The sequence below is a fragment of the Amycolatopsis sp. lyj-346 genome, from assembly GCF_046548975.1.
Classification (GTDB): domain Bacteria; phylum Actinomycetota; class Actinomycetes; order Mycobacteriales; family Pseudonocardiaceae; genus Amycolatopsis.
The window spans coordinates 1-55,711 of sequence record NZ_JAJPWT010000013.1; the positions used below are offsets into that span (position 1 = coordinate 1).

At 71.4% G+C, this 55,711-nt stretch carries 57 protein-coding genes and 1 pseudogene (1 of these 58 cut by a window edge); 35 read left to right on the forward strand and 23 right to left on the reverse strand.

The annotated features are described in order from the left end of the window. Positions 1-476: IS5 family transposase (locus ACLJQE_RS31490; RefSeq protein ID WP_410643156.1), on the forward strand; the 476-nt coding region annotated here is incomplete at its 5' end. Between the two features lie 8 nt (positions 477-484). On the opposite strand, the gene ACLJQE_RS31495 is transcribed toward ACLJQE_RS31490, so the two are convergent. The 4 genes from ACLJQE_RS31495 to ACLJQE_RS31510 form a co-directional block, all read right to left on the reverse strand. Further along, the gene (locus ACLJQE_RS31495) at positions 485-1,579 is read right to left on the reverse strand and encodes a hypothetical protein (protein WP_410643157.1); all 1,095 of its coding nucleotides are present in this window, start codon (positions 1,577-1,579) and stop codon (positions 485-487) included. A gap of 25 nt (positions 1,580-1,604) precedes the next feature. Beyond that, complete coding sequence (locus ACLJQE_RS31500; protein WP_410643158.1) at positions 1,605-2,222, reverse strand: class I SAM-dependent DNA methyltransferase; 618 nt, start codon at positions 2,220-2,222, stop codon at positions 1,605-1,607. Next, a complete protein-coding gene (locus ACLJQE_RS31505) occupies positions 2,219-2,761 on the reverse strand; it encodes a TetR/AcrR family transcriptional regulator (protein ID WP_410643159.1) in 543 nt (180 codons plus the stop codon). Before ACLJQE_RS31505 ends, ACLJQE_RS31500 begins: the two co-directional genes overlap by 4 nt. 67 nt (positions 2,762-2,828) lie before the next feature. Beyond that, complete coding sequence (locus ACLJQE_RS31510) at positions 2,829-3,860, reverse strand: TRM11 family SAM-dependent methyltransferase (RefSeq protein WP_410643160.1); 1,032 nt, start codon at positions 3,858-3,860, stop codon at positions 2,829-2,831. Between the two features lie 25 nt (positions 3,861-3,885). On the opposite strand from ACLJQE_RS31510, the gene ACLJQE_RS31515 reads away from it, so the two are divergent. From ACLJQE_RS31515 to ACLJQE_RS31525, 3 genes are all read left to right on the forward strand, one after another. Beyond that, the gene (locus tag ACLJQE_RS31515; RefSeq protein ID WP_410643161.1) at positions 3,886-4,875 is read left to right on the forward strand and encodes a DHH family phosphoesterase; all 990 of its coding nucleotides are present in this window, start codon (positions 3,886-3,888) and stop codon (positions 4,873-4,875) included. A 90-nt stretch (positions 4,876-4,965) separates the two neighbouring features. Beyond that, positions 4,966-6,288: an MATE family efflux transporter gene (locus tag ACLJQE_RS31520; RefSeq protein WP_410643162.1), complete on the forward strand. Its 1,323-nt coding sequence runs from the start codon at positions 4,966-4,968 to the stop codon at positions 6,286-6,288. Between the two features lie 271 nt (positions 6,289-6,559). Beyond that, complete coding sequence (locus ACLJQE_RS31525; RefSeq protein ID WP_410643163.1) at positions 6,560-7,882, forward strand: MFS transporter; 1,323 nt, start codon at positions 6,560-6,562, stop codon at positions 7,880-7,882. A gap of 94 nt (positions 7,883-7,976) precedes the next feature. Here the strand turns inward: ACLJQE_RS31525 and ACLJQE_RS31530 are convergent, their stop codons facing one another. Further along, on the reverse strand, positions 7,977-8,450 hold the full coding sequence (locus ACLJQE_RS31530) for a GNAT family N-acetyltransferase (protein ID WP_410643164.1): 474 nt from the start codon (positions 8,448-8,450) through the stop codon (positions 7,977-7,979). A gap of 231 nt (positions 8,451-8,681) precedes the next feature. Between ACLJQE_RS31530 and truB the strand changes: the two genes are divergently transcribed. From truB to ACLJQE_RS31585, 11 genes are all read left to right on the forward strand, one after another. Further along, a complete protein-coding gene (truB, locus tag ACLJQE_RS31535) occupies positions 8,682-9,587 on the forward strand; it encodes a tRNA pseudouridine(55) synthase TruB (protein ID WP_410643165.1) in 906 nt (301 codons plus the stop codon). A 27-nt stretch (positions 9,588-9,614) separates the two neighbouring features. Beyond that, a complete protein-coding gene (locus tag ACLJQE_RS31540) occupies positions 9,615-10,580 on the forward strand; it encodes a bifunctional riboflavin kinase/FAD synthetase (protein ID WP_410643166.1) in 966 nt (321 codons plus the stop codon). A gap of 85 nt (positions 10,581-10,665) precedes the next feature. After that, positions 10,666-11,139: an XRE family transcriptional regulator gene (locus tag ACLJQE_RS31545; protein WP_410643167.1), complete on the forward strand. Its 474-nt coding sequence runs from the start codon at positions 10,666-10,668 to the stop codon at positions 11,137-11,139. Further along, positions 11,139-11,651 carry an RNA 2',3'-cyclic phosphodiesterase gene (thpR, locus tag ACLJQE_RS31550; RefSeq protein ID WP_410643168.1) on the forward strand — a complete coding sequence of 171 codons (513 nt, stop codon included), beginning with the start codon at positions 11,139-11,141 and terminating at the stop codon, positions 11,649-11,651. The genes ACLJQE_RS31545 and thpR overlap by 1 nt, the downstream gene beginning before the upstream one ends. Before the next feature lie 130 nt (positions 11,652-11,781). Beyond that, on the forward strand, positions 11,782-12,051 hold the full coding sequence (gene rpsO, locus ACLJQE_RS31555) for a 30S ribosomal protein S15 (protein WP_003084034.1): 270 nt from the start codon (positions 11,782-11,784) through the stop codon (positions 12,049-12,051). Between the two features lie 232 nt (positions 12,052-12,283). Next, the gene (locus ACLJQE_RS31560; RefSeq protein WP_410643169.1) at positions 12,284-14,536 is read left to right on the forward strand and encodes a polyribonucleotide nucleotidyltransferase; all 2,253 of its coding nucleotides are present in this window, start codon (positions 12,284-12,286) and stop codon (positions 14,534-14,536) included. A 72-nt stretch (positions 14,537-14,608) separates the two neighbouring features. Beyond that, on the forward strand, positions 14,609-15,973 hold the full coding sequence (locus tag ACLJQE_RS31565) for a M16 family metallopeptidase (RefSeq protein WP_410643170.1): 1,365 nt from the start codon (positions 14,609-14,611) through the stop codon (positions 15,971-15,973). Next, positions 15,970-16,710 (forward strand): 4-hydroxy-tetrahydrodipicolinate reductase, encoded by a 741-nt coding sequence (dapB, locus tag ACLJQE_RS31570; RefSeq protein WP_410643171.1) that lies wholly within the window; start codon positions 15,970-15,972, stop codon positions 16,708-16,710. The genes ACLJQE_RS31565 and dapB overlap by 4 nt, the downstream gene beginning before the upstream one ends. Before the next feature lie 10 nt (positions 16,711-16,720). Next, on the forward strand, positions 16,721-17,167 hold the full coding sequence (locus ACLJQE_RS31575; RefSeq protein ID WP_410643172.1) for a tetratricopeptide repeat protein: 447 nt from the start codon (positions 16,721-16,723) through the stop codon (positions 17,165-17,167). A gap of 84 nt (positions 17,168-17,251) precedes the next feature. Next, positions 17,252-18,082: a helix-turn-helix domain-containing protein gene (locus ACLJQE_RS31580; protein ID WP_410643173.1), complete on the forward strand. Its 831-nt coding sequence runs from the start codon at positions 17,252-17,254 to the stop codon at positions 18,080-18,082. Between the two features lie 12 nt (positions 18,083-18,094). Next, positions 18,095-18,277: a DUF397 domain-containing protein gene (locus tag ACLJQE_RS31585; protein ID WP_410643174.1), complete on the forward strand. Its 183-nt coding sequence runs from the start codon at positions 18,095-18,097 to the stop codon at positions 18,275-18,277. Here the strand turns inward: ACLJQE_RS31585 and ACLJQE_RS31590 are convergent. Then, positions 18,242-18,760 carry a hypothetical protein gene (locus ACLJQE_RS31590; protein ID WP_410643175.1) on the reverse strand — a complete coding sequence of 173 codons (519 nt, stop codon included), beginning with the start codon at positions 18,758-18,760 and terminating at the stop codon, positions 18,242-18,244. The genes ACLJQE_RS31585 and ACLJQE_RS31590 overlap by 36 nt on opposite strands. 318 nt (positions 18,761-19,078) lie before the next feature. On the opposite strand from ACLJQE_RS31590, the pseudogene ACLJQE_RS31595 reads away from it, so the two are divergent. Beyond that, positions 19,079-19,309: pseudogene (locus tag ACLJQE_RS31595) on the forward strand (GtrA family protein); the annotation flags it as partial. Between the two features lie 66 nt (positions 19,310-19,375). On the opposite strand, the gene ACLJQE_RS31600 reads toward ACLJQE_RS31595, so the two are convergent. Next, on the reverse strand, positions 19,376-19,933 hold the full coding sequence (locus ACLJQE_RS31600; protein WP_410643176.1) for a GNAT family N-acetyltransferase: 558 nt from the start codon (positions 19,931-19,933) through the stop codon (positions 19,376-19,378). Positions 19,934-19,992: 59 nt separating this feature from the next. Here ACLJQE_RS31600 and ACLJQE_RS31605 point away from each other — a divergent pair, with 59 nt between their 5' ends. Beyond that, positions 19,993-21,207 (forward strand): winged helix-turn-helix domain-containing protein, encoded by a 1,215-nt coding sequence (locus ACLJQE_RS31605; protein WP_410643177.1) that lies wholly within the window; start codon positions 19,993-19,995, stop codon positions 21,205-21,207. 92 nt (positions 21,208-21,299) lie between these two features. On the opposite strand, the gene ACLJQE_RS31610 is transcribed toward ACLJQE_RS31605, so the two are convergent. The 7 genes from ACLJQE_RS31610 to ACLJQE_RS31640 all read right to left on the reverse strand — a co-directional run bounded on the left by ACLJQE_RS31610 (position 21,300) and on the right by ACLJQE_RS31640 (position 27,555). After that, positions 21,300-21,737 (reverse strand): zf-HC2 domain-containing protein, encoded by a 438-nt coding sequence (locus ACLJQE_RS31610; RefSeq protein ID WP_410643178.1) that lies wholly within the window; start codon positions 21,735-21,737, stop codon positions 21,300-21,302. Beyond that, the gene (locus ACLJQE_RS31615) at positions 21,734-22,243 is read right to left on the reverse strand and encodes a sigma-70 family RNA polymerase sigma factor (RefSeq protein ID WP_086852402.1); all 510 of its coding nucleotides are present in this window, start codon (positions 22,241-22,243) and stop codon (positions 21,734-21,736) included. The genes ACLJQE_RS31610 and ACLJQE_RS31615 overlap by 4 nt, the downstream gene beginning before the upstream one ends. Before the next feature lie 15 nt (positions 22,244-22,258). Next, positions 22,259-23,053 (reverse strand): enoyl-CoA hydratase/isomerase family protein, encoded by a 795-nt coding sequence (locus tag ACLJQE_RS31620; protein ID WP_410643179.1) that lies wholly within the window; start codon positions 23,051-23,053, stop codon positions 22,259-22,261. Between the two features lie 10 nt (positions 23,054-23,063). Continuing rightward, positions 23,064-24,320 (reverse strand): hypothetical protein, encoded by a 1,257-nt coding sequence (locus tag ACLJQE_RS31625; RefSeq protein ID WP_410643180.1) that lies wholly within the window; start codon positions 24,318-24,320, stop codon positions 23,064-23,066. Beyond that, complete coding sequence (locus ACLJQE_RS31630) at positions 24,317-25,852, reverse strand: amino acid adenylation domain-containing protein (protein WP_410643378.1); 1,536 nt, start codon at positions 25,850-25,852, stop codon at positions 24,317-24,319. Before ACLJQE_RS31630 ends, ACLJQE_RS31625 begins: the two co-directional genes overlap by 4 nt. Positions 25,853-26,097: 245 nt before the next feature. After that, complete coding sequence (locus tag ACLJQE_RS31635; RefSeq protein WP_410643181.1) at positions 26,098-27,021, reverse strand: DUF4097 family beta strand repeat-containing protein; 924 nt, start codon at positions 27,019-27,021, stop codon at positions 26,098-26,100. A gap of 12 nt (positions 27,022-27,033) precedes the next feature. Continuing rightward, positions 27,034-27,555, reverse strand: a complete 522-nt coding sequence (locus tag ACLJQE_RS31640) for a toxin-antitoxin system HicB family antitoxin (RefSeq protein ID WP_410643182.1) — start codon at positions 27,553-27,555, stop codon at positions 27,034-27,036. Between the two features lie 119 nt (positions 27,556-27,674). On the opposite strand from ACLJQE_RS31640, the gene thyX reads away from it, so the two are divergent. The 8 genes from thyX to ACLJQE_RS31680 all read left to right on the forward strand — a co-directional run bounded on the left by thyX (position 27,675) and on the right by ACLJQE_RS31680 (position 37,029). After that, positions 27,675-28,427: an FAD-dependent thymidylate synthase gene (thyX, locus tag ACLJQE_RS31645; protein WP_410643183.1), complete on the forward strand. Its 753-nt coding sequence runs from the start codon at positions 27,675-27,677 to the stop codon at positions 28,425-28,427. Continuing rightward, positions 28,427-28,822, forward strand: coding sequence for an ACT domain-containing protein (locus ACLJQE_RS31650; RefSeq protein WP_410643184.1), 396 nt, complete (start codon positions 28,427-28,429; stop codon positions 28,820-28,822). Before thyX ends, ACLJQE_RS31650 begins: the two co-directional genes overlap by 1 nt. 137 nt (positions 28,823-28,959) lie before the next feature. Further along, positions 28,960-30,201 (forward strand): Nramp family divalent metal transporter, encoded by a 1,242-nt coding sequence (locus ACLJQE_RS31655; protein WP_410643185.1) that lies wholly within the window; start codon positions 28,960-28,962, stop codon positions 30,199-30,201. Between the two features lie 22 nt (positions 30,202-30,223). Then, complete coding sequence (locus ACLJQE_RS31660; protein WP_410643186.1) at positions 30,224-30,658, forward strand: hypothetical protein; 435 nt, start codon at positions 30,224-30,226, stop codon at positions 30,656-30,658. An 87-nt stretch (positions 30,659-30,745) separates the two neighbouring features. Next, on the forward strand, positions 30,746-32,224 hold the full coding sequence (locus ACLJQE_RS31665) for a serine/threonine-protein kinase (protein ID WP_410643187.1): 1,479 nt from the start codon (positions 30,746-30,748) through the stop codon (positions 32,222-32,224). Between the two features lie 101 nt (positions 32,225-32,325). Next, positions 32,326-33,339, forward strand: a complete 1,014-nt coding sequence (dapA, locus tag ACLJQE_RS31670) for a 4-hydroxy-tetrahydrodipicolinate synthase (protein WP_410643188.1) — start codon at positions 32,326-32,328, stop codon at positions 33,337-33,339. Next, on the forward strand, positions 33,336-35,033 hold the full coding sequence (locus tag ACLJQE_RS31675; RefSeq protein WP_410643189.1) for a ribonuclease J: 1,698 nt from the start codon (positions 33,336-33,338) through the stop codon (positions 35,031-35,033). The genes dapA and ACLJQE_RS31675 overlap by 4 nt, the downstream gene beginning before the upstream one ends. A 352-nt stretch (positions 35,034-35,385) precedes the next feature. After that, a complete protein-coding gene (locus ACLJQE_RS31680; RefSeq protein ID WP_410643190.1) occupies positions 35,386-37,029 on the forward strand; it encodes a VWA domain-containing protein in 1,644 nt (547 codons plus the stop codon). Here the strand turns inward: ACLJQE_RS31680 and ACLJQE_RS31685 are convergent. Together ACLJQE_RS31685 and ACLJQE_RS31690 are read right to left on the reverse strand one after the other, a co-directional pair. After that, entirely contained in the window at positions 36,983-38,356 is a 1,374-nt protein-coding gene (locus ACLJQE_RS31685; protein WP_410643191.1) for an amino acid permease, read from the reverse strand. The genes ACLJQE_RS31680 and ACLJQE_RS31685 overlap by 47 nt on opposite strands. Before the next feature lie 87 nt (positions 38,357-38,443). Beyond that, complete coding sequence (locus tag ACLJQE_RS31690; RefSeq protein WP_410643192.1) at positions 38,444-39,391, reverse strand: EamA family transporter; 948 nt, start codon at positions 39,389-39,391, stop codon at positions 38,444-38,446. A gap of 164 nt (positions 39,392-39,555) precedes the next feature. Between ACLJQE_RS31690 and ACLJQE_RS31695 the strand changes: the two genes are divergently transcribed. Continuing rightward, on the forward strand, positions 39,556-40,017 hold the full coding sequence (locus ACLJQE_RS31695; protein ID WP_410643193.1) for a hypothetical protein: 462 nt from the start codon (positions 39,556-39,558) through the stop codon (positions 40,015-40,017). Here the strand turns inward: ACLJQE_RS31695 and wrbA are convergent. After that, positions 40,014-40,628 carry an NAD(P)H:quinone oxidoreductase gene (gene wrbA, locus ACLJQE_RS31700; RefSeq protein WP_410643194.1) on the reverse strand — a complete coding sequence of 205 codons (615 nt, stop codon included), beginning with the start codon at positions 40,626-40,628 and terminating at the stop codon, positions 40,014-40,016. The two genes, ACLJQE_RS31695 and wrbA, sit on opposite strands and share 4 nt — an antisense overlap. Before the next feature lie 33 nt (positions 40,629-40,661). After that, a complete protein-coding gene (locus ACLJQE_RS31705) occupies positions 40,662-41,477 on the reverse strand; it encodes a lysophospholipid acyltransferase family protein (RefSeq protein WP_410643195.1) in 816 nt (271 codons plus the stop codon). Between the two features lie 153 nt (positions 41,478-41,630). Between ACLJQE_RS31705 and ACLJQE_RS31710 the strand changes: the two genes are divergently transcribed. After that, the gene (locus tag ACLJQE_RS31710; RefSeq protein WP_410643196.1) at positions 41,631-44,123 is read left to right on the forward strand and encodes a DNA translocase FtsK; all 2,493 of its coding nucleotides are present in this window, start codon (positions 41,631-41,633) and stop codon (positions 44,121-44,123) included. Positions 44,124-44,163: 40 nt separating this feature from the next. After that, complete coding sequence (locus ACLJQE_RS31715; protein WP_410643197.1) at positions 44,164-44,598, forward strand: hypothetical protein; 435 nt, start codon at positions 44,164-44,166, stop codon at positions 44,596-44,598. Between the two features lie 100 nt (positions 44,599-44,698). Here ACLJQE_RS31715 and ACLJQE_RS31720 read toward each other — a convergent pair whose 3' ends face one another. Together ACLJQE_RS31720 and ACLJQE_RS31725 are read right to left on the reverse strand one after the other, a co-directional pair. Further along, positions 44,699-45,133 carry a phospholipase gene (locus tag ACLJQE_RS31720; RefSeq protein WP_410643198.1) on the reverse strand — a complete coding sequence of 145 codons (435 nt, stop codon included), beginning with the start codon at positions 45,131-45,133 and terminating at the stop codon, positions 44,699-44,701. 90 nt (positions 45,134-45,223) lie between these two features. After that, positions 45,224-45,742, reverse strand: coding sequence for an amino-acid N-acetyltransferase (locus tag ACLJQE_RS31725; protein WP_410643199.1), 519 nt, complete (start codon positions 45,740-45,742; stop codon positions 45,224-45,226). 87 nt (positions 45,743-45,829) lie between these two features. Between ACLJQE_RS31725 and rimO the strand changes: the two genes are divergently transcribed. From rimO to ACLJQE_RS31760, 7 genes are all read left to right on the forward strand, one after another. Beyond that, a complete protein-coding gene (gene rimO / locus ACLJQE_RS31730) occupies positions 45,830-47,266 on the forward strand; it encodes a 30S ribosomal protein S12 methylthiotransferase RimO (protein ID WP_410643200.1) in 1,437 nt (478 codons plus the stop codon). Continuing rightward, complete coding sequence (gene pgsA / locus ACLJQE_RS31735) at positions 47,263-47,904, forward strand: CDP-diacylglycerol--glycerol-3-phosphate 3-phosphatidyltransferase (protein WP_410643201.1); 642 nt, start codon at positions 47,263-47,265, stop codon at positions 47,902-47,904. The genes rimO and pgsA overlap by 4 nt, the downstream gene beginning before the upstream one ends. A gap of 14 nt (positions 47,905-47,918) precedes the next feature. Continuing rightward, positions 47,919-48,452, forward strand: coding sequence for a CinA family protein (locus ACLJQE_RS31740; protein ID WP_410643202.1), 534 nt, complete (start codon positions 47,919-47,921; stop codon positions 48,450-48,452). Between the two features lie 99 nt (positions 48,453-48,551). Continuing rightward, positions 48,552-49,010, forward strand: a complete 459-nt coding sequence (locus ACLJQE_RS31745) for a helix-turn-helix domain-containing protein (RefSeq protein ID WP_167454979.1) — start codon at positions 48,552-48,554, stop codon at positions 49,008-49,010. 232 nt (positions 49,011-49,242) lie between these two features. Further along, entirely contained in the window at positions 49,243-50,082 is an 840-nt protein-coding gene (locus ACLJQE_RS31750; protein ID WP_410643203.1) for a PspA/IM30 family protein, read from the forward strand. Positions 50,083-50,102: 20 nt separating this feature from the next. Further along, complete coding sequence (gene pspM, locus ACLJQE_RS31755) at positions 50,103-51,089, forward strand: phage shock envelope stress response protein PspM (protein ID WP_410643204.1); 987 nt, start codon at positions 50,103-50,105, stop codon at positions 51,087-51,089. Positions 51,090-51,546: 457 nt separating this feature from the next. Then, positions 51,547-52,956 (forward strand): amidase family protein, encoded by a 1,410-nt coding sequence (locus ACLJQE_RS31760; RefSeq protein WP_410643205.1) that lies wholly within the window; start codon positions 51,547-51,549, stop codon positions 52,954-52,956. Here ACLJQE_RS31760 and ACLJQE_RS31765 read toward each other — a convergent pair. From ACLJQE_RS31765 to add, 3 genes are all read right to left on the reverse strand, one after another. Beyond that, entirely contained in the window at positions 52,922-53,965 is a 1,044-nt protein-coding gene (locus ACLJQE_RS31765) for a quinone-dependent dihydroorotate dehydrogenase (protein WP_410643206.1), read from the reverse strand. The genes ACLJQE_RS31760 and ACLJQE_RS31765 overlap by 35 nt on opposite strands. A 65-nt stretch (positions 53,966-54,030) precedes the next feature. Then, positions 54,031-54,591, reverse strand: coding sequence for a GNAT family N-acetyltransferase (locus tag ACLJQE_RS31770; RefSeq protein ID WP_410643207.1), 561 nt, complete (start codon positions 54,589-54,591; stop codon positions 54,031-54,033). A gap of 408 nt (positions 54,592-54,999) precedes the next feature. Next, positions 55,000-55,711: the 3' portion of an adenosine deaminase gene (gene add, locus ACLJQE_RS31775; protein WP_410643208.1), read on the reverse strand. It continues 320 nt past the right edge of the window; only the last 712 of its 1,032 coding nucleotides appear in the window; its start codon lies off the right edge, out of view; it ends in the stop codon at positions 55,000-55,002.

Here is a 55,711-nt window from a genome sequence, read left to right on the forward strand (position 1 = left end):
CCAGCCCGGTTGATCGGGGCAAGCCGGGCTCGAAGATCCACGCGATGAGCGAGCGTGGTGGCCTGCCGTTGGCGGTGGTCGTCTCCGCGGCCAACCGCAACGACCACCTGACGTTCGAGGCGGTGGTGGTCGATGCGGTCGCGCCGGTCGCCGGGCCGGTCGGACGGCCGCGGCGCCGGCCCCGCAAGCTGCACGCGGACAAGGGCTACGACTACCCGGCGTGCTGGAAGGTGCTGCGTACGCGGGGAATCGTTGCCCGGATCGCCCGTCGGGGTATCGAGTCGGCCAAGCGGCTGGGACGTTATCGATACGTCATCGAGCGGACCTTGGAGTGGGTTTCCCGGTTCCGTCGGCTGGCACGTCGCTACGAGCGCAAGGCTGCCCACTTCCTGGGCTTCACCCAGCTGGCCTGCGCAATGATCTGCTACCGCCGGGCGATCAAGCTGGATCTTCTAGCCCACAACAACCCCAAATGAGATGTGGTCTAAGCCACCATCGCGAAGGCGCCGTAGTACTCGCCGTTCATCTCGCGGGGGGCGTGGCGGTCGGGGCTGACTTCGGCGCCCACCCAGCCCTGGAACGTTCCCGCGTCGTCGATCACCTGCAACAGCGGCCGCACGTGGCTGTTGAGCAGGTAGCAGCCGTCGTAGGAGAGGCATTCGCACCAGAACTCGTAGCTGTTGCGCCGGCCGCCCAGGTCGCCGGTCAGGTAGTAGAACCGCCGGTTGCCGCTGTCGGCGAGCTTCTGCACGCACGCGTCGTACTCGGCTGTGCCCGGGTTCGGGCAGCAGGAACTGGCGGCACAACCCGCGTTCCTCTGCACGTATCCGAGGCACGAACCGTCCGTGCAGGCGTTCCAGGTGGGGCCCACCGTGAAGCTGCCTCCCGACCCGCGGGCCACGGTGGTGAACTTGTTGTTGTTCCAGCTCTGCGCCTCGTACAGGAACGTCCGCTGCGTGGCGCGGACCTCGCTCATCGGTGCCTTGCCGGTCTGGGCCAGGGACGCGTTGCTGCCGTAGGCGTAGCCGCCGGTGATCGAGTACGTGTCGGTCACCAGCTGCATCCGGCCCAGGCCCGGGCGCAGTTCGGAGACCGCCCAGGTCTCACCGAGGTTCACCGCGGTCGTCGAGCCGTTGATCGTGCTGCTGGTCCAGGTGATCGTCACCTGGCCGGACGTCGAGTCGTAGGCGTAGGTGCCGGTGAAGTGACCGTTCGGGTCGCCGGTGAACCCCGGCGCGGTCTTGATCTGGCAGTTGTTGCGCGGGTTGGTGCCCGGCTGGAACTGGCCGCAGTAGTAGACGTCCCCGCTGTTGACCGGGCGGGGGTTGTCGCGCTGGCTCCAGGTCCAGAAGTTGTGCTGGACGGCGTTGCTCGACGGGTCGAACACGAGGTAGCCCAGCCGCAGGTAGTTGCTGCCGGCGGCGTCGGTGAAACCGGCGACGCTGACCACCCAGTTCTGCTTGCCGAGCGGTGGCGGTGCGGCGTGCGCGGCGGACGCGCCGAGCAGCACCGTCGAGGCGAGCATCGAAAGAACGACGGTAACGAACACGCCCAACCGGCGGAAAATCGCCATCTGCATGGGGGGAGCGTAACTCATCAACCGGTTATTTCGAAGCGAACAGAATCGCCTGCGACACCTCGGCCCCGGGGTTCAGCAGCCATTCCGCGTCCACGGTGAACCCGGCTTCCCGCACCCGCCGGGCCAGCCACCACGGCTGCCGGAGGTGCACGTGGACCCGCATCGGGTGCCCGCCGTAGCCCTGGGTCTTGAGCCGGGTGCCCGCACCGACGTGGTAGCCGACCACCAGCAGGCCACCCGGCCGCAGCACGCGGTGGAAGTGCCCCAGCGCCGCCGGCACCGCCTCGTCCGGGACGTGGATCAGCGACCAGGACGCCAGCACGCCCGCGACCGAAGCACCGGGCAGCGCGAGGTCCGTCATCGACCCCACTTCGAACCGCAGTTCCGGGTGCGACCGGCGAGCCAGGTCGACCATCCCCGGCGAGAGGTCGATGCCGGACGCCTCGACGCCGAGCGAAGCCAGGTACGCCGTGAAGTGCCCGGGGCCGCAGCCGACGTCCACCGCCGGCCCGTCGACCTGCGTGGCGAACAGCGTGAGCGCGGCCTTGAGGTACGGCTCCTTCTCGAGCGCGTCCGCCACGAAGTCCGCGTAGCTTTCCGCCACCGTGTCGTACGACGCGGCGGTGTCGGCGAGCCAGCTCATCGTGGGCGCAGCCCGTCAAGCACCAGGGCGAGGCCGCGCCGCCAGTCCGGTGCCGCGGACGCCGCGGCGAACACCACCGCCAGGTCTTCGCCGCGGAAGTCCGGCCGCAATGTCCCGGCTTCCTGCGCGCGTGTGATGATCCGCGTCATCCGGGAAGCGTTGGCATGCTTGGCTTTTTCCAGTCCCGACGCCGGGTCGAACGCCCGCGTGCACACCTCGGTGAACCCGCGGTCGGCCACCAGCATCCGGACCGATCGCTCGACGAACAGGACGAACCCCTCCCACGGGTCCGCACAGGCGAGGGCGTCTTCGCTGATCGCCCGGGCCTCCTCGAGCACGGGCAGGAACGCGGCTTCGACGAGGTCCGCCCGGGTCGGGAACCGGTTGTAGAGGGTGCCGATCGCCACCTCGGCCCGCCGGGCGATCTCGTCGAGCGGGGCGTCGACCCCCTTGGTACCGAACACTTCCCGCGCCGCCGCGACCAGTGCTTCCCGGTTGCGCCGGGCGTCCGCGCGCAGGGGACGTTGCTCGACGGTCACGCAGCGGAGTATAGCCGCGGCTACCCGCCCGGCTGAGTCGCCTCGTCGCCGGAAGCGCTTTGTCGACTCAGGAAGCGGGTTTCACCGCGACGACCAGGTCACGCAGGATGGCCTGGTCCACCCGGTGGGCGAACTCCTCCCACGGGCCGCCCTCGCGGACGTCGAGGCCGGCCTTCCGCAGCACCTCGACCAGTTCTTCGCGGGGCAGCACGGTCGTGTTCCACGAAATGCCGAGCGCCCCGCCGGGCTTGAGCACCCGCGTCCACACCGGGACGGCCGCCGCGAGCAGGTCACGCGGGCTGCGCTGCAGGCCCGCCTCGCGGTGACTGCCGTGCTGGACGCCGTACGGCGCGTCGGTGACGATCACGTCGCAGGAGTTCGCCCGCAGCACCTCGTCGGTCGTCAGGGTGTCGGCGTTGAAGTAGGTGAGCTTGCGCGTGTCGCCCGCTTTGTACGCTTCCTTGCTCAGCGCGTACTCGATGTCGAGCCGCCGGCCGAGCCGCTGCTTGTTCCGCCGCAGCTGACCCGACTCGGCGGTGTGCTTGACGCGCTTGTTCCGCAGCCACGTCTTGATGAACGCCTCGTAGGCCTCGAAGTCCTTGGCGTCGACGTCCAGGCCGGTCGCGTGCAGGCCGTACATCATCGCCTGGTTCAGCGTGGTTCCGCGGCCGCACAGCGGGTCGAGCAGGTACTTCGGCTTGTCCGAGAACGGGTCCGCGGTCGCCAGCAAGGTCACGTTCACCAGCAGCTTGGTGAACAGCTCGTTCGTCTTGCCCGCGTACTTCTGGATGGTCAGCAGGTCCGAGTCGGCCTTCGCCAGCGGTGTCACGGGCACCGGACGGAGGACGCCGTCACCCAGCTCGAACAGCGCGTACAGCGACGAAACGTTCGACAGCAGCGCCAGGTCAGGCTCACCGAGGGGCGCCGAGCTGGTGAAGCGCACGTAGCCGACGCCGCCGAGCTCGAACTCCTCGATCGCGGACAGCTCGGCCGCCAGGCCGGCGCCGAACACCGCCAGCTCGGCGCGCAGCAGCGCGGGGGAGGAGGCGGCGTAGACCCGGTTGGCCGAGGGGTAGACCAGCATCGCGTACTCAGGCATCCCGCAGAGCGTAGCGTGACGCACCGTGACCCCTACTTCGGCGCAGGACATCCGGGACGCGGCAGCACTGCTCGCGTCGGCGAGCGACGTGACGATCCTCGGCCACGTGCGGCCGGACGCGGACGCGCTGGGCAGCGCGCTGGCCCTCGGCCGGGCGCTGCTCCAGCGCGGTGCGAAGGTGCGCGTCTCCTTCGGCGAGCCCGACGAGGCCCCGGAGACGCTGCGGTGGCTCGACGAGGACGGCCTGCTGACGCACCCGGACGCGCTCCCGGACGCCGACGGGCTGCTCGTCTGCGTCGACACACCGACGCCGAAGCGGCTCGGCCGGCTCGCCGGGCGCGTCGAGCTCGCCGGTGCGGTGCTGGTGATCGACCACCACGCGACCAACACGTTCTACGGCACCTGCCACGTCGTCGACGAGCGCGCCGAGGCCAGCGCGGTCCTCGTGTTCCGCGTCCTCGAGGAGCTGGGCGCCGCGCTGGACGAGCCGATCGCGCGCGGGCTCTACGCGGGGATCGTCACCGACACCAGCGGGTTCCGCCGGGCGAGCCCGGACACCCACCGGATGGCGGCCCGGCTGCTGGAAGCGGGGGCCGATCCGGAAGCGATCGTCCGGCGGATCGTCGACGAGCGCCCGTTCGCCTGGCTGCCGATGCTTTCGGCGGTGCTTCGCGAGGCCCGGCTGGAGCCGGCTGCCGCGCAGGGCCGGGGTTTCGTGCACGCCGTGGTCGGGGCCGAGGCGGCGCGCACGGTCCGCGGCGAAGAGGTCGAGTCGGTCATCGACGTCGTCCGCTCGGTGCGCGAGGCGGCCGTCGCGGCGGTGCTCAAACAGGACCCGGACCACCCGGAGCAGTGGCAGATTTCGTTGCGCAGCATCGGGATCGACGTCTCGGCGGTGGCGGCCGAGTTCGGCGGCGGCGGGCACCGGCAGGCCGCGGGCTGCACGATCGCGGGCTCGGCCGAGGAGGTCGTCGCCGGCCTGCGCGACGCCTTGGAGCGGGCGCCGCTGCTGTAGCGCGTCGGACGGCGGGGCCGGAAAGTTCCCGGGTTCCCGCGGGTCAGGACCGTCGCAGAACTGTCGGTGGCGGCGGTTAGAGTCCGGTTCGTGGCGAACGTGGAGGAGATCGAGCGGGTTCCGGCGAGGCGCGTGCTGGGCCTGGCCGTGCCCGCGCTGGGGGTGCTGGCCGCCGAGCCGTTGTACGTGCTGGTCGACACCGCCGTGGTCGGCCACCTCGACGCGCTGTCGCTGGCCGGGCTCGCGCTCGGCGGCGTCGTGCTGGCCCAGGTGTCGAGCCAGCTGACGTTCCTGTCCTACGGCACGACGTCCCGCACCGCGCGGCTGCACGGCGCCGGCCGCCGGGCCGAGGCGGTCCGCGAAGGCGTGCAGGCGACGTGGCTGGCGGTGTTCGTCGGGCTCGTCGTGCTGGTCGCGGGGCAGCTGCTGGCCTGGCCGGTCGCCCGGGTGCTTTCGGGGAGTGACGAGATCGCTTCCGCGGCCGTGTCGTGGCTGCGGATCGCGTTGTTCGGGGCGCCGCTGATCCTGGTCACCATGGCGGGCAACGGCTGGATGCGCGGGGTGCAGGACGCCGCGAAGCCGTTGCGGTACGTGCTGGCGGGCAACGGGATCTCGGCCGTGCTGTGCCCGGTGCTCGTGTACTGGGCCGGGCTGGGGCTGGAGGGCTCGGCGATCGCGAACGTCGCCGCGCAGGTGATCTCGGCGGCGCTGTTCTTCCTCGCGCTGGCGCGCGAGAAGGTCGGGCTGCGGCCGGACTTCAAGGTGATGCGCGCCCAGCTCGGCCTCGGCCGCGACCTGGTGCTGCGCAGTCTGGCGTTCCAGGCGTGCTTCGTCTCCGCGGCGGCCGTCGCGGCCCGGACGTCGACGGAGGCGGTCGGGGCGCACCAGGTGGTGCTGCAGCTGTGGACGTTCCTGGCGCTGGTGCTGGACTCGGTGGCGATCGCGGCGCAGTCGCTGGTGGGGGCGGCGCTGGGGGCGAACGCGGCCCGGCAGGCGCGCGGGGTCGCGTCGCAGATCACCGGGTACGGGCTGCTGCTCGGGTGTTTCCTGTGCGTGCTGTTCGCGGCGCTGTCGTGGGTGCTGCCGCACGCCTTCACGTCGGACCCGGGCGTGCTGGCGGAGATCCCGCACGCGTGGTGGTTCTTCGTGGCCCTGCAGCCGATCGCGGGAGTGGTCTTCGCCCTCGACGGCGTGCTCCTGGGCGCGGGCGACGCGGCCTTCCTCCGCAACGCGACGCTCGGCAGCGCGGCCCTCGGCTTCCTCCCGCTGATCTGGGCGTCCCTCGGTTTCGGCTGGGGCCTCACGGGCATCTGGACCGGCCTCTCCCTCTTCATGGTCCTCCGCCTGGCCGCGGTCCTCGTCCGCTGGCGTTCCGGAAACTGGGCGGTAACCGGCGTCACCCGCCCCGCCTGACCCAGTCGGCTCGCGTACCCGGACGGTCGGCCGGCGTACCCAGAGGGTCGGCTCACGAACCGACCCTCCAGGTACGCGAGCCGACCCTCTGGGTACGCGAACCGACCCTCCAGGTACGCGAGCCGACCCTCTGAGCACGGGTGGTGGGCCTTACCTGTGGTGAAAACCACCGGGGTCGTGGCTATGGTTCTTCGTTGCTTAGGCGATACAAGTAGTAGGGACGGCAGCGCAGGCGTCCTGCGCTCGAAATCGTCGAACCCTGGAGGAACCTGTGCCCGCCACCGGCCGTGCCACCGCCCGGTCCTGGCTGATCTGGCTCGCCGCCGTCACCGTCTACCTGCTCGCCGTCTTCCACCGGACGTCCTTCGGCGTCGCCGGGCTGCAGGCCGCCGAGCGCTTCGGCGTCGGTGCGGCCGCGCTCGGCACCTTCACCGTCCTGCAGGTCGGCGTGTACGCCGCGATGCAGATCCCGACCGGCGTCCTGGTCGACCGCTACGGTCCCCGCCGCGTCCTGACCGTCGCCGTGCTGGTCCTCGGTGCCGGTCAGCTCCTGCTCGGCGTCGCCCATTCCTACGGCCTCGGCCTGCTCGCCCGCGGCGTCCTCGGCCTCGGCGACGCGCTCACCTTCGTCAGCGTCCTGCGCCTGGTCGCGGCCCACTTCCCGGGCCGCCAGTACGCGCTGCTGACGTCGTTCACGGCGGCTGTCGGCTACATGGGCAACCTCGCCGCCACCGTCCCGCTCTCGCTGGTGCTCGACGGCGCCGGCTGGACCCCCACCTTCCTCGCGGCCGGCGCCGTCACGGTCCTCTACACCGTCGTCGTGGCCCTCCGGGTCCGCGACGTCCCGGCCGGTGAACAGCCGCCCGTCCGGGACCAGGTCCGTCCCCGCGAGCTCGCCCACCAGGTCGCCGAGGCCTGGCGGACGCCGGGAACGCGCCTGGGCTTCTGGGTCCACTTCAGCACGATGTTCGCCCCGAACGCCCTGACGCTGCTGTGGGGCGTCCCCTGGCTGGTCCAGGGCCAAGGTCAGTCGAAGGCGACGGCGAGCGCGCTGCTCACCGTGTTCGTCTTCGGCTCGATGGCGGGTGGCCCGCTGCTGGGCGGCCTGATCGGCCGACGGCCGTCGCTGCGGATGCCGCTGGTCGGCGGCTACATCGGCGGGGCCGCGCTGGTCTGGGCGGTGCTGCTGGGCTGGCCGGGCCAGGTGCCCGTGCCGGTGCTGGTGCCCGCGTTCGCCCTCCTCGCCCTCGGCGGCCCGGCGTCGATGATCGGCTTCGCCCTCGCCCGCGACTACAACCCGCTCAGCCGCGTCGGCACGGCCACCGGCGTGGTCAACGTCGGCGGCTTCGTGGCGACGACGATCGCCGCGCTCGCCGTCGGCGTGCTCCTGCAGGTGACCGGCGGAAACTTCCGGTGGTCGCTGCTGGCGCTCGTCGCGGTGCTGGCCTTCGGCACGGTCCGGCTGCTCGTGTGGTGGCGCCGGACCCGCACCCACCTGTTCCTCGCCGAGGCCCGCGGCGAGGAACTGCCGGTGCGCATCACCCGCCGCCGCTGGGACGCGGCCCTCCCCGAGACGCCGATCGTGGCGGCCTGACCCGAGCGCCCCAAGGTGGCCTTCGGTGCGTTGGACGCACCCAATGTGGCCTTCGGTGCGTTCAACGCAACCAAGGCCACATTGGGGCGCTGGGTCAGGAGCCGGGCGGCCTGACCGGCGCCTGCAGCAGCTGCGGCGCCACGGCGAACCCGCGCCGCTCGTAGGCGGGCACGGCCCGCGGCGACGAGTGCACGGTGACCCGCTCCAGCCCCAGCTCCGCGGCAAGCCGCAGGACGCCGTCGATCAGCTGCCCGCCGAGGCCGCCGTCGCGCGCCTCCGGCACGACGTACACGCTCTGCACGTCACCGGCAGCCCGCGACGGCGCCGCCGGTGTCGGCACGCGCGCGGTGATCGCCAGGAACGCCATCCCGAGCACCCGGCCGTCGCGCACCAGGACCAGGCAGCGGTGGGTGGCCGCGTGCTCGCGCGCCCATGCGGCGAACTCCCGCACGAACGCCTCGCGGCCCGCACCGGGCAGGCCGTCCCGCTCGGCCACCCAGCGCCAGCGGAGCTCGGCGACCGCTTCGAGCTCGGCGGGCCGGGCGGCCCGGACTTCGATCTCCGTCACGTCTCCATCGTGGCCGCCTGACCCGAGCGCCCCAATGTGGCCTTCGGTGCGTTCAACGCACCCAATGTGGCCTTCGGTGCGTTCAACGCACCCAATGTGGCCTTCGGTGCGTTCAACGCACCCAAGGTGGCCTTCGGTGCGTTGGACGCAACCAAGGCCACATTGGGGCGCTCTGGCCGGGAGCCGAGCGGCCTGATCGGACCACGACAACCGGCCGCTAGGGTTTGCCGCGTGTCGAGCTCGAAACCGCCCCGCCGCCCTGCCCCGCCTCCCGGCCTCCTCATCGTCGACAAGCCCGCCGGCATGACGTCGCACGACGTCGTCGCGCGCGCCCGCCGGATCATGGGCACCCGCAAGGTCGGGCACGCCGGCACGCTCGACCCGATGGCGACCGGCGTGCTGGTGCTCGGCATCGAGCGCGCCACCAAGCTGCTCGGCCACCTGGCCCTGGACCGCAAGACCTACCTGGCCACCCTGAGCCTCGGCAGCAGCACCACGACCGACGACGCCGAGGGCGAAGTCCTCACCACAGGGGACACCCGGCAGACAAAAGACGAAGACATCGCCAACGGCGTCGAAAAGCTGACCGGCGACATCCAGCAGGTGCCCAGCGCGGTCAGCGCGGTCAAGATCGACGGCAAGCGCGCCTACGCCCGCGTCCGCGCCGGCGAGGACGTCGTCATCCCGGCCCGCCCGGTCACCGTCTACCGCTTCGACGTCCTCGCGGTCCGCCACGAAGAGGACCACGTCGAGGTCGACGCCGTCGTCGAGTGCTCCTCCGGCACCTACGTCCGCGCCCTGGCCCGCGACCTCGGCGCGGACCTCGGCGTCGGCGGTCACCTGAAGGCCCTCCGGCGCACCACGGTCGGCCCCTTCACCCTGGCCAGGGCCAGGACCCTCGACCAGCTCGAGGAACAGCCCGAACTGAGCCTCGACCTCGACGCCGCCGTCGCCGCCGCGTTCCCGCGCCGGGACCTCGACGCCGCGACGGCGAAAGCGGTCCGCCACGGTCAGCGCATTCCGGCGGCCGGCGTCGAGGGCACCTACGGGCTCTTCGGGCCCGACGGCCGGGTGCTCGCACTGGCCGCCGACGAACAGGGCGTGTCCCGCGCGGTTGTCGTGTTGCTGCCCGCCTAGGGTGGGCTCGAGAGACGGGAGTGTGACGTGCTTCGGTGGCGTGGGCTGGGGGACCTTCCCGGCGGCTGGGGCCGGTGCGTGGTCACCATCGGCGTGTTCGACGGTGTCCACCGCGGACACCAGGAGCTGATCAGCCGGACGGTGGCGGCGGCGGCCGAGCGCGGCCTGCCGGGCGTCATGCTGACGTTCGACCCGCACCCGTCGGAGGTGCTGCGCCCGGGCAGCCACCCGGCGCAGCTGACGACGTTGCGGCGCAAGGCGGAGATCGTCGAAGGCCTCGGCATCGACGTCTTCTGCGTGCTGCCGTTCACCCTCGAGCTGTCCCGGCTGCAGCCGGAGGAGTTCGTGCACGAGGTGCTGGTCGACCGGCTGCACGCGGCCGCGGTGATCGTCGGCGACAACTTCACCTTCGGCGCCAAGGCGGCCGGCAACGTCGAGCTGCTGCGCGCCCTCGGCCGCCGGTTCGGCTTCGCCGCGTACGGCGCGGAGCTGCAGGGCAAGGAACTGTCCGAAGAGGACCAGTCGGCGATCACCTTCTCGAGCACCTACGTCCGGTCGTGCATCGACGCCGGTGACGTGGTCGCCGCCGCCGAGGCGCTGGGCCGCCCGCACCGCCTGGAGGGGATCGTCGTCCGCGGCGACGGCCGGGGCCACGAGCTCGGCTACCCGACGGCGAACCTGTCGACCCCGCGCTTCGCCGCTGTCCCGGCGGACGGCGTCTACAGCGCGTGGTTCACCCGTTCGGCTGACCCGGGGCGCCGGCTGCGCGCCGCGGTCTCGGTGGGCACCAACCCGACGTTCTCCGGGCGCGAGCGGACCGTCGAGGCCTTCGTCCTCGACGTCGACGAGGACTTCTACGGCCAGCACGTGGCGATCGACTTCGTGGCGCGGCTGCGCGACCAGGTGCGGTTCGCCGACTCGGCCGGGCTGGTCGCGCAGATCGACGAGGACGTCGTCGCGACGCGCAAGGCGCTGCCCGACGGGGACGAATAGGGGATTCCGCGTCCGTTCCCGTGACGGCGATGGCAAGATGCTCACGGACGGTGTGCGCGATACGGGGTTTAGGGGAGCGGGACTGGTGGAGGACCACAAGATCGTCCAGCGGAACATCGCACTGCAGCGCGAGTGGTACGGGGAGCCGCTCGGCGACCGCGTGCGCCGGCTCGTCGTCGCGTTCGACGTTTCGCAGGCGTTCCTGGCCGAGGTCCTCGGAATCAGCGCCCCGATGCTCAGCCAGGTGATGAGCGGACGGCGGGCGAAGATCGGCAACCCGGTCGTGCTGGCCAGGATGATCATGCTCGAGCGCAAGATCCTGGTCCCCGAGGTCGCCGCGGGCAACCGCGACGCGATGCTGGCCGCGATGGAGGACGTCCGCGACTCCCGCCCCACCGTCGGGCGCGACAACATCCCGGTGGGCAACGAAGACCAGCGGGTCCTCGCCTACCTGCGCGACCTGGCCGAGGACGAGGACCTCGGCGAGGCCGCCAAGCGCCTCGACGACGAGTTCCCGGCCATCGCCGACCTGCTCCGCCGGGCGGGCCACAGCGCCTGATGCCCGTCCTGTTCAGCGCCCTGCGCCCGCCGGACGACGTCGTCGAGGCGATCGCCGCGGCCCTCGGCGGGACGGACGGGACGGACGAAGGCCTCCGCTGGGAGCCGCCCGCGCGCTGGCACGTCACCCTGGCCTACTACGGGCCGGACGACGTCGAAACCCGCGCCGCCTGGCTGGGCGAGCGGCTGGCCGGGCGCCCGGCGGTCGACGTCCGGCTGGAAAAGGCCGCGACGTTCCCCGGGGTGCTGTGGTTGACTGTCGCCGGACCGGAGCTGACGTCGCTCGCGCACGCCGCGGGGGCCGACGCCGAGGCGAGGCCGTACACGGCCCACCTGACGCTCGCGCGGTTCCCCCGGGAAGAACCGGGGCTCGCCGCGCGTTGGACCGAAAGACTGGCCGGCTTCACCAGCCGCCGCTGGACGGCGGCCGAGGTGGTGCTGATGACCAGCGAGCGCCAACCGGGTGGCCGCCGGTACCGCGTGGCCCGCGCCTTCGAGCTGCACCGCACCTGAAGACGCTGTTCAGCGGGCTGGTAACCTCACGAGCGGGTCCGGCTGCAGTCCGTGGCGGCCGTGACCGTCTTCCCGGCGTGCATCCACGCCCGGGGTCGCACGGCACTGATTATTTCGAGGAGCAACACAAGTGGCGCTGTCCACCGAAGAGAAGAAGTCGATCCTGGCCGAGTACGGCGTGCACGACTCGGACACGGGATCCCCCGAGGCCCAGGTCGCGCTGCTGACCAAGCGGATCGTCGGCCTCACCGAGCACCTCAAGGCTCACAAGCACGACCACCACTCGCGTCGCGGGCTCCTGCTGCTGGTCGGCCGTCGCCGCCGGCTGCTGAACTACGTGATGAAGGTGGACATCGAGCGTTACCGTGCGCTGATCCAGCGCCTCGGCCTGCGCCGATAGCTTGAACCGAGGGGGAGTGGCCGCCGGTCGCTCCCCCTCTCTTCAACAAGAGAAAGAACGGCGCGAGCGCGCACGAGGATCCCGTCCGCCGGTCCTCGGTAGTGGTTCCCGGGCAGAGAGTCCCGGGGACTTCGATCGAAGACCGGCATCATTCCTCGAGCGTCCTCAGCGAAACGGGTCCCAGGGTGGGAGACTCGCGCCAGTAGAAGGAACTAAAGAGGAGAAACACCCTATGACCGACTCCACCGGAGTCACCGTGCACGAGACCGAAGCCGTCATCGACAACGGCCGGTTCGGCACCCGCACCGTCCGCTTCGAGACGGGCCGCCTGGCCAAGCAGGCCGCCGGCGCCGTGGTCGCGTACCTCGACGAAGAGACCATGCTGCTCTCGGCGACGACCGCGTCGAAGCACCCGAAGGACCACTTCGACTTCTTCCCCCTGACGGTGGATGTCGAGGAGCGCATGTACGCGGCCGGCCGCATCCCCGGCGCGTTCTTCCGCCGCGAGGGCCGCCCCTCGACCGACGCGATCCTGACCTGCCGCCTGATCGACCGGCCGCTGCGCCCGTCGTTCACCGACGGTCTCCGCAACGAGATCCAGGTCGTCATCACCGTCCAGAGCCTCAACCCGGACGACCCGTACGACGTGCTGGCGATCAACGCCGCGTCGGCGTCGACCCAGATCGCCGGCCTGCCGTTCTCCGGCCCGGTCGGCGGCGTGCGCGTCGCGCTGGTCGAGGACCAGTGGGTGGCGTTCCCGACCTGGTCGCAGCTGGAGAAGGCGACCTTCAACATGGTCGTCGCCGGCCGCATCGTCGGGGAAGACGTCGCGATCATGATGGTCGAGGCCGAGGGCACCGAGAACACGCTCGACCTGATCGCCGCGGGCGGCAAGGCGCCGGACGAGGCCGCGGTCGCCGCGGGCCTCGAAGCCGCGAAGCCGTTCATCAAGGTGCTGTGCGAGGCCCAGCAGAAGCTGGCCGACGTCGCCGCCAAGCCGACCGGTGAGTTCCCGGTCTTCCTGGCCTACGAGCAGGACGTCTACGACGCCGTCGCGGCGATCGCCACCGACGACCTGGCCCGCGCGCTGCAGATCCCGGGCAAGCAGGACCGCGACGCCGCGACCGACGAGGTCAAGGCCGCCGTGCTCGAGAAGGTCGGCCTGGGCGAGGGCGAAGCCTTCGAAGGCCGTGACAAGGAGATCGGCGGGGCGTTCAAGGCCCTGACGAAGAAGATCATGCGCCAGCGCGTCCTCACGGAGAAGATCCGCATGGACGGCCGTGGCCTCACCGACATCCGGTCGCTCTCGGCCGAGGTCGCCGTGATCCCGCGGGCGCACGGTTCGGCGCTGTTCGAGCGCGGCGAGACCCAGATCCTGGGCGTCACCACGCTGAACATGCTTCGCCTGGAGCAGCAGATCGACTCGCTGTCCCCGGAGACGCACAAGCGCTACATGCACCACTACAACTTCCCGCCGTTCTCCACCGGCGAGACCGGCCGCGTCGGTTCGCCGAAGCGCCGTGAGATCGGCCACGGCATGCTCGCCGAGCGCGCCCTGGTGCCGGTGCTGCCGAAGCGGGACGAGTTCCCGTACGCGATCCGCCAGGTCTCCGAGGCGCTGGGCTCCAACGGCTCGACCTCGATGGGTTCGGTCTGCGCGTCCACCATGGCGCTGTACAACGCCGGCGTGCCGCTGAAGGCGCCGGTCGCGGGCATCGCGATGGGCCTGGTGTCCGACGAGGTCGACGGCGAGACCCGCTACGTTGCGCTCACCGACATCCTCGGTGCGGAGGACGCCCTCGGCGACATGGACTTCAAGGTCGCCGGCACCAAGGACATCATCACCGCGCTGCAGCTCGACACGAAGCTCGACGGCATCCCGTCGGAGGTCCTCGCGGCCGCGCTGAAGCAGGCGAAGGACGCCCGTCTCACCATCCTGGAGGTCATCGCCGAGGCGATCGACAGCCCGGACGAGATGAGCCCGTACTCGCCGCGCGTCACCTCGGTGAAGATCCCGGTCGACAAGATCGGCGAGGTCATCGGCCCGAAGGGCAAGATGATCAACTCGATCACCGAGCAGACCGGTGCCGACATCTCCATCGAGGACGACGGCACGATCTACGTGGGCGCGGCCGACGGCCCGTCGGCGGAGGCGGCGATCGACCTGATCAACGCCATCGCCAACCCGCAGCTGCCCAAGGTCGGCGAGCGCTTCCTCGGCACCGTGGTGAAGACGGCCGCGTTCGGCGCGTTCGTCTCGCTGCTGCCGGGCAAGGACGGCCTGGTGCACATCTCGAAGCTGGGCAACGGCAAGCGGATCAACAAGGTCGAAGACGTGGTCAACGTGGGCGACAAGCTCCGCGTCGAGATCGCCGACATCGACAACCGCGGCAAGATCAGCCTGATCGTGGTCAAGGAAGACGACGCCAAGCCCGCCGAGGGTGACGCGACGCCGGCCGACGCCGAGACGGCCGACGCCAAGTAAGACCAGTTCCGTCGAAGGCCTCCTCGCCGCGTCCGGTGGGGAGGCCTTCGCGGCATCGTGAGTAAGGAACCCATGGCACGGCAGGTTTCCGGGCACGAGCAGCCCGTCGGCACCACCCGCACGCTGGAGTCCACTCCGGACGGTGCGGTCGTCAAGCGCAGTGTCCTGCCCGGCGGTCTGCGCGTGATCACCGAGCACGTCCCCGCGTCGCGCTCGGCCACGGTCGGGCTGTGGGTCGGCATCGGCTCCCGCGACGAGCCGGCCGCCGTCGCCGGCGCCGCGCACTACCTCGAGCACCTGCTGTTCAAGGGCACGAGGCACCGCGACGCCACGCAGATCGCCGAGGAGATCGACGCGGTCGGCGGCGAGTTCAACGCCTTCACGGCGAAGGAGCACACCTGCTACTACGCGCAGGTGCTCGACGCCGACCTCCCGCTCGCCATGGACCTGGTCACCGACGTCGTCTTCGAGGCGCTGTGCACCGACCGCGACATGGACATGGAGCGCAGCGTCGTCCTCGAAGAGATTTCGATGCGCGACGACGACCCCGAGGACCTGCTGCACGAGACGTTCGTGACGGCCGTCCTCGGCGACCACCCGCTCGGCCGCCCGGTGCTCGGCACCGAGAAGTCGATCGTGGAAATGGCACCGGCCGCGCTGCGGAACTTCTACAAGCGCCGGTACACGCTGCCGCGGATGGTCCTCTCCGTGGCCGGGAACATCGACCACAACCAGGTGCTGCGGCTGGTGCGCAAGGCACTCGGCGAGCGCCTGACCGGCACCGCCACGCCGATCGCGCCCCGCGAGGGCCGTGCCCGGATCAAGACGGTGCCGAAGCTGGCCCTGCACACCGACGACACCGAGCAGGCACACGTCATGCTGGGCCTGCGTTCGCTGTCGCGCCACGACGACCGCCGCTTCGCGCTGTCGGTGCTCAACGCGGCGCTCGGCGGCGGGATGAGCTCCCGGCTGTTCCAGGAGATCCGCGAGCAGCGCGGACTGGCCTACCAGGTGTATTCGTCGATCGCGAGCTACGCCGACACCGGGCACCTGGCCGTGTATGCGGGTTGCCAGCCGGAGAAGCTCGGCGACGTCGCCGGCGTCATCCGCGAGCTGCTCGACAAGGTCGGCGTCGACGGCCTGACCGACGCCGAGGTGGCCCGCGCCAAGGGCCAGCTGCGCGGCGGGCTGGTGCTGGGCCTGGAGGACACGTCGTCGCGGATGTCGCGGATCGGCAAGAACGAGCTCAACTACGGCCGTTACCTGGGCGTCGACGACACGATCGCCCGCATCGACGCGGTGACCACCGAGGACGTGTGTGCGCTCGCTCGCACTTTGTTCGCGCGGCCCGGTGGCGTCTCGGCGGCGGCGGTCGTCGGGCCGTACGCTCACGCCGACGACCTTCCTGACGACCTGCACGAGGTGATCGCTTCATGACCATCAACGTCGGTGTGCTCGGTGCGCGCGGCCGGATGGGGGCGACGGTGGTGAACGCCGTCGAAGGCGCTTCGGACATGAAGCTCGTCGCGGCGCTGGACGCGGGCGACGACTTCGCCGCGCTGGCGGACGCCCAGGTCGTCGTCGACTTCACCCACCCCGACGCCGTCATGGGCAACCTGGAGTACCTGGTCGAGCACGACATCCACGCGGTGGTGGGCACGACGGGCTTCAGCGATGCGCGGTTGGCGGAGTTGCGCGGCCTGCTGGAGCCGAAGCCTGCGCTGGGCGTGCTGATCGCGCCGAACTTCGCCCTTGGCGCGGTTCTGGCCATGCGGTTCGCGGCTCAGGCGGCGAAGTTCTACGCCTCGGCCGAGATCATCGAGCTGCACCACAACCGCAAGGCCGACGCGCCTTCGGGCACCGCCGCGCACACCGCCCGGATGATCGCGGCGGCGCGGGCGGAGGCCGGCGTGGCGCCGGGCCCGGACGCGACGACGGCCGAGCTGGACGGCGCCCGCGGCGCGACGGTCGAAGAAGTTCGCGTGCACTCGGTCCGGCTGCCGGGCCTGGTCGCGCACGAGGAGATCCTGTTCGGCGGTGAAGGGGAGACCCTGACCATCCGCCACGACTCCCTCGACCGGACGTCGTTCATGCCGGGCGTGCTGCTCGGCGTGCGTGAGGTGCTGAAGCGCCCCGGCCTGACGGTCGGCCTGGAAAACGTCCTCGACCTGTGAAAGCCCGCCCGTGAAAGCTCGCAATGTGGCGCTGCTGCTGACGGCGGCGCTGGTCGTGTACCTGTTCCTGCTCGCGGACCGGGCGTTCGCCCTGTTCAAGACGGGCACGGGCGTCGGCATCGCCCTGGGCGCGGGTGTGCTGCTGCTGCCGGTGCTCGGGATCTGGATCATCGTCATGACCTGGCGCAACGGCGTGCAGATCCAGCGCCTGTCCCGGCGGCTGGACGCCGAGGGCGCGCTCCCGGACGTCTCGGACCTCCCGCGCCGGCCCTCGGGCCGGGTGGACCGCGACGCGGCCGACGCGTGGTTCGCGGAGCGCCGCGCGGAAGTCGAGGCCGATCAGGGGAATTGGCGGGCCTGGTACAAGCTCGCGTATGCGTACGACATCGCGGGCGACCGGCGCCGGGCGCGCGAGACGATGAAGAAGGCCGTGGAATTGGAAGCCGCCGACCACTGATTTCTGCTGAGTTCCGCGGGTGTGGCAATTCGCTGACAGTTGTCGTTCATTCGTGAAATGTGCGGGCTTCGTACTATCGGCCGCATGAAACCGACTTCGTCTTCTCCTGGTTCTCGGGCGTTGTCCGCGTCGCTGCGCGAAGTACGCGAAGCGCGGAAATTCGGGTTGCGCGAGCTGGCGCGGGCGCTGGAGGTGGATCCGCGGTTGCTGTCGCAGTGGGAGCTGGGGATCCGGGTGCCGCCGATCGAGGAGGTGGCGCGGATTCTCGGGTACCTGCGGGTGGATCGGGCCGTGACGAGCCGGATCCTGTTCCTGGCGCAGCACGTGAAGGACCCCAACTGGCTGGACTCCAACCCGTCGGACCTGCCCGCCGCGCTGACCGGGATCATCGAGTACGAGCGCACCGCCACGAAGATCACCAACTGGGCGCCCGCGATCGTTCCTGGGCTGCTCCAGACCGCCGACTATGCGCGCGCGATCCTGACCGCCGCGGGCACTAGCGAAGAAGAAGCGGACCGGCGCTTGGTCATGCGCTTGAGCCGCCAGAACATTCTGACCACGCGGGAACCGGTCCACCTGAAGGCCATTGTCGGTGAAGCCGCCTTCCGAACCCGGGTCGGCAACGAGGACATCATGTCCGACCAGTTCGATCATCTGGTGCAGGCCGTGCGGCGCCCCAATATCTCGCTGCGCATCGTGCCGCTGGATGCCGGTTACCACCCCGGGCTGATCGGACCGTTCATCATCTACGAGTTCGGCGACCGGCCCGCCATCGTCCATCTGGAGCACCACCACGCCAGTGGATTCCTACCCGAAGGCGGTGGCGGCCCGTACCATGCGCTGGCTAGGGTTGTTACCGGCAAAGCTCTCACCGAGGAGGCCTCGCTCGCCTTCCTGCGAGAGATCACCCGATAGCTAGGAGGCACCGTGTTCACCTGGCGTAAGTCGAGCTACAGCGGTAGTGAAACCGATTGTGTCGAGGTTTGCCTCGCCGAAAGCGTCGGGGTCCGGGACACGAAAGCCCGTCACCTCGGCCGGCTCACCGTCTCGCGCGCCGCGTGGACCGCGTTGATCTCAGTGGTGCAGCCAGCCCGCGAACACCGCGGGTGAAGCCGCTATCAAACTGAAGCGGATCCACCTTCCGGCGAGCCCCGCCGTCAGGAAGGTCACCAGGCGCATTCGCACGAGGCCTGCCAGCACGCTCGTCGCCATGAACGGGGGCAGGCCGACCAGGGAACTCACACCGTACGTCCCGGCCATCCAGTGCGGGTGCCGGTGGCACCGCTCGCGCAGCCGGTCGACCCAGCCGCGGATCCTCTTCGTCCGCAGCTGCCAGCGCACGCGCCTCGGCGTCATCGGGCGCTCCCGGTGCAACCGGTCGTGCAGCGGCTTCGGCAGCTTGATCGTCCCGCGGGCCGCCAGGTAGTACAGCGTCTTCCCGGCGATCTGCCCGACCGCCACCGCGGCCCCGAGCCACAGCCAGTGCAGTCCCGGCTGGCTGGCGCACAACCCGATCAGGAACACTTCGGCGCTGATCAGCGGCACGATGGCCGAACCGAACGCGACGCCCAGCGTCAGCAAGATCCAGCTCATCGTGTCACCTCCTGAAACCTGCTCGCGTTCTTCCAAGTTATCAGTTCGAAATCTCCGCGCACTGGGGTTGACCCCACCTTTCGGCCGGTGGTCCGCACCAGAAGATCACCTGCCGGACGGCTTCCCGTCACCCGCCGCCGGAACACTGGCGGGGTGGCCGCCGAGCAACCCCGTACGCCCGCTGACCGATTCGGCGCCCTCTGCCGGACCGTCGTGCGCTTCCTGCCACTGGGTCTGTCGCGGGTCGTGGCTCCGACGTTTCTCGGCTTCTGCCTCATCAACGGGTTGACGTTCGGGGTGGACCTGGCGTTGCTCACGGTGTTCCACAGCCTGCTCGGCCGGCCGCTCTGGCTGGCGATCACGCTGGCGTACGGGTGCGCGTTCGGGCTGAGCTTCGTGCTGAACCGGACGTTCAACTTCCATTCGCACGCCGCCGTCGGAATCCAGCTGGCCCTTTACATCGGTGCGATTGCTGTCAATTACGCGGCGTTTCTGCTGGGTGTGGGCGCGGGACTGACGGCGCTGGGCGTCGAATACCACGTCTCGCGGCTGCTGGCGGGCGCGTGCGAAGGCGTGTTCATGTACGCCGTGATGCGGTGGGTGATCTTCCGGGACTCAGCTCAGGCTGAGGTCGAGGGTGCCGCTGAGCCGGACCTCGCGGAGGATGCGCTCGCCGGTGTCGAGGGTGCGGACGGTGCCGTCGGGGTTCCAGCCGGCCCGGCGGTAGAAGCCGAGGGTGGCGTGGTCGCCCTGGGCGACCCAGGCGATGCCGCGGGAGGCACCGTCGGCACGCAGGCCCGCGGCGGCCGTCGCGAGTAGCCGCCCGGCGTGACCGCGCCGTCCCCAGCGCGGCTCGACGAGCAGGGTGGCGATCAGGCCGGTGGTCTCGGCGTCTTCGGGCAGGCTCCCGTCAGCCTGGGCGACCTCGTCTTCGGGCGCGCGGCCGGCCACGCAGAAGCCGACGGTGAACTCGCCCTCGGTGGCGACGTAGACGAGGCTGCCGGGGTAGTCGATGGTCTCGGTCCAGGTGCCGGCGAGGTCGGTGGCGTCCAGCTGGGCCAGTGCCTGCTTGCCGAGCAGGTCTTCGTACGCGGCGTGCCAGGTTTCGCGCTGGATGCGGGCGATCTCCGCGGCGTCGGGCAGATCGGCGGGACGGACGGCGGCGTCGCTCATGGGCTGAAGATATCGGGGCGCCGGTTTTTGTCGGTGGTGGGTGGCACCATGAGCTCACCATGCAAACGATCAGCGTCTCGACGGCCCGGAAGACGTTCCTGGCCGCACAGGGCTTCACCGACCCGCGTCCGTCCGGCGTGCCTTCGCGGCAGCACCTGAAACGCGTGCTTTCCCGGGTCCAGCTGCTGCAGCTGGACTCGGTGAACGTCGCGGTCCGGGCGCACTACATGCCGGTGTTCTCGCGGCTGGGCGCGTACGACCCGGCCCTGCTCGACGAGGCGGCGTGGGCGCACTCGGCGCGTCGCCCGCGGCTGCTGGTGGAAACGTGGGCGCACGAGGCGAGCCTCCTCCCGATCGAGGACTGGCCTTTGATCCGCTCGGGCGCGAAGCGCGACGGCTGGTGGCGGCACTACGGCTCGCTGATCGAGAAGTCCCCGGGCCTGGTCGACGAGATCCTGTCGGTGGTCAAGGAACTCGGCCCGATCGGCGCGGGCGGCATCGAGCGGGCGGTGGCGGCCGACGCCCAGCGGCGCGGGCCGGGGTCGTGGTGGGAACGGTCGGAGGTCAAGCGCGTCTGCGAGTACCTGTTCGGCATCGGCCAGCTGACCACGGGCACACGCAGGTCGTTCGAGCGGCTCTACGACCTGACCGAGCGGGTGGTGCCGCCGGAGACCCTGTCCCGGTCGGTGTCCGCGGAGGAGGGCGCGCGGGGCTTGATCTCCCGTTCGGCGCGAGCCCTGGGGGTGGCGACGGAGACGGACCTGCGCGACTACTACCGCCTCGGGCCCGCCCCGGCCCGCCAGGCCGTGGCGGAGCTGGTGGAGTCGGGCGAGCTGGAGCCCCTGTCCGTCCGGGGCTGGAAAGCGGTGGCCTACCGGCACGTCTCCGCCCGGACGCCGCGTGCGGTGCCTGGCCGGGCGTTGCTGTGCCCGTTCGACCCGCTGATCTGGGAGCGGGCCCGCACGGAGCGGCTGTTCGGCTTCCACTACCGGATCGAAATCTACGTCCCGGAGCCGAAGCGGGTGTACGGGTACTACGTGTTCCCGTTCCTGCTGGACGGCTCGCTCGTCGCCCGGGTGGACCTGAAGTCCGACCGGGCGGCGGGGCTGCTGCGGGTCCACGGCGCGTTCGCGGAGGAGGGCGCGGACATCGCCCGGGTCCTGCCCGAGCTGGCGGCGGAGCTGCGCCACATGGCGGAATGGCTCGGCCTGTCGGGCGTACAGATCGGTTCCCGCGGCGACCTGGCGGCCCCGCTGGCAAAGCTGGTCCACTAACCCCAAGCGCCCCAATGTGGCCTTCGGTGCGTTGAGCGCACCCAATGTGGCCTTGGGTGCGTTGAGCGCACCCAAGGCCACATTGGGGCGGATTACGGTGTCGGGCGGCCGGGCGGCAGGGTGGCTGGATCGAGGCCCGCGGTCCGCGTCGTGGCCGGGGCCGGTGTGGTCCGGTCGATGCGCGGGTCCGGCGAACACCCCTGCGCGAACAACCGCGACCCCGCCACCGCCCCCGCCAGTGCTGCTCCCGCCAGGGCCGCCGCCACGCGGGCTCGTCCGCGCCGCCGGGAGGCGCGGGCCGCCCGGGCCAGCTCCGGCAGCAGGGACACCCGCGGCGCGACCGGCCCCAGCAGCTCCACCGTCGTCTCCCGGGGCACCACCGACAGGATCCCCGGCATCCCCGCGAACGAAGCCACCGCCGCCGCGCACGGGGAACACCAGCCCAGGTGCTGCTCGTACTCCCGGCGCTCGCCAGGCGACAACGCACCGAGCACGTACGCCGCGTCCCAGTCCCGGTACGGATCGTTCAACGCCTGGTCAACCCCCTCTCCTGCAACGCCAGCCGCAACGCACGCAGGCCGTAGAACAACCTCGAACGGACCGTTCCCTCCGGCACCTCCAGCTCCACCGCCAGCTCGGCCACCGACTGGCCCATGTAGTACGCGCGGACGATCACCGTCCGGTGGTCTTCCGTCAGCTGGGTCAGCACGTCCGTGATCACCCACGCGTCCAGCGCCGAGTCGATCGGGTCGGTGCGGGACTCCTCCGGGACGAACGGCGAACGCACCTCCCGCCGCGAGCGCGCGCTCCGGCGCTCGTCGATCACCACGTTGCGCGCCACCGTGAACAGCCAGGCGCGCGAGGCCGGCTCGCCCTGCTCCAGGATTTCCGGGCTGTTCCACAGCCGCAGCAGGGATTCCTGGACGACGTCCTGGGCGAGCTGGTCGTCGCCGGTCAGGCGCAGGGCGTACCGCCACAGCGCCGGGGCGTGTTCGTCGTGCAGCGCCTGGAGCAGCGCCGTGTGCGTCTCGTTGATGGCGCACCCACCCGGTCAGCAGCCGGCGGCTCTGCTGCCGAACGCCGGTTCGCGTTTGCCGAGGAACGCGCCGGTGCCCTCGCGCATGTCGGGACTCGTGAACGCCGAACGGAACGCCGAGAGCTCCAGCTCCAGGCCGTCGTCCACCGTGCGCCCGCGGCTGTCGTTCAGCGCGCTCTTGGCCAGCGCCACCGCGTCGCGCGAGTTGCGGGACACCGCCGTGATCGTCGCGCGGGCCCCGGCGAGCATGGCTTCGCGGCTGTCGAACAGCTCGGTGACCAGCCCGATCCGCTGCGCCTCCGCCGCGTCGACGTGCCGGCCGGTGAAGATCAGCTCACGGGCCCGGCCGGGACCCACCTGGCGGCGCAACCGGACGCAGCCGCCGAATCCCGGGATCAGCCCGAGCAGCACCTCCGGCTGGCCGAAGACCGCTTTGGGTGTCGCGTAGACGAAGTCGCACGCGAGCGCGAGTTCGCAGCCGCCGCCGAGCGCGTAGCCGTCCACGCAGGCGATCACCGGCACCGGCAGCCGTTCCAGCGCGCGGGTGACCTCTTGGCCGAGCGCGCCGAACCGCGCGCCCTGCTCGGGATCCAGCGCGGCCATCTCGCGGATGTCGGCCCCCGCGACGAACGCCGGCCCCGGCGCGCCGGTGAGCACGATGCCCGCGACCGCCGGATCCTCGCCCAGCGACGAGCACACCTCGAGCAGATCGGTGAGCACCTGGGACGACAGCGCGTTGCGTGCCCGCGGCCGGTCCACGGTCACGGTCGCGACAGGCGCCTGCAGGTCGACTACGACGGTCCGGTCCATGCTGTCTCCCTCACGAGTCCCAGATCGCGCCGAAGGCCGGAATCCCGCGGGCTTCCAGTGCTTCGACGACGTGCCACGTTGTCTTCTTGTTCGAAATGCAGATCACTGCTTCCGCGTCGAAGTCCCGGTGCGCGCTCAGGGCCAGTTCGACCAGATCGGGTTTGCCGGAGCTGTCGGTGTCCCACACGACGGCGTCCGGCTGGACGGCGAGGATTTCGTCGACGAGCTCGTCGCCGTAGGTGCGCCGGGGGTGGCGGGTCGACCAGACGAGCCGCGCCGGAGTCTCCCCGGACAGCAGGTGCGGCAGGCAGGGGCCGATGCCGCTGCCGGTGGCCACCCAGACCACCCGGCGGAACAGCTTGTCGATGTTGCCCACGCCCGCGGTCGGGATGCCCTTCACCCACAGGTGCGACGGCAGGTCGTCGATCAGGGCACCGGTCCAGTCGCCGGCCCGCGACACGGTCAGCCGGAACCCGGTGCGCCCGGGCGCGGGCACGTTGGCGAAGGAATGCCACTCCAGCAACGGGTTCCGGCTCAGCGCCGTCGACGAGCCGGCGAACGGCGTCACGCCGTAGTCGAACGAAAGGAGCGCCACGTGCGGCGACGGCCGGGAGATCCGCACCGGCACCCGCCGCAGCCGCAGCCACGGCAGGGCCACGCTCGTGACGACGACCAGCAGCACCCAGAACGGGCCCGAGCCTGCGAAATCCGTCCCGGTCGCTTCGGCCAGCAGCACCGAATGGACGGTGAACAGCACCAGCAGCGTCCAGCCGCCGAACCGGTGGGAGCGTTCGAACAGGTTGTGCCGCCGGGCCCGCACCCGGGGCAGCGCGAGCACGACGACGACGGCGAGGACCACCGCGATCGCCCAGGTGGTCAGCAGCAGCGCCGCCGGGCCGCCGCGCGCGGTGAGCACGCCGGTGAGCACGAGGAACCAGCCGGTGGCGCAGAGCGTGCCGCCGACGTGCAGCCCCCCGAAGTGGTAGACCTTGCCCAGCGTCCAGCGCAGCCGCAGCGAACGCCGCACCGGCGCGGCGGTGGCCAGCCGGAACAGCAGGTTGATCACCAGCTGCTGGCGGATCAGCACGGCCAGGGCGAGGTTCCCGAGCACCAGCCAGGTGAGCACGCCGAGGTCGAGCGGGCCGGCGGTGGCGGCGACGGCGTTGCCGGCGACCACCGCGGCGGCCAGCCGGTTGTGGTGGGTCCACGGCCGTCGCTTCAGCCGGGCCCGCACGGACTCCGATGTGGAGGGAAGCGTCGCGGTCATGCCACCGTCTCCGCCGGCTCGCGGCTGTCCAAACGCGACAGCAAGGCTCGCCGGTCGACCTTGCCCCGCTCGGTGAGCGGCAGGTGATCCACCGGGACGATCATCGCAGGGACGCTGTAGTACGGCAGCGCGGCTTCCGCCGAACGGCGCACCAGGCCGGGCTCGGCCGTCGAGGGGGTCACGAAGCCGACGAGCCCGCCGTCGTAGAGCACGGTGGCCGCCCGTTCGCAGCCCGGCGCCCGCTCCAGCGTCGCGGTGACCGCGTCCAGTTCGACGCGGAAGCCGCGGATCTTGACCTGGTCGTCGGTCCGCCCGTGGTGCTCCAGCTGGCCGTCGGTGGTCCACCGGACGAGGTCACGGGTGCGGAACATCCGGTGCGCGCCGCCGAGGAACGGATCCGGCCGGTAGCGCTCGGCGGTGAGGACGTCGTTGCCGGCGTAGCCCGCCGTGACGCACGCGCCGCCCGCCCACATTTCCCCGACCTGCCCGATCGGGCACGGTCTGAGCTCGTCGTCGAGGACGTACACCGTGGTGTTCGGCACCGGACGGCCGATCGTCAGCTTGCCGAGCCGGGGATCGTAGCGCTGCACGGTGTTGACGATGGTCACTTCGGTGGGGCCGCAGGCGTTGTGGAAGCTCGCCCGCCGCGACCAGGCGTCGGCCAGCGCGACCGGGCACCGTTCGCCCGCCACGGCGACGGTCCGCACCCGCGGGCACGTCTTCGGGTCCACTGTGGACAGTACGCCGGGGGTGGCGATGAGGACGTCGGCCTCGCGGGCGGTCTCCTCGATGTCCTTGCCGCGGATCAGCAGCCGGCCGCCGTGTGCGAGCGTGCCGAGGATTTCCCAGGCGGCCATGTCGAAGGCGATGTTCAGCAGCTGCGCCACCCGGTCGCCGGGCCGGATGCCGAGTGAGCCCGGCGCGGTCAGCAGGACGTTGCCGAGGTTGGCGTGGGTCACCTGCACGCCGTTGGGCCGTCCGGTCGTCCCGGACGTGAAGATCACCATCGCCGTGCCGCCGCCGTCCGCGGCCGGAGCGGCGGGCCGGTCGCGGTGCGGGTGCTCGCCGTCGATGGCGACGACCCGGCCGAGACCCGCGGGCAGTGCGGCGGCGTGCTCGCGCGTGGTCAGGACGACGTCGATGCCCGCGGTGGCCACGATGTGCCGCAGCTGCGGGGCCGGGGTGATCCGGATGTCCTGCGGCACGTACGCCGCGCCCGCCCGCAGCACGGCGAGGATGCCGACCACCATCGGGATCGACCGCGTGAGGAACAGGCCCACGTGCTGCCCGGGCCGCACCCCGAGCCCGGCCAACGCGGCGGCGAGCGACGCCGACCGCCGATCGAGTTCGGCGTAGCTGAGCGATTCCCCCGAGTGCAGCACGGCCACTGCGTCCGGACGGGCCCGCGCCTGCGCCAAAATGGCGTCGTGAATGCGGCGGAACGGAACTCCGGCGGCCTTTCCGGTGCCGAACCGCTGGAACAGCGCGCGGTCGGTGGCGGTCAGGCCCTGCAGCGTGGAGGGGCGGATCATCGCGGTCACTCGGTCACCTTTCGCCAGCCCGGCGCGGTCAACCGATGTGAACGAGACAGCCTGCCGATTTGTTCAAGGCCAATCCGAGAAAATCAGGATTCTCCGGGTGTAACTACGCGAAACGGCGATTTCGACAGATTCATCCTTCGTTCGCCGTATTTCAGTGGAGCGCTTTCTCTGGTATTTCGCGCGAACGGGCCGTTCCCGGCAGCCCTCGCCGGGAACGGCCCGTTCCTCCCCCTTGCTCAACCCGCCGCGCGCGTCACCACGGCGTTGCCGGTGCCCGTGCGGGCGCGGACCTTCAGCGTCACGCCGCCCTCCGGAGCGGCGTCGGCGACGTCCAGTTCGCTGGAGACGCGCCCGGCGCTGGAGGTCAGGTCGACCTCGGCGGACGTCCCGCCGCGGATGCCGATCCGGACCTCGCCGGAGCCGGTGATCAGGTCGAGCGTGCCCGACCCCGCGTCGGCGACGGACAGGTCGCCGCTGCCGGTGCGGGCCATCACTTCGCCGGAGACCGCGCCCAGCCAGACGTCGCCGGTGCCGGTGGCCAGCGTCGCGGAGCCGGCGATCGACGACGCCTCGACGTGGCCGCTGCCGCTGCGCAGCTGCAGCCCGCCCAGTGTCGGGCCGAGCTTGACGGCCCCGCTGCCGGTGCGGATCGTCGCCGAGCCGTCGGCGCGCTCGAGCTTCACTTCGCCGGAGCCGGTCAGCAGGTCGACGCGGCCGGCCGAGCCGGTCACCGTGACGTCCGCCGCGCCCGCCCGGACCTCGACGTGCGAGCCCGCCGGCGCGTGCACCTTCACCGCGAGCGCGGCGTTGCGCAGCTGCCAGGCCTTCGGCGCGCTGACGACCAGGCGGTTGCCGAGCTTCTCGATCCGGCTCTGCCGCACGGCCTCGGCGGGGGAGGTCGCCGGGTCGACGCCCAGCTGGTCGCCGAAGCGCTCGCCGACCCAGGACAGCAGGCTGTTGACCCCGGCCACCCACGGCTGCTGCTCGCCCTGGTCGTGGCGCAGCTCCACGCGCGCGCCGGAGCCGCCTTCGAGGACGACCTCGACGCGGCCGATCGTGACGCCGATGTCGAGCTCCAGCGGGACGTCGGTCTCGAACTCGTCGATCCGGACCAGCTCGTCGTTCGGCTCTTCGGCCGGTGTGGTCTGTTCTTCACTCATCGTCTCGTCCCCTCAGCCTTCGACCCAGCCGTGCAGGTGCGACCCGCTGCCGCTGCCCTTGCCGTGGTGCTTGTGCGCCCCGCCGCCGCCGAGTGCGCCGTGGCCCAGCGCGCCCTGGACCGCCTGCGAAACGAAGGTGTTCAGCGAGACGCCCTGCGCGGCGGCCGCGCGTTCCGCCTGGCCCTTGATCTGCTCCACCAGCCGGAGCGTGATCCGGCTGATGTCACCGCCGTCGAGTGGTGGTGGCGGTGGAGTGGTGTCACGTGGTGTCGCACGCGACGTCGTCTCTTCGGCGGTGCCGGTGACGACCACGCGGACGTCCCGGCCGTCGAGCCGGACGTCGACCACCTGGCCCGGCAGCGCCGCGGTGACCTCGGCGGCGAGGTCGGCGAGAGCGTTCATCAGCGTCAGCCGGACGGCGGGCTCGAGTGCGGAGGACAGCAGCGCGGCCGCCCGCCGGGTGTGGTCGTCCCCGGCGGCAGCCGTGTTCGCGAGGTCCTCGCGAAGGTTGGCGATGTACGGCGTCAAGTCCATGACACCACTATGACGTCATCAGTGGTGTCAGTCAAGGTGGTGGTGATGTCACGTGTCCCCCGGGAGTGACCCGCCTCACGCCGTTAGGCTGCGCGGAAGCCGGGAGAAGGAGTGCTGACGTGACCGGAACCGTGTCACCCAGAGTGCAGCTGATCGCGAAGACCGAGTTCTTCCCGCCCGAAGACGTGCCGTGGTCGACCGACGCGGACGGCGGGGAAGCGCTGGCCGAATTCGCCGGCCGCGCCTGCTACCAGTCGTGGAAGAAGCCGAACCCGGCCACCGCGACCAACGCCGGCTACCTCGAGCACATCATCGACGTCGGTCACCTTTCGGTGCTGGAGCACGGCTCGGTGACCTTCTACATCAGCGGCATCTCCCGGTCGCTGACCCACGAGCTGATCCGGCACCGCCACTTCTCCTACTCCCAGCTTTCGCAGCGGTACGTCCCCGAGCGCGACGCCGAGTTCGTCGAGCCGGAGATCATCGCGAACGACCCGGTGCTGCACGAGAAGTTCGTCGCCGCGACCCGGGCGAGCGTCGACGCCTACACCGAGCTGCTGGCCGGGCTCGAGGAGAAGTTCGCCGACGTCCCGAGCGCGACCCTGCGCCGCAAGCAGGCCCGCCAGGCCGCCCGCGCCGTGCTGCCGAACGCGACCGAGACGCGGATCGTCGTGACCGGGAACTACCGGGCGTGGCGGCACTTCGTCGCGATGCGCGCCACCGAGCACGCCGACGTCGAAATCCGCGAGCTCGCCGTGGAGTGCCTGCGGCAGCTGCAGAAGGCCGCGGCGAACGTGTTCGCGGACTTCACCATCTCGACGTTGCCGGACGGCACCGAAATCGCCACGAGCCCGAAGGTGCTGGAAGGCTGATGAAGCGACTTGCGATCGACGTCCGGCCCGGTGACTACGCCGTCGTGCGGCTGCCCGCGGACGCCGCGGTGCCCGCCGAGCTCTTCGAGCCCGGGGACACCCTCGTTTCGGTGACTCGGACGCCCGAAGAGATTTCGGTGATCTGCCCGGCCGGTCGCGAGCCGGGCGGGGCCACCGCGTCCGAGGCCGGCTGGCGGCTGCTGTCGGTCCGCGGCCCGCTGGAGTTCACGCTCACCGGCATCATCGCCGCGCTGGCGTCGGAGCTCGCCGCGGCCGGGGTCGCGCTGTTCTCGATCTCGACGTTCGACACCGATCACATCCTGGTCCGCGCCGTCGATCTCGACCACGCGGTCACGGCGCTGCGCGAATCCGGCCACGAGGTCGCGCACGTCTGACCGTTCGCACTTTTCACCGCCGTCGATCGGGGTATCCGGGGCCGGGGGTGGGAGCCGTCACCCTTGAAAAAGAAAGTTCGGCACGCCTAAACTTCGGTTTAGGGTCCCCGACATCCGGTTTTCGAGAGGTGGCGTCCATGGCTGTGACCGAGGCTGTCCGGCCGAGACTGGTGACCCGCCTGCGCACCGGGTCGGCCCTGCTCGGGCCCGCGTTCGTCGCCGCGATCGCCTACGTCGACCCGGGGAACGTCGCCTCCAACATCAGCGCCGGCGCCCGCTACGGCTACCTGCTGGTCTGGGTGATCGTCGCGGCGAACCTGATGGCCGTGCTGGTGCAGTACCTGTCGGCGAAGCTCGGGCTGGTCAGCGGGATGTCGCTGCCGGAGGCCCTGCGCGGCCGCCTGTCCCGGCCGGCGCGGCTGGGCTACTGGCTGCAGGCGGAGGTCGTCGCCATCGCCACCGACCTGGCCGAAGTGGTCGGCGGCGCGATCGCGCTCAACCTGCTGTTCGACCTCCCGCTCATCGTCGGCGGCGTGATCACCGGCGTGGTGTCGCTGACCCTGCTGGCGGTCCAGGACCGGGGCGGCCAGCGGACGTTCGAGCGGGTCATCACCGGCCTGCTGCTGGTCATCGCGGTGGGCTTCCTGGCGAGCCTGTTCGTCGAGCCGCCGTCGGCCACGGAGACCCTCGGCGGCCTGATCCCGAAGTTCGACGGCGCGGGCAGCATCCTCATCGCGGCGGCGATGCTCGGCGCGACGGTCATGCCGCACGCGGTCTACCTGCACTCGGGCCTGGCCCGCGACCGCCACGGCCGTCCCGACGGAACCCGGCGCCGCCGCCTGCTGCGCGCGACCCGGGTCGACGTCGGCCTGGCGATGTTGCTGGCGGGCGCGGTGAACCTGGGCATGCTGCTGCTGGCCGCGACGAACCTCCAGGGCCAGGACGGCGTGGACAGCATCGAGGGCGCGCACGGCGCGGTGGCTTCGACGCTCGGCCCGGGCATCGCGCTGATGTTCGCGATCGGCCTGCTGGCCTCGGGCCTGGCGTCGACGTCGGTGGGCGCGTACGCGGGCGCGATGATCATGCAGGGGCTCCTGCACAAGAGGATTCCGCTGGTACTGCGCCGCCTGGTCACCCTGATCCCGGCGATCGCGGTGCTGGCGCTGGGTGCCGATCCGAGCGCGGCGCTGGTGGTGTCCCAGGTGGTGCTGTCGTTCGGGATCCCGTTCGCGTTGGTACCGCTGATCCGGCTGACGGCCGACCGTGATCTGATGGGGGAGGACACGAACCGCCGCTTGACGACGGTCGCGGCCTCGGTGATCGCGGCGATCATCATCGCTCTCAACCTGGTGCTCATCTACCTCACGTTCACCGGTTGACCCACGGAACGGGGGACGCGCCATGGCCTGGATCTTCGGCCTTTCCGTTGAATGCGGGGAGCGCGAGACCCACGCTCGCGACCTCGCGCGGCACTTCGACGGCTGGCCGGTGCGGATTTTCCGGCACGGCACCGGCTGGTGGTGCGGCGTGGAGCCGGAGGGCCTCAGCCAGACGGGGGTGAACTCCGCGGCGGAGGCGACGGCCATGACCGCCGCCGGCCGGCGGCTCTACTGGCAGCTCCGGACCGCACCGCCGGTCTACCGCTACGCCCTCGCCGGGGTCGAGGCCGGCGAGTTCCGCACCTACGACGAACTCATGGCGGAGAAGGACCTGACGACCTTCGCCGGCCTCGTCGTCAGCGAGCACATCTGGGTTTCGACCGGGAAGCGGGCCGAGTTCAGCGACTTCGCCCCGGGCTACCGGTGGCTTCCCTACCACGGCGAAATCCACCGCTGAGGCTTCCGGCTCGCGAATTGCGCGGAACCCGCGGGGCCCGGCGACGGTCCGACTAGCATCTGCGCGACCGCCGCCAAAAGGAGCACCGTGACCGACGAACAGACCCGGCCGTATCCCCCGCAGGCGCCCGTCACGCCTGGTCAGCGGGTTGTCGCCGGCCGCTACCTGCTGCTCGGCGAACTCGGCCGCGGCGGCATGGGCGTCGTGTGGCGGGCGCAGGACCAGGTCATCGGGCGGCAGGTCGCCGTCAAGGAACTGCGGCTGCCCGACGCCGAGTCCGCCGCCGTCTTCTCCGAACGCGCGCTGCGCGAGGTGCGGGCCGGTGGGCGGCTCAACGACCCCGCCGTCGTCACCGTCTACGACGTCGTCACCGACGGGGGAACCACCTTCATCGTCATGGAGCTCGTCGAGGCACCCAGCCTCGCCGACCTCGTGCGGCAGCGGGGCCCGATGCCCGCCGCGCAGGCCGCTCAGCTGGGGGAGCGGGTGCTCGCCGCGCTGCAGGCCGCCCACGCCGCCGGGATCGTGCACCGGGACGTCAAGCCCGCGAACATCCTCGTCGCGCCGGACGGCCGTGTGAAGCTCACCGACTTCGGCATCGCCCACGCCGTCGACGATCCGCGCCTGACCACCAGCGGCATGATCGTCGGCTCGCCCGCGTTCATGGCGCCGGAACGCGTCGAAGGCCGCGACGCGATGCCCGCGTCCGACCTGTGGTCCCTCGGTGCGACGCTGTTCTTCGCCGTCGAAGGCTCGATCCCGTTCGAGCGCGCGACCACCGCGGCGACCCTGCACGCGATCATGACCGAGATCCCGTACCTCACCCGCGGCCAGGGCCCGATCGCCGCGGCCATCCTCGGCCTGCTCGTCGCCAACCCCGACGCGCGGCTGACCGCGGCCCAGGCCCAGAACCTGCTGACCACGGCGCAGGGCGTGCGGCCCACCCCGCCCCACGGCACCGCGATGCTCGGCGCACCCGCACCGGAGCCGCCGCGGAAGACCCGCCGCGCGCTGTGGCTCACCGTCGCCGCGGTCCTCGTCGTCGGTGCCCTGGTCGGCGGCTTCTTCGCGGGCAAGGCCTACGAGACGCCCGCGGTCGACAAGCAGAAGCAGCCGACCATGACCTACGGCGTCGGCGGGCAGCTGCGCACCGACATCGGCGGGTACTACCGGTGCTTCAACACCCCGGTGCAGGACGGCTCGATCATCAGCGAAGAGGACAACAAGGCCGAGTGCGACAACAGCCACACGCTCGAGGTCTACGAGATCGGCGGCCTGCTGTCGGTCGAGAACTGGAATTCCGACGACGCCAAGGTCGCGGCCTACCCCGGCCTGCCCGCACTGACGGCCAGTGCCGAGGCCGCGTGCGCGACCGCGTTCCGGTCGTCGATCGTGCCGGACACCAAGCGGCCCGACCTCACCTACCGCGCGCTCGTCCCCACCCAGGCGGAGTGGGAAGCCGCGCCGTCCAAGAGCGGCGAGGAACCCGCGCGCGAGTTCTACTGCCTGCTCGCCCGGGCCGACGGCGGGCCCATCACCGCCCCGATCGTGACCAAGGTCAAGTAGAAGTTTCGCGATGAGCGGCCGGCCCCGGGAAATCCTCCGCTCTTGCTGCCGATGACCAGGTCGGCGCGGTTTTCGTCGGACCGGCGGGGTACCGTCTCCCCATGTCCAACCCACCTACCGCAGCGCCCGGACGGCCGTTCGGGCGCGTGCTCACCGCGATGGCCACCCCGTTCGACGCCGAGGGCGCACTGGACCTGAAGCGGGCGCAGGAGCTGGCCGAGCACCTCGTGGAGCTGGGGAACGACGGCCTCGTGGTCAACGGCACCACCGGCGAGAGCCCGACCACGAGCGACGCGGAGAAGCAGGACCTCATCCGCGCCGTGGTCGAGGCCGTCGGCGACCGCGCGACCGTCGTGGCCGGCGCGGGCACCAACAACACCGCACACAGCGTCGAGCAGGCGAAGCAAGCCGAGGAAGCCGGAGCACACGGCCTGCTGGTCGTCACCCCGTACTACTCGCGGCCCAGCCAGGCCGGGCTGTTCGCGCACTTCACCGCGGTCGCCGACAGCACCGGCCTGCCGGTGCTGCTCTACGACATCCCGCCGCGCTCGGTCGTCCCGATCGAGGTCGACACCCTGCTGCGGCTGGCCGAGCACCCCCGGATCGTCGCGGTCAAGGACGCCAAGGGCGACCTCATCGCCGGCTCCGAGGTGATCGCCAACACCCACCTCGCCTACTACTCCGGCGACGACGGCCTCAACCTGCCGTGGATCTCCGTCGGCGGCGTCGGCGTGGTGAGTGTGATCGGTCACGTCGTCGCGGGCCGGATCCGCGCCATGATCGACGCCTACGAGAACGGCGACACCTCCACCGCGCGCACCAACCACCGCGGCATGCTGCCGGTGCTGCGGGCGATGTCGCGGGTCGGCGGGGTCGCGTTCAGCAAGGCGGCGCTGCGGCTGCGCGGCTTCGACATCGGCGATCCGCGGCTGCCGATCGTCGCGCCGACCACCGAGCAGACGGCCCTGATCGCCGCTGATCTTGCCCAGGGCGGCGTGCCGCTGGGCGACACGGCGGCTCAGGACTGGCATGGTGAGCGGGTGGCACAAGCAGATTCGCGAGCGGCCTACATCGCGCCGACCTCGCACACCAGCGTTGGGACCCTGCCTCGGTGAGCTCACTTCCCCAAGGTCCAGGCCCCACCAACGCCCCGCCCAAACTCCCCGAGGGAGCCCTGCGCGTCGTCGCGCTGGGCGGCATCGGCGAGGTCGGGCGCAACATGACCGTTTTCGAATTCGGCGGCCGGCTGCTCATCGTCGACTGCGGGGTGCTCTTCCCCGAGGACGACCAGCCCGGCGTCGACCTGATCCTGCCCGACTTCCGCGCCATCGAGGACCGCCTCGACGACATCGACGGCCTGGTGCTCACCCACGGGCACGAAGACCACATCGGTGCCGTCCCGTTCCTCCTGCGCCTGCGGCCGGACCTGCCGATCTACGGCTCGAGGTTCACCAACGCGCTGCTCGCGGCGAAGGCCAAGGAGCACCGGCAGCGGCCGAAGCTGATCGAAGTCCGCGAGGGCGAGCGCCGCGACGTCGGCGTGTTCAACCTCGAGTTCTTCGCGGTCAACCACTCCATCCCGGACGCGCTCGCGGTCGCGATCCGCACCCCCGCGGGCGTGGTCCTGCACACCGGCGACATCAAGCTCGACCAGCTCCCGCTGGACGGGCGCCTCACCGACCTGGCCGGCTTCTCCCGGCTCGGCGACGAGGGCGTCGACCTGTTCTGCGTCGACTCGACCAACGCCGAGGTGCCCGGGTTCGTCATGCCGGAGCGCGACATCGGCCCGGTCCTCGACGACGTCATCCGCCGGGTCGACCAGCGCGTCATCGTGGCCTGCTTCGCCAGCCACGTGCACCGCGTCCAGCAGGTGCTGGACGCCGCGCACCGGCACGGCCGCCGGATCGCGTTCGTCGGCCGGTCGATGGTCCGGAACATGGGCATCGCGGCCGACCTGGGCCTGCTCAACGTGCCCGACGGCCTGCTCGTCGACCTCGACCAGGCCAGCACCCTGCCGGAGAGCAAGGTCCTGTTCGTCTCGACCGGGTCGCAGGGCGAGCCGCTCTCGGCGCTGTCGCGGATGGCGCGCGGCGAGCACCGGCAGATCTCGATCCGCGCGGGCGACACCGTCGTGCTGGCCAGCTCGATGATCCCGGGCAACGAGACAGCGGTGTTCGGCGTGGTCAACGGCCTGACCCGGCTCGGCGCGAACGTCGTCCACCAGGGCAACGCCAAGGTGCACGTGTCCGGCCACGCGTCGGCGGGCGAGCTGCTCTACCTGTACAACGCGGTGCGGCCGAGCAACGTCATGCCGGTGCACGGCGAGTGGAAGCACCTGCGCGCGAACGCCGAACTGGCCATCCGCACCGGCGTCGCCCCGGACAACGTGGTGATCGCCGAAGACGGCGTGGTCGTCGACCTGGTCGACGGCAAGGCCTCCCGCACCGGCCGCGTCGAGGTCGGGCACGTCTACGTCGACGGCCTGTCGGTCGGCGACGTCGGCGAGTCGACCCTGTCCGACCGGCTGGTGCTGGGCGAAGGCGGGTTCATCTCGATCAGCGTGGCGGTGGACTCCAGCACCGGCCGCCCGGTCAGCCGCCCCACGGTGTCCGGCCGGGGCTTCTCCGACGACCCGAAGGCGCTCGCCGCCGTCGTGCCGCTGGTGGAGATGGAGCTGGCGCGCACGGAGGCCGAAGGCATCACCGACACGCACCGGATCGCGCAGGCGGTCCGCCGGGTCGTGGGCCGCTGGGTGGCCGACACCTACCGCCGCCGCCCGATGATCGTCCCGACGGTCATCCCCGTCTAGCCCACCCCCAGCGCCCCAATGTGGCCTTCGGTGCGTTGGACGCACCGAAGGCCACCTTGGGTGCGTTGGACGCACCCAAGGCCACATTGGGGCGCTGGGTCAGCAGCAGTGCGCAGGCCACGGTGACGGTTTGCCGCAGCAGCGCGTGGCGGGCCCTGCGCTGTTCGCCTCGGGTCGGCTTCATGGGGTCCAGTGTTTCGGCGTCCGCGGCCGTGGACATCCCGCTGTGGGAGGGGCCGGGTCCCTCCCGGGGATGAGTTCGCCCGCCTGTTAGGCCGTCCGGCGCACATGCGGCCGGTTTGCCGCGGGATAGCCTTGGTCCCACCCCGCCTCGCGCAGAGAGGCCGCACCGATGGGACGTCATTCGGACGGCAGACGACGCCGGCTGCTCGTGCCCGCCGTCGCGACCGGTCTCGTGCTCGCCCTCGGCGCGGCCGGGTGGGTGGCGGTGACGACCGTGCGGGCCCGGCCGTCGTGCGAGCAGCCCGCGAAGGTCCTCGTCACCGCGTCGCCGGACATCGCGCCCGCGCTGTCGCTCGTCGTGCACGGTCTGGACCTGCAGTGCGGCAGCGTCGAAATCCAGCCGCGGGAGGCGACGCAGACGGCCGAGCGGCTCGCCCTGTCGGACGGCAGCCCGCGGCCGCAGGTCTGGGTGCCGGATTCGACGCTCGCCCTGCGCCGTGCCCATCAGCTCGGCGCCGACGGCGTCCCCGAGACCGGGGCGTCGGTGGCCAGCTCGCCGGTGGTGCTCGCGGTCGTCGCGGACGTCGCCAAGGGCCTCGGTTGGCCCGACCACGCGCCCACGTGGGCGGAGGTCCTGGCCGCGCCGGGCGTGGTGCCGGGGATGTCCGACCCCGCGCGCGACGCGGTCGGCGCGGTGTCGCTGCTCGGGCTGCGGGACAGCGTCAAGGCGTCGCCCGAGCCCTCGGCCGCGTACGTGGCGGCGTTGCGGCGCTTCTCGGCCAACACGCTCGGCGCGGAGACGGAGCTGATCGCCCGGCTGCCGGGCTCGAACGACGGCAGCGGCTCGGCCGCGGTGACGGCGTTCCCGGCGTCGGAGAACTCCTTGCTGCGCCACAACGTCGAGGAACCGAAGTCACCGCTCGTCGCCGTCTATTCGACGGCGGTGCCCACCTTGGACTACCCGTTCGCGGAGCTGGGCGGGATCACCCCGCAGCAGCGCCCGATCGTCGAGGCGCTGCGTGACGCGGTGCTCGGCGACGCGGGAGCGGACGCGATCGCGAAGACGGGTCTGCGGGCGGCGGGCGGCCAGGCGCTGCGCGAGCACGCCGACGACCCGAGGGTGCAGCCGCAGGGCATCCGGGCGGCGAACCTCCCGCCCGCGCCGGTGGTCGACGAGCTGCTCAACCAGTGGGCGGGCATCAACCTGAGCGCGCGGGTGCAGGTGCTGGTCGACGTGTCCGGCTCGATGAACGCGCAGGTCCCCGGGACCGGCCTGAACCGCATGCAGGTGACGATGCAGGCGGCGGCGAAGGCGATGCACCTGTTCAAGCCGGCCACCCAGCTGAGGATGCAGGCGTTCTCCACCCGCCTGGACGGCGACAAGGACTACCGCGAGCTGCTCCCGATGGCCCCGGTCGCCCAGCACCTGGCGGACGGTGCCCTGGACAAGCTGGCCGGGGTGACCGCCACCCCGGACGGCGGGACGGGGCTGTACGACAGCGTGCTGGAGACCTACCGCACGGCGCGCCGCGAGTGGGAGCCCGGCCGGTTGAACGTGGTGATCGTGATGACGGACGGCCGCAACGAGGACGCGCGCAGCGTGTCCCGCACGGACCTGCTGGCCGAACTGGCGAAGCTGCAGGACACCCGCCGCCCGATCCCGCTGATCGGCGTGGGCATCGGCCCGGACGCGGACAAGGCGGAACTCGACCAGCTGACCGCGGCCACCGGGGGACAGGCGTTCGTGGCCCCGGACCCGGCGAAGATCACGGACGTGTTTTTCGGGGCGCTGTCCCGGATCGCCGGCGGATGAGAGCGTAGACGCCGAGGATCGCCGCCAGGCTGATCAAGCTCAGGTACAGCTGCGCCCGCGTGTCGGAGTCCACGAACAGCATCGACGCCACCACGACGAGCGTCAGCACCAACGTGACCCAGCTCAGCCACGGGTACCCCCACATCCGCAGCTTCAGCTTTTCCGGCTCCGAAGCCTCCAGCCGCCGCCGCATGCGGATCTGCGAGCCGCAGATGATCGCGTACACGAACAACGCCACCGCGCCCGCGGAATTGATGATGAAGTAGAAGATCTTGTCGGGGGACACGTAACTCATCACCACCGCCACGTACCCGACCGACGTCGACGCCAGGATCGCCTTCCACGGCACGCCGCGGGCGTTCGTGTCCGCGACCCAGGCCGGGGCCCAGCCGTGGCGCCGCAGGGCGAACAGCATCCGGGATGCCGTGTACAGCCCCGAATTCAGCACCGACAGCGCCGCCGTCAGCACCACCGCCGAAACGATGGTCGACGCCGCCGGGACGCCGAAGCGGCCGAACGCCGCCGCGAACGGGCTCGTCTCGCTGGGGATCTCGCGCCACGGCGTGATCATCACCAGCAGGGCCACCGAGCCGACGTAGAACACGATCACGCGCCAGACGATCGTCGAGGTCGCCTTGCGGACCGCCGTCTCCGGCTGGTCGGACTCCGCCGCCGCGATCGTGACGATCTCCGCGCCGAAGTACGAGAAGATCACGATGACCACGCCGTGCACCACCGAAAACGGCCCGTTCGCGACGAAGCCGTCGAGGCCGATGTTGCCGACCGAGAAGTGCGCGTCCGGCATGAAGCCGAGCACGAACAGCGTGCCGAGCAGCAGGAACACGACGATGGTGGCGACCTTGATCGACGCCAGCCAGAACTCCGTCTCGCCGAAGGAGCGCGCCGACGCCAGGTTCGTCGCCGTCAGCAGCAGCATCAGCGCCAGCGAGAACACCCACTGCGGCACCCCGGGAATCCAGCCCTGCAGGATCTTCGCGCCCGCGACGGCCTCGAACGCGACCACGCCGACCCAGAAGTACCAATACAGCCAGCCGATGGTGAAGCCCGCCCAGCCGCCGAGCGAGTCGCGCGCGTACTCCATGAACGAGCCCAGCGACGGCGACGCGGTCGCCATCTCGCCGAGCATCCGCATCACCAGCACGACGAGCAGCCCGCCGATGGCGTAGGACAGCACGGCGGCCGGGCCCACGGTGTGGATCACCGCCCCGCTGCCGATGAACAGGCTCGCGCCGATGATGCCGCCGAGGGCGATCATCCGGACGTGCCGTTGCCGCAGGTCGGGCCGCAGCCCGGACTTGGTCGCCAAGGTGCTTCCTCCCCGGTGGAACGTGGATCGCGAGATTTTCGCACCCGGCGGCGACCCGGTGCAGAATTTGCGCAACGGCTCGCCGGCTCAGCGGGTGAGGACCTCCGAGTTCCGCTGCACGACGTACGCGCCGCTCAGCAGGATCGCCGCCCCGAGCAGCTGCGGCCACGCCAGCTGTTCGCCCAGCAGCACCCACGCCGCGACCGTCGTGATCACCGGTTCGACCAGCCCGAGCACGCTCGCCACCGACGCGGGCAGGTGCCGCAGCGCCGAAATGCCGCAGACATACGCGACGACCGTCGCCACCAGCACCAGCAGGGTCAGCAGCAGCCACACCGGCGGGTGCCAGGCGCCGAACTCGACCGGCACGTCGAGCAGCCCGGCCGGCCACGTCCACGGCGGTGCGACGAAGCTGATCGCGACCGCGCCGATCACCATGCCCCAGGTGACGAGCCCGAGCGGGTCGATGTCGGCCACCGCGCGCTCGCCGAGCAGGAAGTACCCGGCCGAACAGAGCGCCGCGCCGAAGCCGGCCAGCAGGCCGAGCCCGTCGAGGGTGACGCCTTCCCAGACCTGGGCCACCAGTGCGAGCCCGGCCATGGCCAGCGCGATGCCGCCCCAGACCGCCCGCGGCAGCCGGTGCCGCCGCACGAACCGCACCCACAGCGCGATGAGCACCGGCGAGACGAACTCCAGCAGGATGGCGATCCCCACCGGGATCCGGCCGGCGGCGACGAAGTACAGCAGCTGCACGCCGGCCACGCCGAGCAGGCCGTACCCGGCCAGGACGGGCAGCTCCGTCCGGCGCACCCGCAGCTTCCGCGGCGCGACCAGCGCCACCCCGGCGAGCAGCACGACGCCGGCCAGCGCGATCCGCGCCGCGGCCACCTGCTGCGGGGTGATCCCGGCGGACATCGCGGACTTGCCCAGTGCACCCGACGTGCTGAAGAACAGCGCGGCGAGCAGGACATAGGTGGTCCCGCGGCCCCGGTGAGCGACCCGGGGTGGCGCGAGGACGGGGAGTTCGGTGGTCACCGTCGCGACTGTAGGGGCGCCCGTGTCACCGCCGAAGTGATTTTCCCGGTTACCCCGGGTCCCGGGTCGGCTGTCCGTTTCGTTACGTCCGGGTGGCAACCGGGGGCCGGGGGGAGGGCGTCTTCCAGGCATTGCCGTGCAATGAATTCCAGAGGTGAAAGCAAATGCGAAGAATTTCCGCCACCGCGGGGGTGGCCGCCGGTTGCCTGCTGCTGTCGCCGAGCCTGGCTTCGGCTGACGAACCGTACCCGGGCAAACCGACGTCGATGAACGTCACGGTATCGGGAACCTCGGTGACCATCACGGGTACCTGTGCCGCCAGTGGCATCAAGGCCGAAGCGAGTTACTACATTTACCGCGGCCAGCAGCCGAGGCAGTCGGGTGTGATGACCAAGAACGGGAAAAAGTACTCCATCACGTTCACCGGGGTGCTGCCGGGAGATCACTGGGCCATCATGCGTTGCCTCGATGGCGGTACCGGCCACGACTGGCGAAAGTTCACCGTCGGGATGCCCGGCACGCCGACACCCACCAAGCCGGCGCCGAAGCCCACCAAGCCGAAGTCCGCGCCGCAGGTCGTGGTGAAGCCGCAGGGTGCGCCGCAGACCGGCGGTGGTGTCGGTTAGCCGGTGCGCTTCAGGCCGGTCGCGATGTGCGTCGTGATGGTGGCCAGCCGGTGGCCCTGCAGGCGCAACGCGTCGAGTGACACTTCGTCGGGGGCCGCCGACTTGCGGGACACGAACGAGCCGCCGTACGGGTTGCCGGACTCCTTCAGGTGCGGGTCGGTGTAGCCGAGCGGGACGACGATCGCGCCCCAGTGGTAGAAGACGTTGTTGATCGCCAGCAGGGTGGACTCGAGACCGCCGTGCGCGGTGGACGCCGTCGTGAACGACGTGGCGACCTTGTCCGCCAGCTTTCCCTGTGCCCACAGGCCACCCGTGCTGTCCAAATAGGACTTGAGCTGGGCGGCCGGCCCGCCGAACCGGGTCGGGCTGCCGACGGCGAGCCCGTCGGCCCACTCGAGGTCGGCGAGCGTGGCGAGCTCGTGGTGCGGGCCGGCGTCGACCCAGGCCTGCCAGCGCGGGTTCCGCGCGATGGCGTCGGCGGGCACGGTTTCCGGCACGGTCCGCACGCGCACGTCGGCCCCGGTCTCGCGCGCGCCCGCGGCGAGGCCTTCGGCGAGGGCGGCGGTGTTCCCGGTCGAGCTGTAGTAGACGACGAGTATCCGTGTGCTCACGTCGCCGACTCTAGGCGCGTGCGCCCGCGCGTCTCACGATCCGGACGTCGGCTTCCAGGGGCTGACCGTGTCGGTCGGCCGCGTCGGGTCGTGGAACCGGGGCCGGTCGAGCTCGTCGCGGCGCAGCGGGACGAGGCCGTCGGTGATCGCCTGCATGATCTTCGCGTGCGCGCGCACCCCGGCGCCCGGCCGCAGCGCGTCGACGTCCGAGAGGTCGACGGGGTCGCCGAAGTGCACGCGGAACCGCGGACGGCGCAGCGGCGCGCTGAGCCCGGAGCGGGCCAGCGGGATCAGGTCGGCCGGCCCGTTGACGGTCTCGGTGCCCCAGTAGACGGCCTCGTGCGCGCCCCACTGGCTGATCGGGATCACCGGCACCCCCGCCGCCAGCGCGAGCCGCGCCGCGCCGGTCTTGCCGCGTTCCGGCCAGAGGCCGGGGTCGTGGCTGATCCGGCCCTCCGGGTAGACGATGATGGGCTCGCGGGTCGTCTTCATCGCCTCGACGGCCTCGGCGAACTGCCCGACGGCGGTCCCGGCGTGCTTGCGGTCCACCCGCAGGTGCCCGCTGACCCGCAGCGCCGGTCCGATCACGGGCGCGTCGAGGATGCCGCCGGCCAGCATGAACCGCGGGTTGATGCCGATCCGCTTGCACGCCGCCATCAGCACGAAGGCGTCGAACACGCCGATGTGGTTCGCGGCCATCAGCAGTGGCCGTCCCCGCAGCTGCGCGGGCACCCGGCCGCTGACGGTCAGCCGCCCGACCAGGTTCACCAGCCCCCGGTCGATGTTCAGCATGGTCCGCCAGATGGCGGGAGCACGGCGAGGCGGTTCGGCGGTGCGCAGCGCGAGCATGGGCAGAGCATGGCAGACGTCGATTTCACCCGTTTGCGCACTCGCCGGATCGGTTCACCCGGATGGCCGCTCAAGCGGCTGTGAGGCAGAAGTTCACCCTGGGCCGAGAGTGGCGCACGGGACGAACGGCGACGGCCGGTTACCGTAACAGGCATGGCTGGGTCGGCGACGAGGAAGAGAAGCACGGGAAGCGGCGCGAAGGGGACAGCGGCGCGTAAGCCGCGTACATCCGCGAAGCCTCGGACGTCGTCCGCTCGCAAGCCTCCGCCACGCTCGCGCCGCAAGACACCCGGGCTCTTCGGGAAGGGCGTCCGCGGTACCTGGAACCTGCTGGCCAAGGGCCTGGGCACGCTGGCCCGCACGGTCGGGCGCACCCGCGAGCTCGAGCCGGAACACCGCCGCGACGGGCTCGCGCTGGGCCTGATGGCCCTGGCCATCGTCGCGGCCGTCGGCGTCTGGTGGCGGGCGGCCGGGCCGATCGGCACCGGGGTGGAGATCGCCACCCGGACCGTTCTCGGCGCCGGGGCCGTCACACTGCCGCTGGTGCTGGTCGTCGTCGCCGTCGCGCTGATGCGGTCCGAGCCGCACCCGGAGACGCGGCCGCGGATGGTGGTCGGCACGATCATGGTCGTCCTGTCGGTGCTCGGGATGCTGCACATCTTCACCGCGCTGCCGGACACCAACGACGGCCGGATGTACGCCGGCGGCGTCGTCGGCGCCTTCTCCGGCGGCCTGCTCACCATGGGCGTCACCAGCTGGGTCGCCGTGCCGCTGCTGATCCTCGCGCTGTTCTTCGGCGTGCTCGTGTTCACCGGCACGCCGGTGCGCGAGATCCCGCACCGGCTGCGGCACTGGGGGCTCGACGAAGACGAGATCGCCGAAGCCGAGGCGCAGCGCCCGGGCTTCGCCACCGACGAGGAGAAGGTCACCGAGGCCGACCCGAAGTCCGCGCGGCTGCGCAAGCCGTCGCGCCGGCGCCAGAGCGGTGACGCCGGCGAGCAACTGGACCTCGACGCCGCCCTCGCCGAGGCGCCGACGCCGATCAAGCCGCCCAAGGCGTTGCCCAAACCGCCGCCGGCCGAGGTGCCCGAGAAGAAGCCGAAGAAGGCCCCGGAACCGCCGCTCGCGGTCACCCGGACGGTCGAGGGCGACTACCAGCTCCCGCCGCCCGACCTGCTGAAGCTCGGCGACGCGCCGAAGTCCCGCAGCAAGGCCAACGACGCCATGATCGAGGCGATCACCGGCGTGCTGGAGCAGTTCAACGTCGACGCGCAGGTCACCGGCTTCACCCGCGGCCCGACGGTCACCCGCTACGAGGTCGAGCTCGGCCCCGGCGTGAAGGTCGAGAAGATCACCGCGCTGACCAAGAACATCGCCTACGCGGTGGCCACCGACAACGTCCGCCTGCTGGCGCCGATCCCCGGCAAGTCCGCGGTCGGCATCGAGGTGCCGAACTCCGACCGCGAGATGGTCCGGCTGGGTGACGTCCTGCGTGCGCCGTCCACCGTCAAGGACAACCACCCGATGGTGATCGGCCTCGGCAAGGACATCGAGGGCCACTTCGTCACCGCGAACCTGACGAAGATGCCGCACCTGCTGGTCGCCGGTTCGACCGGTTCCGGTAAGTCGAGCTTCGTCAACTCGATGCTCGTGTCGCTGCTCGCGCGCGCGACGCCGGACGAGTGCCGGATGATCCTGATCGACCCGAAGATGGTCGAGCTGACGCCGTACGAGGGCATCCCGCACCTGATCACGCCCATCATCACCCAGCCGAAGAAGGCCGCCGCCGCGCTGGCCTGGCTGGTGGAGGAGATGGAGCAGCGCTACCAGGACATGCAGGTCAACAAGGTCCGGCACATCGACGACTACAACAAGAAGGTTCGCTCGGGCGAGATCACCGCGCCGCCCGGGTCCGAGCGCGAGTACCGGCCGTACCCGTACATCATGGCGATCGTCGACGAGCTCGCCGACCTGATGATGACCGCCCCGCGCGACGTCGAGGACGCGATCGTCCGGATCACCCAGAAGGCCCGCGCGGCGGGGATCCACCTGGTCCTGGCCACGCAGCGGCCGTCGGTCGACGTCGTCACCGGCCTGATCAAGACCAACGTGCCCTCGCGGCTGGCGTTCGCGACGTCGTCGCTGACCGACTCGCGCGTGATCTTGGACCAGCCGGGCGCGGAGAAGCTGATCGGCATGGGCGACGCGCTGTACCTGCCGATGGGGGCGGGCAAACCGGTCCGCATCCAGGGCGCGTTCGTCGGCGACGAGGAGATCTCCGCGGTCGTCAACTACGCCAAGGAGCAGGCGCAGCCGGACTACCAGGACGGCGTCACGGCCCAGAAGGCGGGCGAGAAGAAGGAGATCGACCCGGACATCGGCGACGACCTCGACGTCCTCCTGCAGGCGGCCGAGCTGATCGTGACGTCCCAGTTCGGCTCGACGTCGATGCTGCAGCGCAAGCTGCGGGTCGGGTTCGCCAAGGCCGGCCGCCTGATGGACCTGCTGGAGAGCCGCGGAGTGGTGGGCCCGTCGGAGGGTTCGAAGGCCCGCGACGTCCTGATCAAGCCGGAGGAACTGGAGTCGGTCCTGTTCATGATCCGCGGCGGCGGCCCAGTGGACGCCGACACCGGGGAGGACGAGTAGCCGGTGCAACCCGCACCCCGGTCCGTTCCGTCCTGACCACGTGGACCTACCGCGATTCGTAGCCGGACTGCTCGCCTTCGCCGTCGTCACCGTGGGCGCCGGGAGCTCCGTCGCCGCCGGGCAGTCCGGAGATCCCGGGCCTGCCGCGGCGTCTTCGAGCACCGTCAGCACGCCCGCCGGGCACGACGTCACCCTGCGGCTCGGTCAAGAGGCCGCCGTGCAGGGGAAGGATCTCACCGTGCGCTACCTGCGGGTCGTCGCCGACTCGCGGTGCCGGCCCGGGATGCAGTGCTTCTGGCAGGGGGAGGCCACGCTCGCGTTCCTGCTGAAGGAGCCCGGCCGCGGTGAGAGCACCACGGCCGAGCTGCACAGCGGTCCGCGGACCGGTCCGCAGGCGACGTCGTTCGCCGCCAGCCGGGTCGAGCTGGTCTCGGTCAGCGAGGACGGCGGGGCGGCCACCGTCCGGATCAGCTGAGCGGCCTCCGCCTCCCGCGTGAGGTGGTACGTCGTCAGCGTCGAGCCCAGCCCGCGCGAACGCAGCGCCAAGCGCCCGGGTCGTGCCCGGGCCGCCGGGGTCAGCCGCCGAACTTGCGGACCGCTTGGTAGTAGGTCCAGGCGGCACCCTTGCAGGCGACGTTGGACCCGCAGACGCTCTTCAGGTCGGTGTAGAGGTTGTCGTCGATCTTCAGCCGGTTCGCCGCGGTGAACCGGCTCTGCTTCTTGTAGTTGCGGTAGCCGAAGTCGTGCCGGTGGCAGCCCGGCAGGAACTGCCAGCCGAACGGTGTGTCCGGCGACCACGAACAGCCGTCGGACGACCAGTCGAGCAGGCCGGCGTACGGCGCCTGGTTCCGGATCGTTTCGAACCCGGACAAGGACGTCGAGAAGAGGTACTGGTCGGTGACCGCCGGAATGTCGGCGGCCGCCGCGGTGCCGGTGCCCAGCAGGGCGCCCGCGCCGACAGAAACGGCCACCGTCACGGTGGCCCCCAGGTTCCGCAGTGTCGTGCGCATCGGTGTTTTCCTTGCCGATCGGTGGACGAGTGCCCGATCAGCTTCGGACCTCGACGTGGCGCACGTCACCGCCCGAAAGGAGGTTTTCACTCAGAGTTCGAGCAGCATGCGGGAGTTGCCCAGGGTGTTCGGCTTGACGTAGGGCAGGTCGAGGAACTCGGCGACGCCCGTGTCGTGCGACCGCCGCATCTCCTCGTAGACCTCGTGCGAGACCGGGGTGCCGTCGATCTCCACGAACCCGTGGCCGGCGAAGAAGCTGGTCTCGAAGGTCAGCACGAACAGCCGTTTGAGACCCAGCTCACGCGCCTCGTCCACCAACCGGGCGACGAGCACCCGCCCGACACCCTGGCCGCGGACGGCCTTGTCGACCACGACGGTGCGCAGCTCGGCGATGTCTTCCCAGAGCACGTGCAGCGCGGCCGCGCCGACCACGTCGTCACCCACTTCGGCGACCCAGAACTCCTGGACGTCCTCGTACAGCGTGACCAGGTCCTTCTCCAGCAGGACGCGGCCCGCATCCGAGTCGACCAGGGCCTTGATCTTGCGGACGTCGGCGATCCGGGCGCGGCGGACGGTCGGGTGGGGCGAGTCGGACGGCACGATCGTCAAGCCTGCCACACGGCCCGGCGCGCCGGTTGTCACGACCGGGCTACGCCGTCGTCGGGCCGCCGGGGCGCGGCGGCTACCCTGAACGTCGTGCCTTCCCCTGCCACGGACCCAGCCGCCACCCGACGCGTCTCCCTGCTGACCCTGGGCTGCGCCCGCAACGAGGTCGACTCGGAGGAGCTGGCGGGCCGGCTCGCGGCCGGCGGCTGGGAGCTGGCGCCCGATCCGGAGGACTCCGACGTCGTGGTGGTCAACACCTGCGGCTTCGTCGAGTCGGCCAAAAAGGACTCCGTCGACACGCTGCTCGCCGCGTCCGACACGGGCAAGAAGGTCGTCGCCGTCGGCTGCATGGCCGAGCGCTACGGGCACGAGCTCGCCGACAGCCTCCCGGAGGCCGACGCGGTGCTGGGCTTCGACCACTACGCCGACCTCTCGGCCCGGCTCGACGACGTCGTCGCCGGCCGCAAGATCGCCTCGCACACGCCGGGCGACCGCCGCAAGCTGCTGCCGATCAGCCCGGTCGAACGGCCCGCCGCCGCGGACACGGTCGAGGTCCCGGGGCACGCGCAGCACGGCTGGGGTCCGCGGGTGCTGCGCACGCGTCTGGACGACTCGCCGGTCGCCGCGCTGAAGATCGCCTCCGGCTGCGACCGGCGCTGCTCGTTCTGCGCCATCCCGTCGTTCCGCGGCTCGTTCGTCTCGCGGCAGCCCGACGAGATCGTCGCCGAGGCGCTGTGGCTGGCCGAGCACGGCGTCAAGGAGCTGTTCCTGGTCAGCGAGAACTCGACGTCCTACGGCAAGGACTTCGGCCGCGACGGCGCCACCGCGCTGGAGCGGCTGCTGCCGCGCCTGGCGGAGATCGACGGCATCGAGCGCGTCCGCGTCTCCTACCTGCAGCCGGCCGAGACGCGCCCACAGCTGGTCAAGGCCATCGCAACCACGCCGGGTGTCGCCGAGTACTTCGACCTGTCCTTCCAGCACTCCAGCGAGCAGGTGCTGCGCCGGATGCGCCGGTTCGGTTCGACCGACTCGTTCCTGGCGCTGTGCGAGCAGATCCGCGAGTACGCGCCCGAGGCGGGCATCCGGACCAACGTGATCGTCGGCTTCCCCGGCGAAACCGAGCACGACCTGGCCGAGCTCGAGCGGTTCCTGACGGGCGCGCGCCTCGACGCCGTGGGCGTCTTCGGCTACTCGGACGAGGACGGCACGGAGGCCGAGACCTTCGACGGCAAGCTCGACCCCGCCGAGGTCGCCGCGCGCGTCACCCGGATCTCGGGGCTGGTCGAGGAGCTGACCGCGCAGCGCGCCGAGGACCGGATCGGCACCTTCGTCGACGTCCTCGTCGAGCTGGACGACGACGGCGAGCTCACCGGTCGCGCGGCGCACCAGGCGCCGGAGGTCGACGGCGAGTGCGTCATCCTCGACGCGCCGGAGAAGGTGCAGGTCGGCGACTTCCTGCGGTGCGAGGTCGTCGACTCGGCGGGCGTGGACCTGATCGTCCGCGCGGTACCGGACGCCGACCGGTGAGTGCGCTCCCCAGTGACGCCGCCGACGAGGGCCTGACCCACGACGCCCCCGCACAGGTCCCCGAGCCGACCCCGGTCCCGACGCTCAACGTCGCGAACCTCCTGACGCTCTCGCGCCTGGTCCTGGTGCCCCTGTTCGTGCTCGCGCTGTTCGTCGGCGACGGCCACGACGCCACCTGGCGCGCGATCGCGACCGGGCTGTTCGCGATCGCGTCGGCCACCGACCAGCTGGACGGCTGGGTGGCCCGCAAGTACGGCCTGATCACCGACTTCGGCAAGATCGCCGACCCGATCGCGGACAAGGCGCTGACCGGCGCGGCGCTGGTCGGGCTGAGCGTGCTCGGCGAGCTGGGCTGGTGGGTCACGATCATCATCGCGGTCCGCGAAGTCGGCGTGACGCTGCTGCGGTTCTGGGTGATCCGGCACGGCGTGATCCCGGCCAGCCGGGGCGGCAAGGCCAAGACGATGGCCCAGATCGCGGCGATCGTGGCGTACCTGCTGCCGCTGCCGGCCGGGGCGGACCCGGTGCGGTGGGCGTTGATGGGGCTGGCGCTGGTGCTGACCGTGGTCACCGGGGTCGACTACCTGGTGCGGGCGGTGCGGCTGCGGGCGGCCGGACGCCGGGTCACCGGGAGCTGAAGGTGGGCGCGGCCGTGGGAGACGAGCAGGCCGCTGCCCTCGTCGGCGCCCTGATCGCCCGGGGCGAGACCGTCGCCGCCGCCGAGTCGCTCACCGCCGGGCTCGTCTGCGCGACCCTGGTGCGCGTGCCCGGGGCCAGCGCCGCCCTCCGCGGTGGCCTGGTCGTGTACGCGACCGAGCTGAAGACCGCACTGGCCGGCGTCGATCCCGGGCTGCTGGCCGAGCACGGCGCCGTCCACCCCGAAGTGGCCGCCCAGCTGGCCGAGGGCGCCCGCGACCGGTGCGGTGCCACCTGGGGTCTCGGGCTCACCGGTGTGGCCGGACCGTCGGCGCAGGACGGCGTCGAACCGGGCACCGTGCACGTCGGGCTCGCCGGGCCGGGAACACGCGCACCGCGTTTTTCGGGAGCTCGGGTGGCGGAGCCCCCCACCCGAGGCGAAGGCTCGTTTGTCACAGTCCGTACGCTGGCCTTGACCGGCGATCGGGACTTGATCAGGACCGAGTCGGTCTTGGCCGCGTTTGCCCTGCTCGGGGAACATCTGGCCTGAAACACGCGTTCGCCCTTGGCGTACGTGTACCCCAACTCCTGCGCCCGGGGCGCCGCTCTGGGTAACGTAGGGGGTACTTGTTCGGAAGGGAGGCGCGTGATGACCGTGCTGTTGCGTGAGGCGATCGGTGATCGGCTCCGTCATGCCCGCACCAACCAGCGTCGTACGCTGCGCGACATCTCCCGCGCCGCCAGGGTCAGCCTCGGCTACCTCTCGGAGGTGGAGCGGGGCCAGAAAGAGGCGTCGAGCGAACTGCTGGCGTCCATCTGCCAGGCCCTGGACCTTCCGCTCGGCGAACTGCTGCACAACGTTGCGGCGGACGTATCGGCTCTCGACAACGTCGAGGTCCCACCGGTCGACGAGCGGATCGTGGAGGGTGCACCCCGGGAGAAGCGGGGTGCCGAAGCCTCGGCAGCCGGCATCGAAGGCGGCCGCCTGATGTCCGAGCTGATCGGCAACGACCTCGCCGACCTGCGGGTTTCCCCGGCGCCGCGGATGAACACGACGCTGCGGACGACGATCGGCCAGCCCAAGCTGGCGTCCACGATCGCCGCCTAGTAACGGATCGGACACGACAACGGCCCCGGGCAACCCGCCCGGGGCCGTTCGCGTTGCCTGCTCGGGGTGATCAGGGCGATCCCTGAATTCCGCCGGGTCGCCTGGAACGGAAGTGGCCGACCTGACACGATGGAACCCGACGCCGGGGTTCGAGCGTTGCATCAGCAGGGGAGCGACGCCCCACCCCGAGGATCACTAAGGCCCGTGGGACGCAAGAAGGCAGGCGGAGGAGATGGCCAACCCGTTCGTGAAGTTCTGGAAGTACATGATGGCGGCATTCTCGTCGAAGATCGACGAGCACGCCGACCCGAAGGTACAGATCCAGCAGGCCATCGAGGAGGCGCAGCGCAACCACCAGGCGCTGACGCAGCAGGCCGCCTCCGTGATCGGCAACCAGCGGCAGCTGGAGATGAAGCTCAACCGGCAGCTCGGCGAGGTCGAAAAGCTCCAGGCCTCCACCCGGCAGGCGCTCGTCCTCGCGGACGAAGCCCGCAGCAAGGGTGACGAGACGAAGGCCGTCGAGTTCGAGAACGCCGCGGAGAGCTTCGCGACGCAGCTCGTCACGGCCGAGCAGAACATCGAGGACCTGAAGACGCTGCACGACCAGTCGCTGCAGGCCGCGGCCCAGGCCAAGAAGGCCGTGGAGCGCAACTCGCAGATGCTGCAGCAGAAGCTGGCCGAGCGCACCAAGCTGCTCTCGCAGCTGGAGCAGGCGAAGATGCAGGAGCAGGTCTCCGCTTCGCTCAACCAGATGAGCCAGCTGGCGGCGCCGGGCAACACGCCGTCGCTGGAAGAGGTCCGCGACAAGATCGAGAAGCGCTACACCACCGCGCTGGGCTCGGCGGAGCTGGCGCAGAACTCGGTCCAGGGGCGCATGATGGAGGTCCAGGCCTCCACGACGCAGCTGGCAGGCCACTCGCGTCTCGAGCAGATCCGCTCGTCGATGCGGGGCGACTCGGTCGCGCAGGTCACCGACGGCGGCAAGACGGCCAAGGCGCCGGCCAGCCAGTCCGACATCCAGCGGGAGATCCAGGCACGCGTGCAGGCCGAGCAGGGCAAGAACCCGGCCTGACGCCGAAGGGGGCGAGCACCATGGGGCAGCAGGGCAGACGACGCGACTTCAACGAGCTGAGCGCGAAGCTGGAGAAGCACATCGAGAAGCTGCCCGACTACGCCGTGCGCGCCCAGGAAAAGCTCCAAAAGGTGCAGAAGTACTTCCCGCCGGCCGACCAGGCCGGCGGGAAGCCCGCACCGCAGCGCCCGAACCCGCTGCAGCGGCCGCCGGCCCGGCGGCCCGACGTGACGGCCTCGCTGTCGGCCGTGGCCAGTCAGGTCCCGGCGTTCGCCGAGGCCAGGGCCAAGTGGGACCGCTGGAACCACCCGGCCGCGAAGCTCGAACGCCGCAAGCGCCGGACGTCCCGCGCGTTGACGCTGTGGCTCCTGCTGACGATCCTGTGCGGTGTCCTCACCGTGGCGGCCGGCCTGGGCTGGATGAGCGCCACGGGCGCGGCGATGATGCCGCAGGCGATCACCGCGTTCGCCGCGGCCGTCGTGTTCGGCACCTTCGGTGTCCGGACCGGCCTCAAGCTGCGTGAACTCAAGCGCACCCCGATCCCCGCGGCGCCGGCCGGACCGCCGCCGCTGCCACCCGCCCGCTCGGCCGCCCGCGAGCCGATGGAACGGCTCGCCGAGTGCGAGGCTTCGCTGACGGAGCTGCTGCGTCAGCTCTCGGTGCCGTCGTCGCTGGGGACGCCCCCGGTGTCGGAGGTGTCGGTGGCGGACGCCCGCCAGACGGCGACCGAAGCGGCGGCCGCGTTGCGCGGGCTGGCGAGCCGCATCCAGGCGATCGAGCGCGGCCGCGACTCGGCGCCCGCCCGCGAGAAGGCGGCCTTGGACGCGGCGGTGGCCAAGCTGCGCGAGCAGCTCGACGACGGCCTCGAGGGCTACCGCGGCCTGGTGGCCGCCGCCGGCCACACGGTCGCCGCGGCCGGCGACGGCCTGGTGACGTCCAAGCAAGCCCTCACCGACGCCACGGACCACCTGGCCGGCCTCGCCATGGCCCTCCGCGACCTCTCCTGACCCGCACCTCCGCGTGATCCACGCCGGAACTCGCGTGATCAGAGCCGGTACGGCCTCAATCACGCGAGTTCCGGCTCCAGTCACGTGAGTTCCGGCCTTGATCACGTGGGGTCCGGGTTCGGACACGCCGGTTTTGGGTGCTGTCACCCGGATTTGGGCGGGATTGGGCCGTTCGGATCTCAAACTCGGCCGTTCGAGGGCAGCCGGATGGCCGACCCGGGGGTTCGTCACCCGGCGTGCGTGATCGTGCGTTTCACCCCGGCGTCGCCCCCTGTTCACCTTCCGGGGCCGAAACCCGGGCGTAATCGGAAACTGATGGCTACGGAAACGTCCGCGCCCTAACGTTTCTGTCATGCATGCAGAGGTGTCACTCGCCGGGAGGCCCGCCGTGCACTGAGGTTCGCCGGCACCGACCGTACACAGTGGACTTTCTCGACCGCCGAGGAAAGGACGCCCCGTGAACACGCTCCCGCCGGACCCGGATCCCGTGTCGCCTGCCCCGCCCACCGCCTCCCAGCGCGTCATCGCGGCCTTCGAACGCCTCACCGAGGCCGCCCGCCCCGAACTCTGGACCACCCTCCGCGCCGTCGAAGACGTCCTCGTCGACGCCAAGGCCGTCGACGAACGCGTCAAGGCCGGTGAAGACCTCCCCCTGGCCGGCACGGTCATCGCCGTCCAGGACCTGATCGACGTCGCCGCGCAGCCGTCCGGCCACGGCGTCCCCGAACGCAGTGCCGCGGTGGTCACCCGGCTCACCGGCGCCGGCGCCGTCGTGCTCGGCAAGACCGGCGCCGCCATGATCTCCGGGGCCTGGGACCGCACCAAGACCGGTGGCAACGGCGCCGCGGTCGCCGTCGCGCTCGGCGTCGTCGACCTGGCGCTGAGCACCGGGGGTGCCGTCCCGGCGGCGCTGAACGCCGTCGCCGCGGTGAAGCCGACGCGGGGCCTGCTCCCCGCCGCCGACGGCGTCTCCGTCTACGCGAAAGGCCTGGTCGCGGCCCACCGCGCCCTCACGCTGATGACCGGCGGCGACCGCTCCTGGCCCGCCGACGTCCGCCTCGGCGCCGGCGAGCACCCGCGGATCGCCTACCCCGCCGGCCTTCCCCTCGGCGAGGCGGCGGGCCTCGCGCTCGCGACCGTCGTCGCCCGGCTGACCGCGGCGGGCGCCGTGCTCACCCCGATCCCGGTCCACGACCGGGGTTTCGACGGTTTCGACGCCCTTGTCGTGCCGACCGTGCCGGAGCACCCGGGGATCGCCGAAGCGCTGGCCGACCCGGCCGGCGTCGGCCACCGCCTGGCCGCCTGCACGGCCTTCGCGAACCTCCTCGACGTGGCCGCGGTGACCGTCCCGGTGCTGCCGGGCGACCGCCGCCCGTTCGGCGTCACGTTCCTGACGCGGGCGTTCGAAGACCAGATCGCCCTCGATCTGGCGACCGTCTGCACGGACGAGCCGATGACGCCCTACCCGGAGCCGGGGGAGGACGTGGTCGTGTTCGGCGCCCACCTGCGCGGCCAGCCGCTCAACCCCGAGCTCACCGCGCTCGGCGCCCGGTTCACCGGGCCGGTCCGGACCACCGACGCCTACCGGATGGTGCTCCTGGACACCGAACCGCCGCAGCCGGGCGTGCTCGCGGGCGGCACCGGGCTCGACGGCGAACGCTGGCGGCTGTCCCCGGCGGCGTTCGACCGCTTCGCGGCGACGCTCAAGGCGCCGTTCGTCCTGGAGCGCGTCGAGCTGGCGGACGGCTCCACCCCGCTGGCCGTGCGGTGCGACCCGGCCGCACAGGGCCCGGGCCTGGACCGCTACGAGTCCTGGCGGGGCTACCTGCGCTTCACGTCCACCGCCGGGCCGCGAGACCCCGGCTGACCCGGCGCACCAGGCCCGGCCCGTGCAGCGCGAAGCCCGTGTAGAGCTGCACGAGCGACGCGCCGGCGTCGACGAGCCGGATCGCGTCGTCCGGGCCCATGATCCCGCCGACGCCGATGATCGGCAGGCGCCCGCCGGTGTGGTCGTGCACGAACCGCACGACCTCGGCCGCGCGGGTGGTCAGCGGCCGGCCGGACAGTCCTCCCGCCTGTCCGGCCAGGCCGCTTTCCACGGGCGCGATGCCCTCGCGGGCCAGCGTCGTGTTCGTGGCGATGATCCCGGCGACGTCGTGCTCGAGCGCCACTTCCAGCAGCTCGGCCAGCGCGTCGTCGGTCAGGTCGGGGGCGACCTTCACCAGCACCGGTGCCGGCGAGCCGTCGCCGGCGAGCTCGAGGGACGTCGAACGCAGCTCGCCGAGCAGTTCGGCGAGCGCGGTGCGGTCCTGCAGCTGCCGCAGCCCCGGCGTGTTCGGCGAGCTGACGTTGATCGCGAAGTAGTCCGCGTACGGGTGCAGCGCGCGCAGCGAGAACCGGTAGTCCTCGACGGCGTCCTCGAGCGGTGTCACCTTCGACTTGCCGATGCTGATCCCCAGCGGGATGCCCGGCTTCCCGTCGCGCGCGAGCTTGGCCGCGAGCGCCGACGCACCGTCGTTGTTGAAGCCCATGCGGTTGATCACCGCATCGCTGGCGTGCAGGCTGAACAGCCGTGGCTTCGGGTTGCCCGGCTGCGCCAGCCGCGTCACGGTGCCGACCTCGACGAACCCGAAGCCGAGCGCGGCCCACGACGGCAGCGCGCGCCCGTTCTTGTCCATCCCGGCGGCGAGGCCGACGCGGTTGGGGAACAGCAGGCCCAGCACGGTCACCGGGTCGTCGACGCGGAACGCGCCACCCAGCGCGGGCGCGGCCTTCCCGAGCCGGGCCAGGACGCCGAGCGTGCGCTCGTGCACCAGCTCGGGGTCGTGGTGGGACAGCCGGTACAGCGCCGGGCGGACGATCTTGTCGAAGAACACGCCCCTATGCTGCCAAATCGCCCGGCAGCCGCGACCCGATGGGCACTTTCACGTGAAAGTGCCCACTAGGCGCGGGTCTTCCACTCGTCCTCGAGCATCGCGTAGATCAGCTCGTCGGCCCACTCGCCCTTGACGATCTCGCTCTCCCTGAGGTGCGCCTCGCGGCGCATGCCGAGGCGTTCCATCAGCGCGGCGGACGCGGTGTTCCGGCCGTGGCAGCGGCCGATGATGCGGTGCAGCCCCAGGTCTTCGAAGCCCAGCCGCAGCAGTTCGGTGGCCGCCTCGGCGGCCAGGCCCTTGCCGTGGTGGTCCGGGTGGAAGACGAACCCGATCTCGCCCTGGCGGTGTTCGCTGCTCAGCCACTCCAGGTTCAGGTCGCCGATCAGCTGCCCCGTCGCGGCCAGTTCGACCGCGACGGCCAGGAACTGACCTTCCTTCGTCAGCGTCGAGCTGTGCACCCGTTTCGCGAGCGCCGCGGCCGACTCGGCGCGGCTGCGCGGGCCCCAGTACAGGTAGCGGGCGACGTCGGCGCGGGACTGGAAGGAGTTCAGCGCGTCGAGGTCCCCGGACGTGAACGGGCGCAGGATCAGCCGCGCCGTGGTGATGGGGTAGTCGGGCCTGAGCATGCATCCAGGCTAGCGAGCATCAGCCGTCCGGGGGACGGAACGGCGAAACACTGATCGCCGGACGGTCGTCTTGCTACGCCGGGTGGCATGACCTGCACGAAAGAGTGAAATAAGGGACCCCCGGGGTTGCTCTCAGACGCCGTCAAACGTCCGAGCCCGAGCCGGACTGGTGCTCGGGAGCCCCGGGGGCACGGTGACTGCCTGGTATTCGCTATCAGGCACCACGTGAAGCAGGCGATGAGCCGAAGGTGGCTCGGTTGTATCGCTGCTCAAAGTCCTCCACGTACCATCCGCTAGCGGACAGTCACCTCACGAGTCCTGTTGGAATACAACTTAGGACCACCTCCTTTCTCGTGTACTTCCACGCTAGGCGAAGTCTGCGGGATCCGGCAACGTCATTTTGTGAAGTCACAGGCGAGAAGTCACAGCGGTGATCTCGGTCCGCAGGACGGCTTTCCGCTGCTCGTCGAGGAAGGACGCGTCGACGGCGTTCGCCGCGAGCCGGGCCAGTTCGGCCGCGGTGAGCCCGAGCGTCTCGCCGACGGCGACGTACTCGCCGGTGAGCGTGGCGCCGAACATCGGCGGGTCGTCGGTGTTGAGCGTCACGACCACGCCGTGGTCCAGCATCCGCCGCACGGGGTGTGCGGCGAGGTCCGGGACCTGGCCGGTCCGCACGTTCGACGTCGGGCACACTTCGAGCGGGATCCGGTGTGCCGCAAGGTGTTCGAGCAGGGCGGGGTCGGCCGCGCAGCTGGTGCCGTGGCCGATCCGCTCGGCGCCGAGGTCGTGCAGCGCGGACCAGATCGTGGCCGGCCCGGTCGTCTCCCCGGCGTGCGGGACGCTGTGCAGCCCGGCTTCCCGCGCCCGCGTGAAGTACGGCTCGAACTGCGCGCGCCCGACGCCGAGTTCCGGACCGCCGAGACCGAACGACACCAGGCCCTCGGGGCGTTCGCGCAGCGCGAACACGAGCGTCTCCTGCCCGGCCCGGATGCCCTTTTCGCCCGGAATGTCGAAACACCAGGCCAGTTCCACGCCCCGTTCGGCGGCGCGGGCCCGGCCGGTTTCGAGCCCGGTCAGCAGCTCGTCACCGGACATGCCGTCGAGCAGGTGGTTGTACGGC

What these genes read in the sequence shown, in the direction of transcription:
- ACLJQE_RS31495 (WP_410643157.1), bottom strand. Translation starts at nt 1,579, where the DNA reads ATGCAGATGGCGATTTTCCGCCGGTTGGGCGTGTTCGTTACCGTCGTT.
- ACLJQE_RS31500 (WP_410643158.1), bottom strand. Translation starts at nt 2,222, where the DNA reads ATGAGCTGGCTCGCCGACACCGCCGCGTCGTACGACACGGTGGCGGAA.
- ACLJQE_RS31510 (WP_410643160.1), bottom strand. Translation starts at nt 3,860, where the DNA reads ATGCCTGAGTACGCGATGCTGGTCTACCCCTCGGCCAACCGGGTCTAC.
- thpR (WP_410643168.1), top strand. Translation starts at nt 11,139, where the DNA reads ATGCCCGTCCTGTTCAGCGCCCTGCGCCCGCCGGACGACGTCGTCGAG.
- ACLJQE_RS31560 (WP_410643169.1), top strand. Translation starts at nt 12,284, where the DNA reads ATGACCGACTCCACCGGAGTCACCGTGCACGAGACCGAAGCCGTCATC.
- ACLJQE_RS31565 (WP_410643170.1), top strand. Translation starts at nt 14,609, where the DNA reads ATGGCACGGCAGGTTTCCGGGCACGAGCAGCCCGTCGGCACCACCCGC.
- dapB (WP_410643171.1), top strand. Translation starts at nt 15,970, where the DNA reads ATGACCATCAACGTCGGTGTGCTCGGTGCGCGCGGCCGGATGGGGGCG.
- ACLJQE_RS31580 (WP_410643173.1), top strand. Translation starts at nt 17,252, where the DNA reads ATGAAACCGACTTCGTCTTCTCCTGGTTCTCGGGCGTTGTCCGCGTCG.
- ACLJQE_RS31590 (WP_410643175.1), bottom strand. Translation starts at nt 18,760, where the DNA reads ATGAGCTGGATCTTGCTGACGCTGGGCGTCGCGTTCGGTTCGGCCATC.
- ACLJQE_RS31600 (WP_410643176.1), bottom strand. Translation starts at nt 19,933, where the DNA reads ATGAGCGACGCCGCCGTCCGTCCCGCCGATCTGCCCGACGCCGCGGAG.
- ACLJQE_RS31605 (WP_410643177.1), top strand. Translation starts at nt 19,993, where the DNA reads ATGCAAACGATCAGCGTCTCGACGGCCCGGAAGACGTTCCTGGCCGCA.
- ACLJQE_RS31620 (WP_410643179.1), bottom strand. Translation starts at nt 23,053, where the DNA reads ATGGACCGGACCGTCGTAGTCGACCTGCAGGCGCCTGTCGCGACCGTG.
- ACLJQE_RS31625 (WP_410643180.1), bottom strand. Translation starts at nt 24,320, where the DNA reads ATGACCGCGACGCTTCCCTCCACATCGGAGTCCGTGCGGGCCCGGCTG.
- ACLJQE_RS31630 (WP_410643378.1), bottom strand. Translation starts at nt 25,852, where the DNA reads ATGATCCGCCCCTCCACGCTGCAGGGCCTGACCGCCACCGACCGCGCG.
- ACLJQE_RS31635 (WP_410643181.1), bottom strand. Translation starts at nt 27,021, where the DNA reads ATGAGTGAAGAACAGACCACACCGGCCGAAGAGCCGAACGACGAGCTG.
- ACLJQE_RS31640 (WP_410643182.1), bottom strand. Translation starts at nt 27,555, where the DNA reads ATGGACTTGACGCCGTACATCGCCAACCTTCGCGAGGACCTCGCGAAC.
- ACLJQE_RS31650 (WP_410643184.1), top strand. Translation starts at nt 28,427, where the DNA reads ATGAAGCGACTTGCGATCGACGTCCGGCCCGGTGACTACGCCGTCGTG.
- ACLJQE_RS31655 (WP_410643185.1), top strand. Translation starts at nt 28,960, where the DNA reads ATGGCTGTGACCGAGGCTGTCCGGCCGAGACTGGTGACCCGCCTGCGC.
- ACLJQE_RS31660 (WP_410643186.1), top strand. Translation starts at nt 30,224, where the DNA reads ATGGCCTGGATCTTCGGCCTTTCCGTTGAATGCGGGGAGCGCGAGACC.
- dapA (WP_410643188.1), top strand. Translation starts at nt 32,326, where the DNA reads ATGTCCAACCCACCTACCGCAGCGCCCGGACGGCCGTTCGGGCGCGTG.
- ACLJQE_RS31680 (WP_410643190.1), top strand. Translation starts at nt 35,386, where the DNA reads ATGGGACGTCATTCGGACGGCAGACGACGCCGGCTGCTCGTGCCCGCC.
- ACLJQE_RS31695 (WP_410643193.1), top strand. Translation starts at nt 39,556, where the DNA reads ATGCGAAGAATTTCCGCCACCGCGGGGGTGGCCGCCGGTTGCCTGCTG.
- ACLJQE_RS31705 (WP_410643195.1), bottom strand. Translation starts at nt 41,477, where the DNA reads ATGCTCGCGCTGCGCACCGCCGAACCGCCTCGCCGTGCTCCCGCCATC.
- ACLJQE_RS31710 (WP_410643196.1), top strand. Translation starts at nt 41,631, where the DNA reads ATGGCTGGGTCGGCGACGAGGAAGAGAAGCACGGGAAGCGGCGCGAAG.
- ACLJQE_RS31720 (WP_410643198.1), bottom strand. Translation starts at nt 45,133, where the DNA reads ATGCGCACGACACTGCGGAACCTGGGGGCCACCGTGACGGTGGCCGTT.
- ACLJQE_RS31745 (WP_167454979.1), top strand. Translation starts at nt 48,552, where the DNA reads ATGACCGTGCTGTTGCGTGAGGCGATCGGTGATCGGCTCCGTCATGCC.
- ACLJQE_RS31750 (WP_410643203.1), top strand. Translation starts at nt 49,243, where the DNA reads ATGGCCAACCCGTTCGTGAAGTTCTGGAAGTACATGATGGCGGCATTC.
- pspM (WP_410643204.1), top strand. Translation starts at nt 50,103, where the DNA reads ATGGGGCAGCAGGGCAGACGACGCGACTTCAACGAGCTGAGCGCGAAG.
- ACLJQE_RS31770 (WP_410643207.1), bottom strand. Translation starts at nt 54,591, where the DNA reads ATGCTCAGGCCCGACTACCCCATCACCACGGCGCGGCTGATCCTGCGC.